The sequence below is a fragment of the Edaphobacter aggregans DSM 19364 genome (assembly GCF_000745965.1).
Taxonomy (GTDB): Bacteria; Acidobacteriota; Terriglobia; order Terriglobales; family Acidobacteriaceae; genus Edaphobacter; species Edaphobacter aggregans.
The window spans coordinates 1-54,976 of sequence record NZ_JQKI01000002.1; the positions used below are offsets into that span (position 1 = coordinate 1).

The following is a 54,976-nucleotide window of genomic DNA, read 5'->3' on the forward strand; positions in this document are numbered from 1 at the left end:
TAGATCCACCCAGTAAAGATCGTCGCTTCCATGGCGATCGTCCGGGGTTGGGGGAGGGTCTTGATCCAGGCGTCCAGCTCGCGCCGGGTGGACCCGATCTTTCCTTCCTGATGCACGTGACCAGCCGCGTCCTTCACGCAATAGCTGATCGTCCTCTTGTGAACATCCAGTCCGATGTAATACATATCGTCTCTCAAGGAGCCTCCGGGGTAGTTCTCTGAATCAGCTTCACCGCTGAGTTCAGCCTTTGCAACACCTCGTGCTCCTCACTGACTTACATTCAAACAAACCGCACCTTACCCGTCGTCTTCCGATTCGAATCGGTTCCGGAGGAGTAGCCGACGGGTTATTGAAGAGTTGCCGACCATCCAGGAGTTACTTGGAGCCGGTGCACTTACTTTGAAGTGTATTCGTCACCAATCCAATAGCGAGGACCGGGACCGAGTCGACTGGCCCGATCACCAGGGTTGGCAAATTCACAGTCCTGCAGTGACAAGCAGCCGCAACCAATACACCGCGCGAGGCCCGCCCGGAGACGGCCGAGCTCAGCGATCCGCTCATCAACACGCTTGGTCCAACTCGAGGAGATTTTTTCCCAATCCGAGCGTTCGGGCACACGGTTTTCCGGTAACTTCGCCAGTTCCGCAGCAACCTCTTGGAGCGTCAGACCCATTCGCTGGGCGAAGACAATAAACGCGATCCGTCGAAGAGCCGCCCTCGGATACCGACGATGACCTGACCCCGCACGTTCGGACTCGATCAGGCCTCGCTCTTCATAGAATCGGAGCGCCGACGCGGCAACGCCACTTCGACGAGAAACTTCCGAGATTGTGAGGAGATCGGGCATGAGGAAAGACGAGCGGACGTGGGTTTGACTTAAAGTTAACTTTAACTTGTAGCCTCAAAGTATGTCAAGTCTACCGTCTCTTCCCTAGGAAAAACTCTCATGAATATCCATCACAAAACTGTCGATTCCATTCCGTCTCCGCTGAGCCCGCTGCTCTCCCCGACGGACGACCATCCGTGCAACCCACTCACTGATATTCGAGTAGCTATTACTGGCGGCACTTCCGGCCTTGGCTTATCCCTCGTCCGCGAACTGCTGGATCGCGGCGCGAAAGTAGCTCTCGTCGCGCGCAGTCGGGACCGGGTGGAATTTGTCATGCAGGAGTTGCCAGCCGCACATGGCATTGTCGGTGACGTGTCCAGGAAAGAAGATATACACCCCATTACGATGCAGATCGTCGGTGCGCTCGGAGGACTTGATGTCCTCATCAACAACGCATCGGATCTAGGACCGATACCGCTGCAGTTGTTAGCCGACACGGAGTGCGAAGACCTTGAGCGCGCGCTGGCGACGAACTTTCTCGGCCCTTTTCGGCTGACAAAGGCGCTGCTTGGTTCGCTGGCCGCGTCCGCGCGGGAAGGCCGCGGAGCGGCGGTGGTCAATGTATCGAGCGACGCCGCCGCCAATGCTTACCCGCGTTGGGGCGCTTATAGCGCGAGCAAGGCAGCACTACTTCATTTGAGCCGCATCTGGGACGAAGAACTCAGTTTGGAGGGCGTCCGCGTCCTCTCAATCGATCCAGGCGATATGGACACACCATTGCACGCCGCTGCAGTGCCAAATGCCGACCGCTCTACGTTGAAGAGCCCGGAGGTGGCAGCCCGCGAACTCGCGGACACGGTCGCTGCTGTGCTGTCGCGGCGTGCCTCGGACTCGGATTCTGAGGTGATAGCACAAGAGGCAATTGGATGATTGCCGCCAACCTTCCAGTCCAGCGCCCGTCCAACGCGAAGGTTCTGATCGTTGACGGTCAGGGTCATATCGAGCACCAGGCCCGGTCCGAGTTCGCGGACTTATTACGCCTCGGCGATGTGGTGGTTGCGAATGACGCTGCAACCTTGCCAGCAAGTCTTTCCGGACAGCATAGCCGCACTGGCCGCCGAATTGAAGTACGTCTTGCGGGCCGTGAGTCACTCGATGAGATGAGGCAGTTTTCTGCTGTCGTCTTCGGGAAGGGTGACTTCCGCACACCCACGGAAGATCGTTCTAAGCCGCCAGCATTGAAGCGTGGTGATCGACTTGAGTTAGGACGCCTGCGGGGAACTGTCGCACGATTGCTGAATCATCCGCGCCTCATTTTGCTGCAATTTGAGGGCTCGCCCCGGGAGATCTGGGAGGGTCTAGCTCGGCACGGGCGACCTATCCAGTACGCACACGTTCCGACCCCACTTGCCGTTTGGGACACTTGGACACCTATAGCCGGTCGACCAGTCGCGTTCGAGCCGCCTTCAGCTGGTTTTGTTCTTGACTGGAGCCTGCTCGCATCCATGAGCGCACGGAAAATCCGGTTCGGAACAATCACACACGCAGGTGGGCTTTCATCGACCGGCGATCCGGAACTGGATGCGCTCCTGCCTTTCGCTGAGCCGTACCGGATTCCCCGATCAACTGCGTTGATGATCAAGCACGCTCAGGCGTCACACGGACGTATCATCGCGATTGGAACCACGGTTGTCCGAGCTCTGGAACATACGGCTGCAATGTTTGACGGCGTCGTGCCACCCGGCGAGCGGTTGGCGACGCAAAGACTTGGTCCGTCAAGCAGGTTACGTGTCGTTGATGCAATTCTCTCGGGTACCCACGAGCGAGGCACCAGTCATTATGAGCTGCTGCGCGCCTTCGTCGATGATGAAACACTTGGCCGTATCGACGAGGAACTGAACGCCCGCGACTATCGCACACACGAGTTTGGCGATTCAGTGTTCCTCGAAAGAGCCGCCAACTGGACGCGCCCCTCGGCCCAGCCATCTGTCGCCGCATGACAGTCAACTTAAGCACTCCGTGAGTTTCCGCGAAAGAGTGTGCTTAGGCGGATTGCTCCCGAATGACGAGCAATCCGAACCTTACACCCCTTCTGCCGATCCCGCAGGGGGCCGAAGTCCGATCGTAGCTATTGACGAGTTGCCGACCATCCGTTCATGATCTCTTCCCACTCGCCGTTCCATGGACGGTAATACGGACTGATGAGGATTGCGACAACTTCCTCACCTCCGTTTCCGTCCAGAGCAGAGCGTTGACACTCACGGAAATTGGCGAGTAGCATCGGCCCACCGAGCTGCGTCATTTGACGCGTGCTTCGTCGCCTTCCCACATGACCGCCCAGGGGAAAGCTGTCGCGCATTGGCGCCTACCGCGAACTCTCTGGAAGGGGAGCTCATGTGCCAGGTCAAACGACGTTCGTTTCTCGGCTTATCCGCCACGATCTGGGGAGGCGGTCTGATTGCGAGTAAAACGGGCTACGGTCTCGTGAGCGGCAGTCAGGACGCGCCGGGCAGCGTACACCACCATGTTCACGCGGTTTCGGTGATGACGGAGACCGCCAACCGCTTTCTGGCCGCGCTCAGCCCGAAGCAGCGGGCTAAGGCAACCTTCCAATTCGGTGACGACGAGCGCATGAACTGGCAGTTTATCCCCAAGGAGCGCAAGGGGCTGGCGTTGGGCGAAATGAGCCCCTACCAGAAACACCTGGCGAGCGCGCTTTTGGCAGCCGGACTGAGCCAGACCGGCTACATTAAGGCTGTCACCATCATGAGCCTGGAAGACGTGCTGAAGGTGCTGGAAAACGATAACGGCGAGCACCGCGATCCGGAGAAATATTACTTCACGGTGTTCGGCACGCCATCCGATACGGGAACCTGGGGCTGGCGCATCGAGGGACATCACCTAAGTCAGAATTACACTGTGGCGAGCGGACAGGTCCTGGATGCGCCGAGCTTCTTCGGCTCCAACCCCGCCGAAGTGCGACAGGGGCTGCGCAAGGGACTGCGGACGTTAGCGGGCGAGGACGACCTGGGCTTCGAGGTGATTCGTGCGTTGGATGAGCCCCAACAGAAGATCGCCATCGTCGATCCGAAGGCATATAGCGATATCCTGACGGCGGCCAGCAGGAAGGCGGCGCTACAAGGGCAGCCCTCGGGGCTTCCGGCAGCGAAGATGAACGCCAGGCAGTTCGACGCGCTGCGCGCACTGGTGGAACTGTACGCGTACAATCTCCCGGATGAACTGGCGGACCGGCGCATGGATCAGATCAACAAGGCCGGGCGCAATGTTTGCTTCGCCTGGGCCGGCGGCATTAAGCCAGGCGACCTGCACTATTACCGCGTACAGACCTCGTCGTTCTTGATCGAATTCGACGACACGCAGGATAACGCAAACCACATCCACTCAGTGTGGCGCGACTTCAACGGCGACTTCGGCGGAGACCCGCTGAGAGCGCATTACGAAGCCAGTCATGGGAACCCTAAGGGGTAGCTTCCATCAGTGCTGCGATATTTATCGCTTCGATGCGATAAATTGTCAGTTCCTTACGGTTAGGAACGCGATTCCATATGTCGCTGTAACGTAGCACCACAGCAAGGAGCACGCTACGTGCATGAAGGTGCGAAACCGATCGCCTCGCCAGATTGCGCAGTCGTAGGCGACGAACTGGGCTAGCAAGCGGCATAACCAGAACGTCGTCATGCCGGCCAGGATCGCGCGGCTCAGGGTATCGGGGCGAAGTAGAGCGTTGGCGCAAAAGAACGATGCCGCGCCACTAAGCACCACGACCAGTCCAATGAAAAAGTTGTGCACGAAAAAGACTCGCCGCGTCAGCAGGGAAACAGCTGCTAACTCCTGTTCCCATCCGAAGAAGCGATTGAAGAAAATGTGGCTCAGGCCTAGCAACATGAGCAGAGTTCCGACAATTTGCAGATGAATGTAGAGAGTCATATCGCCCTCCGCAAGACGTAGACATGCACAAAGGGTGTCATGGAAAGCTCAGTTAGCACTGTCAGGCCCGCGTCGGACGCCGCCTTCCGCCACGCACTTTCCGAGAAGAAGTGTAGAAAGCCGGGACCGAAGGCCAGGAAGTTGTGCCAATCCCGGGAGTGTTCCATCAGTATGAACTCGCCGTCTGGAGTCAAAATGCGTGCGATTTCTCCAAACAATCTCACTCGTTGATCGTGGTGGCGCAACTCGTGTGCCGCAAAGATACAGAAGGCCGCGTCGAACCACTCAACAGGAAAGGCCAACGAGTCGTGCTGCATCGATGAAGAAGGGATCGTATGATGCGTGACCCGGCGCGCCGCCCGTATTGACGTCTCGGTCATTACCAGAGGATCGAAGATGTCTACCACCTGACTGGACGCGTCAGGAAAGATTGCCGTAAGAAGGGCGCTCGTTTCGTCCAAGCCGCAGTGAATGTTAATCCATCGCCGTGGCATCCGACATAGCACCGAGCAAACCCAGTTCAGATCGTAAAGCGGAAAGCGGTCGTAGACATAGTGCGACACCAGCAGCGATGAGGCCAGCCAGAACAGCGCCGGTGCAGTGCCTAGCGCAAGTACTGTGCGGCCTGGCCCCGGCAGAATCGGCAGTGCCAGCAACGCCACACCAATACTTCCCGCTGTGGCGACGTAGAACCGCCAGTTGAATTGCAGGATCTGGACCACGCCTTGATAGGGTCGTCGGGACGGAATAGTGTTCATGCGAGTCGGCTCCCTCTTTGCCATTGATAGGGGACATCCCTCACGTGAAAGGCGTTCGCCAGAATTGGCGAGGTGCCTCGGAATGGTTCGTGATCAAGAAACGTATTCTGCCGCACCTCAACTTCTACGGGCTGGGGATTCCAGCTTTGCCTCATCGCGCGAATGCCGATGATCGACTGGGTTTCCGCCTCATAGTCGAAGGTATAGGGCAGAGGACCCGCAAATCGCCGCGCCTCGGCCAAAGTGCCGAACGGAGACCCGCTTGGTAGAGCCGGTGGACCCCCCGATAGTCGCGCAAACACCTCGAGATCGGCTTCGGACCGCTGGGTCCGAATTGTCCAATGGATTCCGTGGTTGTGTTCCTCAAGAGTCGCTTGGCACAGGTGATAGTTGTAATGTGTCAGCAAATTGCCGGCACAAACCATCCACGGATGATCCGTATCGCTGCGCAGGATTCGTAATCCTCGCTTCGACTGCGTACCCCCAGCCAATCGAGTGAAGATCCGGTAGCCACTAAGAAAGAAATCTCTGCCCATTGCGGCTGGGAGAAAACTAGGGCGCAAATGCTCAGTCTGCACTAAGGCGACGGCCAGAAATGCGTGCCCTCGAAAGGTATCGAGCACCAGGCCCTGAGGGAGCAATGGCTGGAGGGTTTCCGGCGGAAAAGCATAAGTCAACACCAACGAATGACGAAAGAACGCTGATATTGGAATCGGATGACGTTTCAGCAGGTGCAACATGATTTGCCTCCGGGGCAAATTTCTGCAGTGCGACTTACCTCTACAACGCCCCAGAGTAACGAGCGGTCCTGTGGCGCCCAGTTTACAAGAGTGTTCGGGCCGGGTTCCGCGAAGGTACGAGCGACGACGATGGCGTTCGGTGCCGCGGCGTGGTCTATAGCGACTCGCAAGCGACACAGATATTCGGGCGATACTCCGTCGCCAATATTGGACAATGAGAACCCATCGAATGCTGCCGGTGGGCACCATTCCAGAAAATCTGCCGCGTCGGCGCAGACGAATTGAATTGGAAATTCAGGCGCATTCGGTTCTATCGGCGGCCTCGCTAACAGTAGAGACGCCGCATACGGATTGCTTCTGTTGGAATGCGTAGCCCACGTGCGTCGCAGGCGCTGGCGAAGCCGTAGCCCGAAGTCCTGCGGCAGCGATTCAATAAACGGGCTTGCATAGCATATGCCGAGCAGGCGCGGTGCGAGCAGCGTATCCACGGCAGCGCGCCAAGCTTGTGTGTCGAGTCGGCGGTCCCAATATTCGACTTGCTCGTCAGGGTCCGACAGGTTCAGAAAATCTGTCAGCTTTCCGGGGCTCCAGCCGGCGAGCTTCGCCAAATTGCGGCCGAATACCAGCAAACGCTCGGCGATGCCCATTCGCAGCGGTCCGTCCGCGGCTCGAGACTGAGCGTAATCGAGTTGCAGCGGGTTAATGTCTACGGCCGTCACATGGTGTCCAGCCGCGGCGAGAGCCCGGGCCGTGCATCCCGCGCCGGCGATGCAGAAGACGCGGCTTCGTGGCTTAAAGGCTTGCAGTTCGATGCCGGAATCTTCGTACGTTTGCCCGAAGCTCAGTTGGCGCAACTGTGCCTTGAAGGGTCCGTGTCGCCATGGTGTTGCCGCCGTCTCAGGTGTACGCAGCATAACGGCGATCCTCCGAGGCAATCCAAACAAGCACCAGGAAAGCGAAGTTCTGCACGATCATGCCGCCCGGATCGGGAATCAGATGCCAGGCCCAAATCAGTCCGCCGCTATTCATTGCTGCAAGCAGTGCGGTCTGCACAATTGCAGCCTGACGCATCCGCTGTCCTGACAAGACCCACACGGCAAGGCCGCATTCGACCAGACCCAACGTAATCAGCGCGACGCGGACTTCCGCGGCACCAAGGAACGGTACGGTAGAGATCACTGCTTCCTGACGGGGAACGCCACCCAGAACCTTGCACCACAAGCCCTGGTAGAACCAGACCATGGCAATCGAGAGTCGAATCAGTTTGTGGTCAGGCATCGTCCCGTCCTCCTTCCACCAGAGCAATGAGTTCCACGATCTTCGACCGCAGCGGCCTCGCCAGCGCAAAACCGGACAGTTTCAGACTGCTGACCAGAAGCGCCAGACTCTTCTCGCGCAACGCATGGGTCCGCCGTTGACCGGGTGAGCGATCGTAGATCCAGTGCAGGATCAATCCCATTTGGTAGAGCCAGAGTATCTTCGGTAGGAATGGCGCGAGGTCCTCCGGCACCTGAACTCCACCCGACTTGGTGGCGATCGCCCGCGCGAAATACATCTGGTCGCGCTCGCGGATGTGCCGGGTTGCCTCGCTGAAAGGCGACAGACGGTTCTGCGGGTCAGCAGCGTGGCGGAATAGGGCGCCGAGGAAGGATCGGTTCGGCTGGAAGTACTCGAACTTCACCGCCATAATGGCAGCGATGCGCTCTTCGAAGCTGGTTGTACCGGCCAGCACCGCTTCCATTCTGGGCGCCATCGCTTCGATGGCCTGTTCATAGAAGGCCATCACTAAGTCTTCCTTCGATTCGAAATAGTAGTAGGCCGATCCTAGCGAGACGCCCGCTTCGGCGGCGATTCCGCGCATGGTTGTTTGCTCGAACCCCCTGCGGCGGAACAGGTCCAGTGCCACGTCGAGAATGCGGGCGGAGGTAGCCTCAGCCTTCTTGGTCATTGTCGTAGTGGGCGGTATTTTGAACATGTTCAACAATAGAAGTAAAGCAAGGGGCGAAGAGTGTCAAGATATTTTTGAACCCGTTCAATATTGAGCCACCGGTGGATCGACATGCATCCCTCTTCCTCAGCCACCCATCTCGATTCGCAACCCAACTTGGCCTATATCCCCTAAAGCAAACTGTTACTCAGCGGTTTTCGCTGCTGGCGTCGGAAATTGATCAAAGACGCATCTCACTCATTGCGGAGGCTTTAGGTTCGTAGTTGCAGTGGCCCGAAATGCGCGGGAACAATACGGGAACAACTGCCTTCGGGTATAAAACCCGTGTTTTCAAACAGATTCGATTTAAAGAAAGAACCGGAAGAGAATAAGTAGTGTCGTTCTGGTTTCCGTAAATTATTGATTCTAAGTGATGGCCAGAGACGGGATCGAACCGGGGCTGGCCTCGCGTATCAACCAAAACTGTCAGAAGCGACCCCACACTGGCAGATAGAGCAGGGGAGCTTCAGCAATGAAATTACCCCTGCCCGTGCGGTTATTTCAACGACAAGCGGCGCGAGTGCATGTGCACTCCGCCGATGATTCAGCGGTATGTCTCGAAGGTCTCAGGGCCTCTGCTGGACCGGATCGATATCCATATTGAGGTTCCGGCGGTTGAGTACAAGGAGCTTCGCGGCGGCGCGGCTGCGGAGGGCTCGGTAGAGATTCGCGAGCGGGTTCTGGCTGCGAGGAAGCGGCAGCATGAGCGGTTCGGCGAGGCTGCCGAGCGGACGAAGGGCTCGGGCAAGGCGGCTTCGCGGAGGGTGTTTGCGAATGCGCAGATGAATACGCAGCAGATTCGGGCATTCTGCGTGCTGGGAACGGACGCGGAGCGAATGCTGGAGCGGGCGATGCAGCAGCAGGGTCTGAGCGCTCGGGCGCACGACAGGATATTGAAGGTGGCTCGAACGATCGCCGATCTGGAAGGAGCGGAGAACGTCGAGGTGAAGCATATTGCCGAGGCGATTCAGTACAGGACGCTGGACCGGAGTTACTGGGCCTGAACCTCCCCCTCCCCCTTGATTTTGTGCAAGTTGTTTGTTTTGTTTCGTGTGCACGTTTCCAATCGGGCAAAATCTTGGAAACAAAGGGCTTACGGGCAAAATATTGATTTCAGGCAGGTTATTCGACGGGACCCAGTCGATTCCACTTGCGATCTTCCATTCTGAATCTATTTTACGAAATCGCCAATAATTAATCGGCGCTTTCGGGTTGGTTATTTTCTTTTTTGTTTTGTTGTGGTTGGGCTCCTTTTGGCTTCGCAGGGGATTGACAAGTTTAATCCTGCTGACGGTTTTAGGCGAGGCCAGGGTTGCGCTCAGAATGACCGCTGACGGTGGGATACGTCGTGGAATTGGCGGGATCGTGGGTTTGAGATTCTGATTCTGGAATGTTTTCTGGGGTTCCTTCCAAAAATAAGTATTGACCTGAAGGGGTGGACGATTTACTTTTCATAAGTCGAGGCTGTTCCTGTGCAGGCATTTTTGCCTGAAGATACGCGGGGAACGTCCGGCGTCCAGGACTCTCGGAATACCGAGTGTTCTCTCTGCTTCCTTCTGTTGCATACCTGGCGCTGAGTCGCTGACGATACCAGGAGAGACAGGGTTTTGGTGAGACGTGGAGCTCCGAAAGAGCTTCGCGGGATTTGTTTCGTCTGCCTGGATTTCGGGACCAATCAGTTTTGGATTGTGAGATTTACGTGTTTTTGTGGAATCCCTTTTGAGGATTCCGCGTCTAAATAGAAGTGGCGGGGTCAAAGGTAAAAGTACCCGCTGAAGACAGTGGAGCAAAAATTCAGGCGAAGGAGCGCATGGCGCTTTTGGCCGCAAAAATCTGAACAAGGGAGAACATGATGCGCTCAGACCTTATTTTTGGAGCCCTCACACACGTGAAGAACCGTTACGAGCTTTGCCAGTTGGCGTCGAAGGCGACGCGGAAGCTGCACAAGCCGAACACTCGTCTTCAGGACACGACGAACGAGGTGCTCGATCGTTTCAAGGATTCGACGCCGATGGGCGAGAACGGGGCCCCGGTTGAGAAGGTAACCCTGCAGGAGCGCCGCGCGGCTTAACGCGCGGCCATCCGGCCTTAAACTTTAACCCTTAGCCTCTTCCGCAATACCCAAAGCCCATCCTACAATTTCAGAGTCCCCAGGCTTTTCCGCACGACCCCTTCCGTCAAGCAGACCCGCCTCTAAGCTCCAAATATCCCTCCTGAGTAATTCAAGGTAAAGACATGACAATTTCAGAGTTGAAAGAACACAACATCGCCGAACTGGGCAAACTGGCGCGCGGCCTGGATATCGCCGGCACCAGCGGCCTTCGCAAGCAGGACCTGATCTTCAAGATTCTGCAGGCGCAGAGCGAGAAGGAAGGGCACATCTTCGCCGAAGGCGTGCTTGAGATCCTTCCCGACGGCTACGGCTTCCTTCGTTCCCCTGACTACAACTACCTGCCTGGTCCCGATGACATCTATGTTTCACCGTCGCAGATTCGCAAGTTCGACCTGAAGACGGGCGACACGATCTCGGGCAACGTACGGCCTCCGCACGAGGGCGAGAAGTACTTCGCGCTGGTGAAGATCGAGGCGATCAACTTTGAGAGCCCGGAAGAGACGCGCAGCAAGATTCTCTTCGACAACCTGACGCCGCTTTATCCGCAGGAGCGGGTGAAGATGGAGACGGTGCGCGATAACATCTCGGGCCGCGTGATGGATCTGCTGACGCCGATGGGTAAGGGGCAGCGCGGGCTGATCGTCGCTCCTCCGCGTACGGGTAAGACGATGCTGCTGCAGGCGATCGCGAACTCGGTTACGGCGAACCATCCGGAGATCGTGCTGATCGTTCTGCTGATCGATGAGCGTCCGGAAGAAGTGACGGACATGCAGCGGTCGGTGAAGGGCGAGGTGATCTCGTCGACCTTCGATGAGCCGGCGGCGCGTCACGTGCAGGTTGCCGAGATGGTGATCGAGAAGGCGAAGAGGCTGGTCGAGCACAAGCGCGATGTCGTGATTCTGCTGGACTCGATTACGCGACTGGCGCGTGCGTACAACACGATCGTTCCTCCGAGCGGCAAGGTTCTGTCGGGCGGTGTGGATTCGAACGCGCTGCAGCGGCCGAAGCGGTTCTTCGGTGCGGCGCGCAACATCGAAGAGGGCGGCTCGCTGACGATCATTGCTACGGCACTGGTCGATACGGGTTCGAGGATGGACGAGGTGATCTTCGAAGAGTTCAAGGGCACGGGTAACTCTGAAGTCATTCTTGATCGCAAACTTGTTGATAAGCGCGTGTTCCCGGCGATCGATATTCAGCGCTCGGGCACGCGTAAGGAAGAGCTGCTGATCGTGAAGGAAGATCTGCAGAGGATCTGGATTCTGAGGAAGGTTTTGAATCCGTTGTCGCCGGTGGAAGCGATGGAGTTGCTCACCGACAAGCTGGCGAAGACGCGGAACAACTCGGAGTTTCTGCACAATATGAGCTCGATTTAGCGTCGAGCGCAACGAGTGATCACCGGGTCCGGGTGGTGCTGGTTCGGTGATGGGGGCGGTCCCCTTTGGGGCTGCCCCTTTTGTGTCTCTTCCCGCTTAGGGGCTGCGGTGGCGTAAGAAAAATGCAGGTCCTTCGACTTCGCTGCGCTCCGCTCAGGATGACAACTCTTACCAACGGGGCGATCCGCGTTAGCGGAGGCCTCCGGAGGCGATGATGAGTTCGCCGGTGATCCAGCGGGCGTCGTCGGAGGCGAGGAAGACGGCTACGGGGGCGATGTCGGAGGCTTGTCCGGTGCGGCCGAGCGGGGTGTGGGCTTCGCGCTCGCGCTGCCAGTCGCCGCCAATGAAGCCGATGGTGTGGGTGCCTTCGGTTTCGACGAGGCCGGGGTTGATGGAGTTAACGCGGATTTTGCGGGGGCCGAGCTCTTTGGAGAGGACCTGGGTGATGGAGTCGACGGCGGCCTTGGTGGCGGTGTAGATAGCTCCTTTGGGAGGGTGGGTGGCGCTGACGGCGGAGCCGATGTTGATGATGGCGCCGCCCTCGGAGGGGAAGAGCTTGATGGCCTCGCGGGTGGCGAAGAGGAGGCCGAGGACGTTGGTGTTGAACTGGCGGTGATATTCGGCGGCGGTGAACTCGGAGATGGCGGAGAAGCCGTAGACGCCGGCGTTGTTGACGAGGATGTCGAGGCGGCCGAAGGTCTTTTGGGTTTCGGCGAAGAGGCGTTGAACGTCTGCTTCGTTGGAGATGTTGGCCTGGATGGCAATGGCTTTGCCGCCGCTGTTGGTGATGGAGGTGACGACTTTGTCGGCGTCGTGCGCGCTGGAAGCGTAGTTGACGACGACGGAGGCGCCTTCGGTTGCGAATGCGCGGGCGATGCCAGCGCCGATGCCTTTGGAGGCTCCGGTGACGAGGGCGATTTTGCCGGAGAGTCTGCTCATGATGGCTGCTCCTTTTTGTACTGGATGAAAAAGAAAGGCGCAGCTGGTTGGCTGCGCCCGGAGGTGTGTGGAACGTCTTAGCGGAGGCCGCCGGAGGCGACGAGAGTTTCGCCGGTGAGCCATCCGGAGTCGTTGGAGGCGAGGAAGACGGCGAGCGGAGTGATGTCGGCTGGCTGGCCGATGCGCCCGAGCGGGGTCTGGGCTTCGAAGTTCTTCTGGAAGTCGGTGCCGATGAAGCCGGCGGCGTGCACGCCTTCGGTCTCGACCATGCCGGGGTTGATGGAGTTGACGCGGACCTTTTTGGGGCCGAGTTCCTTGGAGAGGACGGCGGTGATGGAGTCGACGGCGCCTTTGGTGGCGGTGTAGACGGAGCTGGTGGGGATGTTGAGCTCGGTCGCGTTAGAACCGATGTTAATGACGCTGCCGCCGTTGTCGCCGAAGAGCTTGAGGGCCTCGCGTGTGGCGAGCAGGGTTCCGAGGACGTTGGTGTTGAAGAGTCGACTGTAGAGCTCGGTCGAGACCTCTTCGATGGGGGCGAACTGATAGACGCCGGCGTTGTTGACGAGAACGTCGAGCTTGCCGAAGGTCTTTTTGGTCTCGGCGAAGATGCGGTTGACGTCGGCTTCTTTGGCGACGTCGCCCTGGACGGCTACAGCTTTGCCGCCGGCTTTGGTGATCTCGGCGACGACTTTGTCAGCGCCTTCTTTGGAGGAGGCGTAGTTGACGACTACGGAGGCGCCCTCTTTGGCGAGTCCCTTGGCGATGTCGGCTCCGATGCCTTTGGATGCTCCGGTGACTACGGCTACTTTTCCTGCGAGCTTGCTCATTTCCCTGACCTCTCTTTGTGTCGATAATTTGACAACTGTCTAATTGATGAGGCAGTGGGGGAAAGGATTCGGAGGAGTGCGGAAAAGAGGCTAGTTCTTTTTTTCGAGATGATTGGAAAGGACTTCGAGGAACTGGGCGAGCCAGGCGGGGTGGGCGGTCCAGGCGGGGCCGGTGACGAGGTTGCCATCGGTGATGGCCTGGGTGCCCGAGAGGGCGACGAAGGTGGCACCGGCGAGCTCGATCTCGGGAGCGCAGGCGGGGTAGGCGTTGAGGCGCTTGCCGGCGATGACGCGGGCGGCGGCAAGGAGTTGGGGGCCGTGGCAGAGGGCGGCGATGGGTTTGTCGGCGCTGTCGAAGTAACGGATGATGTCGAGGACGTGGGGGTTGAGGCGGAGGTACTCGGGGGCGCGGCCGCCGGGGATGACGAGGGCGTCGTAGTCTTCGGGGCGGATGTCGTCGAAGGTGGCGTTGAGGGTGAAGTTGTGGCCGGGCTTTTCGGTGTAGGTCTGGTCGCCTTCGAAGTCGTGGATGGCGGTGCGGATGCGGTCGCCGGACTTCTTGCCAGGGCAGACGACGTGGACAGTGTGGCCGACCATCTGGAGGGCCTGAAAGGGGACCATGATCTCGTAGTCTTCGACGAAGTCGCCGGCGATGAGAAGGAGCTTTGCGGGTTTCATTGGTTTGTTCCTTTTGTATTGGGATTAGTGGCTGGAGAAATGCAGGTCCCTTCGACTACGCTCAGGGCTAGGCTTTTCGACTCCGCTGCGCTCGCTCAGGATGACAATTCTTTGGCAATGCAGGTCCTTCGACTGCGGCGGCTGAGCTGCCTTCAGAGTTTATCGGGTTGCTGTGAAGAGATTATTCACAGTTGCACGTCCGGTGATGGATTGGTGGCATGGAGCCATCGAGGGATGGGATGCAGTGTCCGTGGGGATCGACTTGAGGATTACCGAGTTTGGCGGCGATGCGCTTTTCGAAGCTTTCGGAGATGAAGTGTTCGAGGCGCTCGGCTTCATCGTGAAGCTCCTCGATGGGGTAGTTCAGCACTTCGTAGAGAAATGTTTCGATGAGCCGCACCGCCGTGATCGTGGGATTTCCAGCATGGCTGGCGGCCCAGAGCGGAGCTTCTGCTGCGCTCTCAGGGATGGTGATGGACGGTACGGGAGCGGCCGTGCCTGGAGCAATGGTGACTGCAACGTATCTGAGCAGTCAGGCGGAACGCAGTGCGACGACTGGTGTGGATGGCGGGTTTCTGTTTCTGCAGTTGAATGGGGGCACCTACAGGGTTCAGGTGCAGGCGCCGGAAGACGGGCCGGCGCAACCAGTTCAACGTCGGCTTCGAGACGCAGGTGTCGAAGCTGCTCTCGTTCAGCGGGGAGTATCTGTGGAAGTTTACCTACGGGGCGTACGACTTTGATGTTCTGCTGAACAGCCCGCTGACGTTTCCGACGCAGTTCAGAAAATCGAAGATCGATGGCGCGTTGTTCCGTGCCACGGTGGCGCCGACGCATGGCTTCGCCGGGTATGTGACGGTAAGTCATGTGCGTTCGCGGCTCTTCGGGCCGGAGACGGGAGGGGTGAGCTTCAGCCCACCGTACAGCATTGCGCGTCCGGACCACGATCAAGGCCTGGCGATGAATCTGTACACGCGGTATCAGATCGGGCATCGCGGGCCCGTGGGTGGGGTCTCGTACCGCTACGATGGCGGACTGGTTGCTGTGGCGGTACCGGACATGGCGACGGCGCTGCGCCTGACCGGGGATGAACAGGGGCAGATGGGGCTTCACTGCGATGAGACCTTTGCCACGGTGTCGCAGCCGATACGTTCATGCTCGGGGACGCTGGGGGCTACGCGGGTTCGCATTCCGCGGGCGGGGACGGAGAACGATGACCGGAACCCTCCGCGCATCGCAGTGAGGAACACGACAAATCTCTCGATCGGCCAGGACGATCTCTTTCGCCATGAGGAGCAGAGTCTGAGTCTCCGATTCGACATGGTGAATGTGGGAGATGTGGATGGGCTTTACAACTTTCTCTCCACGTTTTCGGGGACGCATTTTGTGAGTCCGCGGAGCTTTACCGGGCAGATGCGTTACGCGTTCTAGCTGTTCGCGTGGGGGTGGTGGGCTTAGTAGCCGTTGGCGATGAGGTACTGCTCGGTGAGGGTGAAGGTTGCGGGTCTTTCGGCGCGGGCTTCGGCGTACTTGCCGAGGACGTCGACCTCGATGTTGAGTGGGGCGCCGGGGGAGAGGGTGCGGAGGCTGGTGGCGGCCCAGGTGTGGGGGATGATGGCGACCTCGACCTCGTTGCCGCGAATGGCGGCGACGGTGAGGGAGATGCCTTCGATGGTGATGGAGCCTTTTTCGACGACGTAGCGGGTGAGGGAGTCGGGGATGGTGAGGCGGAGGCGATAGTCGGTGGGCTCGGTGCCGGGGGTGTTGGGTTCGAGTGCGATGAGGGTGGCGGTGGAATCGACGTGGCCCTGGACGACGTGGCCGCCGAGGGGGGAGCCGGCGGGGGTGGGAAGCTCGAGGTTGACGGTAGCGTCGGGACGGAGGCGGGAGAGGGTGGTGCGGGCGATGGTCTCGGCGGCGAGGTCGGCGGAGAAGCGCGGAGGGAAGGCGTTGGGCTCGATGTCGAGGGCGGTGAGGCAGACTCCGGAGACTGCGATGGAGTCGCCGGTGGAGAGGCGGCGGACGAGGGATGATGGCGCGCCGATGGTGATGCGGGTGACTCCGGCGGTGGGGGTGAGGCAGAGGACGGTTCCGGTAGTTTCGATGAGTCCGGTGAACATGAGGATAGGGTACAGGAAGATGTCCGACTCTCTTAGGTCCCTGGACTGATGCTTGGACAATGGTTGACTGTGTACGCCGAATGCCTTTGCGGCAGGGGCTGTATACGTGAGACGACACCTGCGGATAGGAGGCCGCGGAATAACTGACTGATTCAAAAGCGGATGTGTTCGGGCGAGGAATGGCTCTCCGGTTGCTAAATCAGATTGCACAAAACATCGGCACGAGGTAAATCTGCGGCACCAGAGGGTCAGGGAGGACTTTGTTCGCCTGTTTGTTGGATCCGGGCGAGCCCTGTGGATGACGCGAATGGGCCCCGTTCCGACTGTTGGAATGCCAGGAGAACTACATGCTTGCTCGGCTTTGTGTTCGAGGACTTTTCCTCCTCTGCCTTGGTTCTACTCTCATCGGCTGCAATAACTCGGGGCTGGATTCGGTTCAGGTTTCGCCGGCGAGCCTGTCTCTGACGGTCGGTCAGACTGCGCAGCTTAAGGCGATGGGAACCTTCGGCAACGCGAAACATCTTTCGACACAGGACATCACCGGGGGCGTGACCTGGAGCTCGAGCGTTCCTGCCGTGGCTACGGTCAGTTCTTCCGGTATGGTGACGGCTGTGGGAGCGGGCACAACAACGATTACGGCCAGCACGACAGCGTACAACGGTCCGGTCAACTCCACCGCAGACCTCACCGTTACAGGATCGGCCGGAGGCACAAATGGGGGAAGCGGAGGAAGCATCCTTTCGCTCACCATCATTCCAAGCGGAATTGTCTTTGGCAGTAAAGGGGACAGCGGGCAGTTCCTGGCGATTGGAACATTCTCGACCGCGCCCACCGTGAGGGATCTGACCAACTCGGTCACCTGGTTTACTTCCGAACCGAATAAATTCCCGGTCACCACCAACAACAGCGGGGCGCCGGGCGGCGGCACACAAAACGGCGGTGTTGTCAGTGCTTACGAAGCAAGTGTAGGCAACGTAGGCGCCGTGATCACTGCGAAAGCAACCGACACGAATGGATCGATAGCCACCGCTACGGCAAACGTCGGCTGCCCTCTGGTCTTACCTGATCCGACCGCCCATCCGCCAGTACCAGGCTCTTGCTTTCAGAATGTCCCACAACTCCTTACGACGCTGACTGTGTACAACGAAGGGTTGAATACCACGAACTGGCTGGTAACTGCTCCATCAGCCACTTGCGATCCGGCCGTTCCGGCGACCTGCACTCCGGTTCTCACTTGCGGCCCCGCCGCTGGAGCTGGCAAGTCAGTCTGCACGGCGACTTATCCCCTGGGGAGCACTGTGACTTTGACTGCCCCTGCACAAACCGGAGTCAGGTTCGGTGGATGGTCCTCCAACTGCTATAACGTTGCGCCTGTCACACAAACCGGGCCCAACACTTGCACGGTCAACTTGTTGACGACCGACGCTACCGTAGGAGCGATCTTCAACTAAGCGCAACCATGCCAGAAACGGCCGCGCTTTGGGGCGGCTTTCTCGGCGGTCTCATGCGGGCACGCGCAAGGGGCGGTCTTCCGAGGGATTGGATTCGCAGATTGTTTCCTGCTCGTGAAATTGACACACATCCGCGATTACCCTTACCCCTGCCAACGCGGAGCTGGTTCCATAATCCTGCGCGCTCTTCGCAACGGTGTTTCGTGGGTCAGGCTTGAGGCCAGGGCTCGCGGAGGTAGCCGGTGACGCGGGCGTCGGGGTCGACGAGTTCGCGGGTGACGTGGTGGAGGGTCTGCTCGAATTGATAGGGGGAGGCGATGCCGTGGGCGAAGGGGATGCCCTGCTCGCCGATCTCGATCTGGGAGTAGAAGAGGACGGCTTTGTCGACGAGGTTCTGGCGGAGGAAGGCACCGTTGAGATGGCAGCCGGATTCGAGGAGGACGCTGAGGATGTTGCGCTCGGCGAGGGTGGCGAGCGCGGCGGGAAGGGAGAGGCGTCCGGCGTGCTCGGGGATGGTTTCGACATCGACGTTGCGGGATACGAGGGTGGCGATGCGGTGGGTGGGGGCGGCGGTGCTGGTGAGGACGAGGAGATCGGAGCCGTGGGCGGGCGAGGTGGCTGCGGAGCGGACGAGGTAGGAGTTGAGCGGGATGCGGAGGTGAGTGTCGAGGACGACGCGCAGGAGCGGCCGGCGGCGAGGCTCGCCGTTGGGGCCGACGACGTTGCTGCGGTCGGTGAGCTTGGGGTCGTCGGCGAGGACGGTGCCGATGCCGGTGAGGATGGCGTCGGCGGCGTGGCGGAGGAGGTGGACCTCGCGCCGCGCGGCGAGGCCGGTGATCCAGAAGGGTTCGCCGGAGAAGCGTGAGGCGGGCGGAGGGGCGAGGCGTCCGTCGAGGGAGAGCGCGGCCTTGAGGGTGACGAAGGGGTTGCGGGTGGAGATGAAGTGAGCGAAGGCCTCGTTGAGTTCGCGGGCCTGCTGCTGGAGGACGCCGGTGGTGACGTCGATGCCGGCGGCGCGGAGCTTTTCGATGCCGCGTCCGCTGACGAGGGGGTTGGGATCGCAGGTGGCGACGACGACTCGGGAGACGCCGGCGGCGATGAGGGCGTCGGCGCAGGGGCCGGTGCGGCCGTGATGGCTGCAGGGCTCGAGGGTGACGTAGGCGGTGGCGCACTGCGTGGAGATGCCGCGTGAGGCGGCCTGCTTGAGGGCGACGATCTCGGCGTGGTCGTAGAGGTCATAGAGGTGGGCGCCTTCGCCGAGGACCTCGCCGTCGCGGACGAGGACGCAGCCGACCTGGGGGTTGGGGCTGGTGAGCGCGGTGGTGGCGGCGGCGAGGGAGAGAGCGCGCTGCATGTAGAACTCGTCCTGTGCAGGCGACGACATATTCTTACAGGATAGCGCGTGGAGAACGTGACGGCGCATCGAGAGGGAAGGAAGCAAAAAGAAGCCCTGGGGGGCCGGGGCTTGTTTGACCGCGTTCGTTTGTGGACGGCGTGGTCAGAACTGGAACTTGGCCCAGAGGCGGAAGTGCTGGAAGTTGGCCTCGCGGGCGTTGGAGACGTTCTGGTACCCGGGGAGTCCGACCTGGGTGACGTTGTTCGTGAAGTAGGTGACGTTGTTATGGTTGCCGAGCTGCTGGGCTTCGCCGCGGAAGAGAAGGGCGCTGCCTTCGAGGTGGGTGAAGGGCGTGGGGATGGCCTTCTCGAGGGCTACGTTCCAGTACTGCTGTCCGGCGTTGGCGTAGCTGTTGCGGCCGATCTCCTGGCGGAGCATGGCGGCTCCGTTGGTGGCGTTGGGGACGAGGAAGTGTACGTCACCGGCGTTGACCGGCCTGAGCGTTCTGCTGCTGTTGTAAGTGGCCTGATCGTAGTAGACGTTGGTGATTCCACCCTGGGCCCTGAGGTAGCTTCCATCGATGCCGACGGTGTTGGCTGGGGCGGATTTGTTGGAGAGGACGGGGCGGTCGTTGGTGGTGCTGCCGTCGCCGTTGATGTCGAAGCCGCTGGTGTTGTAGCTGGTGTAGAGGCCGGAGTAGAGCTGGGTCTGTCCGGAGATGGTGAAGTTGCGAGTGAAGGCGCCGAGCAGGATGTTGGCGAAGGTGTTATCGGAGCGTAATCCGGTGGGCTTGTAGGAGTAGGTGATGACGACGATGTTGCGGCGATCGAAGGCGGAGGCACCCCAGTCCTGGCCAAGGCCGTTGCCGGCGAGGTTGGCGGAGTATTGGGTTGGCGAGGCGAAGGTGGTGTAGACCTCGGAGGTGTCGTCGAGGAGCTTGCCGTAGGTGTAGGCGAAGCGGAAGAAGAGGCCTCGGGAGAAGGCGCGATCGAGCTGCAGTTGGAGGGAGTGGTACTGGGAGTCGCCACGATTGTCGCGGACGTTGATGACGCCGCGGGAGGGATCGATGCGGGAGGCGCCGACGAAGTAGTTCAACTGGCGGGCGGTGTAGAGTTTCTGGCCGCGTGAGGCGACGTAGTTGACGGCGCCCTTGATCTGGTAGGGGAGAGCTCGTTCGACGCCGAAGTTGTACTGATAGGTGAGCGGATTGACGAGGGTGTTGACGGCGCTCGTGACGGCTGAGGCGGGAGTGAGGTTGGGTGTGATGGAGCCGATGAGGTTGGAAGAGTTGGGCAGCCCACCTGGTGCCGTGGAAGTGAGATTTCCTGAGGGGGCGACAGGAGACGCCTGCGCGGAGTTGACGAGGATGTTGGTGAAGAAGGGATCGTAGAAGATTCCGATGCCGCCGTGAACGACGGTCTTGCCATCGGCGAGGAAGCCCATGCGCGGAACCCAGGCGAATCCGATGCGGGGGGCGATGTTGTTGGTATCCTCATTCACCTTGATGTAGGCGTTGATGGGGCCGTAGGGGTTGTTGATGTCGATGGCCGGGTAGGTGAGTGAGTTGAGCGGATTGGTGAGGTAGTCGTAGCGCAGGCCGAGGTTGAGGGTGAAATCGGGCGAGAGCTTGACGTCGTCCTGGGCGAAGGCTGCGATCTTCCAGATGTGTGGATCAGCGCGGGTGGGGCCGAAGGTCTTGGTGGCGGTGCCTGAGGTTCCGAGCTGGTTCTTGAGGAAGTTGTCCATGGAGTTGAGGCCGCCGCCGGCGGTGTAGGTGAGCCTGCCGAGCGCGTTCTGGGCGATGAGATCGATCTCGATGAGGCGCCCGACGTCGGCTCCGATACGGAAGGAGTGACGGCCGCGGGTGTAACCGACGGTGTCCTGGAACTGGTAGAGCTCTTCGATGCGGCCCTGGGGCATGTTCTGGGAGACACCGAAGGCGAGTGGGCTTCCGGTTCCGCTGCCGCCGAGGCCGGTGCCGTTGAAAATGATGTTGTAGAGCTGAGAGAGAGGATTGGCGACGGTCTCAGGGGTTCCGGCGAACTGGGCGTTGATGCGTGTCTCGGAGGCACGGAATTCGTTGAGGAGGTTGGGAGTGAAGACGTGGGTCCAGGTTCCGCCACCGAGTTCGGAGACTCCGAAGTTCTGCGCGTCGAAGCCGGGAAGCGTGGTCTCGTTGAGTGGGAAGTAGGGCGAGAGCGAGTTGCGGTCGTGAATGTAGCGGACCATGAAGGTGTCGCGCGAGCTAAGGGTGAAGTCGACGCGGTACATCCACTGGGTGTCGGGGTTCAGCTGGGGGACGGACTTGCGCAGGAAGGTTCCGGTGGTGATGGCGCAGCCGCCGGTGCATCCGGGCATGGAGCTGACGGAGAGCGATTCGACCTGTCCGGAGATGGGGGTGAACAGGTTGGTGTCGAGATAGGAGCCGTTGTCCAGGTAGCTGAGGTAGAGATTGGCCTGCGCGTTTCCGGCGGCAGCGAGATTCTTGAGGTTGTTGAAGCCGGCGGCGTCGGGGAACTCGACGGGGTTGGAGGGTTGGGTTCCGCCGTAGTAGCGCTGCCAGGTTCCGCCACCGAAGGCGAAGAGCTTGTCTTTGAGGATGGGGCCGCCGATGGTGAAGCCGTACTGGTGGGTGTTGTAGCGCGCCTTGGGGACGGTTTCTCCGGGCGGGATGGGCTTGGCGCGGCGGGACTGGCCGTCGATGGAGTCGAGGCCGGATCCGGTGTAGATCTCGTGCACGCTGCCGTGGAAGCGGTTGGTTCCGTGCTGGGTGATCTGGTTGATGACGGCTCCGCCGGCGCGTCCGTACTCGGCGCTGGAGTCGTTGAGCAGCACGGTGACATTGGAGAAGAAGTCGGGCAGGATGGGCTGAATGGCTTCGCCGCCGAGGGCGACGTCATTGATGTCCTGACTGTCGATCATGAAGTTGTTGGCGCGCGGGCGGGCTCCGTTGACGGTGAGCTTGACGGCACCGTTGCCGCCGATGCCGCCGAGGTTCTGCACGGTGGCGTACTGGCGGGTGACGCCGGGCATCTCGCTGGTGAGGTCAGCGGGATTGAGCGAAAATATGGGGACCTGGTTGAGCTCCTGCTTGGAGATGGTTCCGGAGAGCTGGCCGTTTTCGGTGTTGATGGCGTTGCTCTGCGCCTCGACGGTGATGGATGCGGTGGCTTCGCCGACGGTAAGGGTGGCGTCGTAGGTGGTGACGACGGAGGGGAGAACCCTGATGTGCTGCACGTCGACGGGGGAGAAGCCGGGTTGGGTGACGTGGATGCGATAGTTGCCGGGATTGATGGCCTCGGCGCGGTAGGCACCGGCCTCGGAGCTGCTGACGGTGCGGGTCTCTGCGGTGTCCTCGTTGGTGATGACGATGGTGGCATTGGGGAGCACGGCGCCGGAGGCGTCGCGAATGACGCCTGCGAGGATGCCTTTGCTGGTCTGTGCGTGAGTGCGGCACGGAGTGGCTGCGACGATGCAGAAGAAGAGTAGAAGAAGTGTGAGCCAGACGGGGGCTGAACGGTGACGTCTGGGGCCAAGGACTAAGTGTGTGGACGTAGTCATATGGTTCTCCCTCTCGAATGCGTGTTCCTCGGGGATGGCCTGAGGGCGGCGGGAGAGATCGGCACGGACGGCGAGACGACGATTGGTTGCGGATGGATTGCCCCCGCAAGACTACGTTGTCTGCATGTGAGGTCACATGACTCCCGATGTCAACCCATGTATGCGCTGTACAGGCACGGTGAAGGCCGAAGGGGAGTAAAGGGCGCCAATGTGTGACGAGTGACAGATTTGTGTGATGAGATGCAGCGGAGATGGACTCGGGATGCGGAAAGGACACGGAACGGAGCGTGCCGAGGCTGGCGACCTCCTGAATCATGGAGGCGGAAGGGTTGCGTGATTTGTGCGACGGATTGTGGGACGAGATGCGTTTGGCTGTGACAGACAGCCAGAAATGTCGGGTGAATGGTTGGGAATGAGGGACGGCTGTGAAGCGGGCGATATGGTTTTCGGAATTGGAGGAGGGATGGAAATCCAAGAGTTGGTTGCTGCCCCAGGAGGACAGGGCCGGGATGGATCCTCACTCTCGCGAGCGTGTGTGTGTGTGTGGAAGTGGTGAAAAAGGCTGGCTTAGGCGACGAGGGAGTCGATGAAGGCAGTGCTGTCGAAGGGGATCAGGTCATCGATTTTTTCACCGATGCCGGCGTAGAGAACGGGTAGTTTGAGCTCGGTGGCGATGGCGAGGACGATGCCTCCCTTGGCGGTGCCGTCGAGTTTGGTGAGGACGATTCCGGTGACGCGGGCGGCCTCGGTGAAGAGGCGCGCCTGCTGCAGGCCGTTTTGGCCGGTGGTGGCGTCCATGACGAGAAAGGTCTGGTGCGGCGCGCCGGGAACGAGCTTCTCGGCGGTGCGGCGCATCTTATCGAGCTCCTTCATGAGGTCGGTCTTGGTGTGGAGGCGGCCTGCGGTGTCGGCGATCATGACGTCGGTCGAGCGAGCTTTGGCGGCGGTGAGCGCGTCGTAGAGCGCGGCGGAGGGGTCGCCTCCCTGCTTTGTCTTGATGAGGGGGACGTCGGAGCGCTGCGCCCAGACCTCAAGCTGCTCGATGGCGGCGGCGCGGAAGGTGTCGGCGGCGCAGAGCAGGACGCTGCGGCCCTGCGACCTGTAGAGGTTGGCGAGCTTGCCGGTGGTGGTGGTCTTGCCGGTGCCGTTGACGCCGACCATGAGGATGACCTCGGGCGGAGTGGCGGGGTGCTGAATGGGGCGGGCGGATGATCTTCCGGAAGCCGATTCCGGCTGGACGTTATCGAGGATCTGCTTGAGCTCGGCCTTGAGGAGCTCTTTGAGCTGGGCACCGCTCTCGATGCCGGTGCGGAGGGCGCGCTGGCGGAGGTTCTCCATGATGATGGCGGTGGTGGCAGAGCCGATGTCGGCGGCGAGGAGACGCGGCTCGAGAGCGTCGAGCGAGGCCTGGTCGACCTCGCGGGTGAGCGCGATGACGGAGCTTATGGATTCGGAGAGCGATTCGCGGGTGCGGGTGACCGCCTGCCTCATGCGGTCGAAGAGGCCACGTTTCTGCTCTCCCGGTTCGGCGGCGGTGGTGTCGGGCTTTTCGGGTTCGGTGGGGCGTTTGCCGAAGAGTGAAGAGAAGACCATGCTCGGTCTAGTTTATCGGATGGGCCGATTGGTATGATGACAGCGAGGCATGCGACCATGGCGACATCGACGCTGGTTCCCCTGAAGGAGTATCTGGAGACGAGCTATCGGCCGGACCGCGACTGGATCGACGGGGAGCTGAGGGAACGGAACCTGGGTGAGGGGCAACACGCCAGCGTGCAGAAGTTTTTGATCCTGTTCTTGGGGAACCGCGAGAAGGACTGGGGATTCGCGTGCTTCCCGAGCAGAGGGTTCAGACGTCGGAGAACCACTAGCGGATTCCGGATGTTTGCGTGGTGCGGGCGAGCGATCCGTTTGAACAGATTGTGCATAGCGTGCCACTCGTGTGCATCGAGATACTCTCGCGCGAAGACCGGATGAGCGAGATGCAGGAGAGGGTGGACGATTATCTGGACATGGGCGTGAGGGTGGTGTGGCTGATCGATCCTCGGCGGAGGAAGGCTTATTCAGCCGATTTTAAGGGGCTGCATGAGGTAATAGGGCCGCTGCGGGTTCCGAACACGCTGATCGAGGTGCCTATCTCGGAGGCATTTCGGGAGCTGAACGAGCTGGAAGGCCTGGCCTAACCGGCGAGTGGAACCGCGACGGTCAAGCTCGGTGTTGGATAGTTACTCTGGTCCTCCGGCACAATCTCCTGTCCTCTGTGGCCGATCACCAGAACTGTTGCAAGGATAATCAGGACCAGAGCGATTGCTGCAGCGACGACGACGGGGAGAAACCGTGAGTAGTTCGGTCGTTGCTCGGGATCACCGCGAATTGATTTCATCAGGCTGACCATGCATCGTTAGATGCGGTATGCATGGCGAAGGTGGGGTGCGCTACTCGTCGCGGCCTGGGCGGGACATCAGCTCGCGGATGGCGTCGCTGGGTCTGCGATTGTGGTGAAGGATGGCGTCGACCTGCTCGGTGATAGGCATCTCGACGCCGTAGCGCGCGGCGAGGCCGAGTGCTGCATGGGTGGAGCGGACTCCTTCGGCGACCTTTCCTCCCATGCCGGCGAGGATGTCGTCGAGCTGTCGGCCGCGGCCTAGCTCGATTCCGACGGAGCGGTTGCGTGAGAGCGAGCCGGTGCAGGTGAGGACGAGATCGCCGATGCCGGAGAGGCCGGCGAGGGTCTGGCGGCGGCCTCCGCAGGCGACGGCGAGACGGGTCATCTCGGCGATGCCGCGGGTGATGAGGGCGGCGGCGGAGTTGTGGCCGAGGTTGAGGCCGTGGACGACTCCGGCGGCGAGGGCGATGACGTTCTTGAGCGCTCCGCCCAACTCGACGCCGGTGACGTCGTCGTTGGTGTAGACGCGCAGGGAGGGAGAGGAGAAGTCGCGCTGGATGGTCTGGGCGAGGCGCGGATCGTGCGCGGCGGCGACGATCGCGGTGGGGATGCCGGCGGCGACCTCCTGGGCAAAGGTTGGGCCCGAAAGCACGGCGCAGGGGGTCTCGGTGATGGAGGCGACGACCTGAGTCATGCGGAGGAAGGTGCTCTCCTCGATTCCTTTGGAGGCGGAGAGGATGATCTGGTTGCGCGTGAGCAGCGGGGCGATGTGCGAGATGATGCCGCGCAGATGTTGCGAGGGAGTGGCGCAGAGCAGGATGTCAGCTTCGAAGATGGCGGCGGGAAGGTCGCTGGTGACGTGGATTCCGGCAGGCAGGGTGAAGCCGGGGAGATAGGGAAGGTTTTCGCCGGCGACGTGGAGCTGCTCGGCGAGCGCGGGCGAATGCGACCAGAGGCAGAGCTGATGGCCTCCGCGGCGGGCGAGCGAGAGGGCGAGGGCGGTGCCCCAGGCACCGGCGCCGAGGATGCTGATACGACTCAAGCAGCTACCCTGGGAGCGCCGAAGCGGTGTTCTGTGCCCGCGAGGAGACGGCGGATGTTCTGGTGGTGCTTGAGGATGACGATGAGCGGGATGAGGATGTAGCCGGCGACGACGATCGGCGTTCGCGCGGGGGCGTGCGGGAGAGCGAAGAACGGGAAGACCGCTGCGGCCACAATGGAGGCGAGCGAGACGTATCGGGTGAAGAAGACGATGACGAGGAAGACAGCCAGCAGGTAGAGGACGGTGGTGATGGGCACGAGAGCGAAGAAGACGCCGAGCGCGGTGGCGACGCCTTTGCCTCCGCGGAAGCCGAGCCAGATTGGAAAGACGTGACCGAGGACAGCTGCCAGCGCGGAGCAGACGGCGATGTCATATGCCTGTGGGAAGCCGTAAGGAGCGGCGATATGTTGCGCGATGACAACGGCGGCGAATCCCTTGAGCGCATCGAGGATGAGGGTGAGGATTCCAAGGCCTTTGGCTCCGGAGCGCGCGACGTTGGTGGCTCCGATGTTGCCGCTGCCGGTGGCGCGGATGTCCTGCTTGCGAAAGATGCGAACGAGGAGATAGCCGAAGGGAATCGAACCGAGGAGGTAGGCAAGCGGAATGGAGAGAAGCCAGGGGGTCATGGGGAGCGTCCCGAACGTTGAGTTTATCAAGAGCTTGCAGTCGAGCGTAAGGCGTTGAGCGGCATGGTGTGGAGAGATCAGAGACGGTCGGCTTCGAGTAGCGTGCGGCGGATGAGCTCGAGCGCATGCTGCGTGGCCCACCAGCGGATGCGGTCGCGGTCTCCTGGCAGATGGAGTTCCTTGACGATGGTCTCCTTTGCATCAGCAAGGGCAATGTAGACGAGGCCGATGGGTTTTTCGGCGTCGGGGCCGGTGCCGGGTGTGGGGCCGGCGATGCCGGTGATGGCGATGCCGAGCGAGGCTCCGGTGCGTGTGCGGATGCCTTCGGCGAGCGCGCGGGCGACGGGTTCGCTGACCGGGCCGGATGTGGCGACGAGTTCGGCGGGGACGCCGGCGAACTCGGTCTTGAGCGCGTCGTTGTAGACGACGGCTCCGCCGAGGAAGTAGCGCGAGCTTCCGGGAACGGCGGTAAGTCGCGAGGCGAGCAGTCCGCCGGTGGCGCTCTCGGCCGCGGCCAGGGTGAGATGGCGGAGGCCAAGCATGAGGAGAACGACCTCTTCGAGGCTCTCGTTCTGCGAGGAGAAGATGGCGTCTTCCATCTCGGCCTCGATGCGGCTGGCGAGCTCGTTGACGCGGGCCTGGGCCTCGGCGAGCGTGGCTTTGGCGGCGACGAAGTGAAGCTGAATCTCTCCGTGGCCGGCGAGGATGGTGGTCTCGACGTCGGTGTACTCGCGGTAGATGGGAGCGGTGCGCGCGTCGACGTGCGATTCGGGGATGAGCGGCATGCGGAGGACGCGACGGGCGATGTATCGCGGGGGAAGGGTGGCGGCGAGCAGCGGTTTGACGGCCTGCTCGAAGAGCGGCTTGAGCTCGTCGGGAGGCCCGGGCAGAAGGATGACGATCTTGCGAAAGCCGTCGACGGATGTGTCGACAAACTGGCCGGGTGCGCTGCCTTTGGGGTTCACGAGGACGGTGGCGCCGTCGAGGATGTCGGCCTGTTTGGCGTTGTTGGGCGGCATCACCATCTGGCGCGCGGCGAAACGTTTGTACAGCGAGGTGAGGATGGCGGGGTCGCGGCGCAGCGAGATGCCGAGCGCGGCGGCGGCGGCCTCGCGGGTGAGGTCGTCCTCGGTGGGGCCGAGGCCTCCGGAGAAGAGGACGATGTCGGCGCGGGAGAGCGCAGTGCGAGCAGATGCGGTGAGGTGCTCGAGGTTATCGCCGACGATGGTCTTGAAGGCGACCTGGACGCCGAGATCGTTGAGCTGCGCGGTGAGAAAGAGCCCGTTGGTGTCCTGCCGGTGCGGGGTGAGCATCTCCGAGCCGGCTGCGATGATTTCGGCGATCATGGTTGGCGGTTGGTGTCCTTGCGGGTGCGAGCGGGCTTGAGGTACGAGGCGTCGATGTGAAGCCTCCTGGTCCATGATAGAGAGTTTTGTCTCGTGGGGACGCTGATTCTGTCAGGAAAGCTTTGTCGCTACGCGGCGAAAGGTGAGGTTGATGCGGAAGGGGCCAGTGAGCGGATGTGTGCTGGCGGCGATGGGAGCGACGCCGTGATAGATGAGGCGCGCGGGGCCTCCCCAGACGAGCGTGTCGCCGTGCTCGATGCGGATGCGTCGCGGGGTGTCGGTGCGTCGGAGTGTGCCGAGGAGGAAGGTTGCGGGAAGGCCGAGGGAGACCGAGACGATGGGGTGGGTGTAGTCCTGCTCGTTCTTGTCCTGATGGAGGGAGAGACGCGTGCCCGGAGCGTAGCGATTAATGAGGCAGGCGTTGGGGGTGAAACGGGGGAATGCGGCCGTGGCTGCGGCGCGCTGGGCGAGGTGAAGGAGTGGGGCGGGCATCGGCGGCCACGGCTTGCCTGTGAGCGGGTCGTGCGCGGTGTAGCGATAGCCGGTCCGATCGGTGATCCAGCCGAGGTCTCCGCAGTTGGTCATGGCAACAGACATGGTGTGGCCGCTGGGGACGACCATGTTGCGGAAGCGCGAGTCCGCAACGACGGTGGCGATGGCGTCGAGAAGCGCGGGTGCCTCTTCGCGGCAGAAGGCGCGGAGGAGAGTGACGCCTTCGGCGAGAGTCTCGATGGAGGGCTGGGCTTCGCCGGTGAAGAGGGAGTTGCTATCGGGCATCATGGAAGATGACTCCTAAGGTGAAGCGCTGGACTGACCGAACGAGTAAGTAAGGGGCGCCGCGTCCTTCAGCTTCCAAGGACAGCCTCCGATGACCGCAGCCAACGGGAGACATCGGGGCGATGGGCAGATTTGGTAATCCCTTTGTTTCCGGAAGCGTCAAGCCATCGCGAGAAATTCCAGCAAAGAAAATCAGGTTTTCTTCAAGGAAAATCAGGTTTTTTCCAAGACTTCGCGTAGCATGTGCGGGAGTATGGGCTCACGCAATGTTTGCAGTCTACAGGTGAACTTCATTAATCCGGGCCGGGTCACAGAAAAATCAAATAACAAGGAGAACGATCAATGAGATATCGCATCTTGTTAGGTGTCCTGTGCTGTTTCCTGTTTTTGAACCCAGCTATTGCGCAATTTCCTTCTATTGCGCAATTTCCTCAAAGCACCTTCGGGCAGTCCATCGAAGGAACCTGGATTTCCCAACTGACCGACTCATCGGGTCACGTCAGCCTATTCGAAGTCGGAACCTTCTCGCCGGACGGCTCCTATACCGGCGCCAACGTCAATGGTTTGCACTCGACCCATATGGGAGTCTGGCGGCGCATCGGGCACCGGAAGTTCACCATGACAGTTATGTTCTTCACCCACGATGCGCAGGGAACGTTCAACGGCATCATTAGAGCACGTATCTCGGTGACACTGGCTGAGGACCGAAACTCCTACGACTCGGTAGCCGAGCGGACCGTGATGGATACTTCGGGCAATGTTCTGTCCGTAACTCCAGGCATCGTGGGGCACGCCGTTCGGATGGAATTGCTTCCGCCGCCGGAGTAAATGCGTTTTGAATCGGATCCCTCGCTCGGGCGTGGCCGAGGCGTTCACGCCCGACAGCACCTTGACCCAACCCCAAAAAAAGTAAGCCGCTATACCCCGCTGGTTTGTCCCGAAGTGTTGCGCTAAACGAAGAAGCTGCTTTCTTGGAGAGAAGCAGCTTCTTCGTGCAGGACGGGTTGCAGTTAGACCGTGGGGGCCCAGCCCTTCTCGTACTCGCGTCCCCAGTGCTTCATCGCCTCGTCGTCATTGAGAACGTGGCCGCTCTTCGGGTCAAGGGTGAGTCCGCGGTTGAGCTCCCAGGCTACATTGGAGAGTTGCAGCATTGTGACGGCGACGTTGCCGACCTCGATGGGCGCGTTGAGCTTTTCGCCTTTGCGGATGCCATTGATGAAGTTGAGGAAGTGCATGTCGGTCATTGAGTCGGCACCGACGAGGTCGGCGGACTCGGAGGATTTGCTGGCCTTGAACTCGCTGGTCTTGGTGCCCTTGAGGTCGTAGATCTCGTAGCCTCCACGATCGACGACGACGGTTCCGGTGGTTCCCATGATGGCGGAGCCGCGGTCACGGTTGTAGAACTTCATTCCCTGGCAGCACTTGCCCTCCCAGGAGATCATCTTGTCGTTGTAGTTGAAGTCGGTGATGAGCGTGTCGTAGAACTGCCAGTCGTCCTTGTAGTGGTAGCGGCCGCCGCGGGCGGAGATGTGTGTGGGATAGTCGACGCCGAGGATCCAGCGGCAGACGTCGACCTCGTGCGTGCCGTTGTTGAGCGTCTCGCCGGTGCCCCAGTGCCAGAACCAGTGCCAGTTGTAGGGGTGGTAGTTGTCCATGTATGCCTTGCGCGGTGCGGGGCCCTGCCAGAGGTCCCAGTCGAGTGTGGAGGGCACGGCGACGGGCTTGCCGGTGCCGATGGACTTGCGCGTGTTGCTGTACCAGGCCTTGGCGTAGTAGGGGCGGCCGATCAGGCCTTCCTTGACTTTCTGTACAACCTCGATGGTGTGGGGAGAGGAGCGCTGCTGGCTTCCCATCTGAACGAGCTTCTTGTACTTGTCGCGCGCGGCGACGAGCATCTCGCCCTCGGCGGGGTTGTGGCTGCAGGGCTTCTCGACGTAGACGTGCTTGCCGGCTTCAACGCCGGCGATGGCCATGGGCGCGTGCCAGTGGTCGGGCGTCGCGATGGTGATGGCGTCGACGTCCTTCGCGGCGAGGACCTTGCGAAAGTCCTTCTCGGTGGCGGGCTTGGTTCCCATCGTGGCTTCGGTCTTGGTGGCGAACTTTTCGAGGATGGGCGTATCGACATCGCAGACGTGGGTGATGCGCGCGTCCTTCTGGTTCGCCTTGAGCGAGGAGAGATGGGCGTAGGCGCGGCTGTTGAGGCCGATGACGGCGAAGTTGACACGGTCGTTGGCTCCCATGATCTGGGCATAGCTTTTTGCGTTTGAGCTGACGGCTACACCGGCGGCGCTTACAGCGAGGGTGTCGAGGAATTCACGTCGGGTGATCACGTTCGTATCTCCTGTGGGACTTTAGTTCGATCTTTGAAGCAATAGGGCGTGGAGCGCCGGAAAAAACGTTTGAGCTGCGGTGCGAAATAAATGTACACGAGTTCGTCAAGGGTCGGCCAGAGGCTTGAGAAGAATGCAAAAGAACGCATTCGGAGGCCGATGCGCCTTTTGCTGGAAATGAAGGAGGTTAAGACGGCGGCGCGCGCAGGGTGAGCGTCAGTCGATCAGGGAGCGGCCTTCGATATCGAGGGCCACGTGATAGAGCGCATCGCGGGTTGCCAGCGCGGCGCAGCCATCTTCGAGGAAGGCGAGGCCGACGAGGTTGTTGCCCGACAGCGCGAGTGAGGCCTCGCGCGCCGGTGTGATCCGGACGATGCCGCGCTGCCCGCGCAGACTGGCAGCGACGTACAGGTTGTCGTGGACATCGAAGGCCAGGCCCTGGGCGCGGCCGAGTCCCTGGTAGAAGACGGTGGTGCTGCCGTCGCGGTCGATGGCGTGAACGGCCTGGTTCGAGGAGGTGGTCGGGCCGGTGACGAAGAGGGTTCCGGCGGCGTTGAAGGCCACGTGGTAGGCGGCGATCGACGGCTCGAGCGTGGCAAAGACGAAGATCTCGCGGCTGGAGTTGATCTTGAAGATTGTGCCGGAGCGGTCGCCGACGTAGAGGTTGCCGTCGCGGTCGAAGGCGATTCCGGTGGCGATTCCCATGCCCTCGGCGTAGGTGGAGATGGCGCCGTCGGGAGAGATGCGGTAGACGGTGCCCTCCGCGCGCGAGCTGGCGTAGAGATAGCCCTCGTGGTCGAAGGCGAGTCCTGTGGGGTTCATCAGCTCGCGGACGAAGGGGACCATCTGGAAGTCGCGCTGGATGCGGAAGATCGAAACCGGTGTGGCCTGTCCACGCGCGCCGGACAACGTGGTGAAGACCTGGCCGTTCGCGTCGACAGCGGGGTTCGCAACGGGGTGAAGGTTTTCGGCCATGGGGACGGCGACGCGTAGGGGAAGCGAGTTGGAGCTTGCGCCGTTGCGATGCAGGATGAGGTCGCCGGAGATGGTTCCCTCGGGGATGTGAACGGTGGCGCGGGTTGGGCGGCTGAGCGTGACTGGGGCGAAGACGTCGCCGATGCTGGCGTGGGGGATGCGATGGCTGCCAGGATCGAGATGAGTGCCGATAAGCTCGACCTCTCCGCCGGGCATGGCTGCGGGTGGCGCGATACCGTTGATGCGAGGAGCGTGGGCCGAGGTGGAGTTGAAGAGACTCATCCGGACTCAAGGGTAGACTGCCAGCCGGGGCATTACAAGCTTCGCGGCCCGGCGGAATGCGCCGCTAGAAGAATAGACGTAGAAGCTGAGCGAACAGGAGCGCCAGTGCGCCCGCCGCGACGTCGTCGAGCATGATGCCGGTGCCTTGGGGTAGGCGTTCGAGCTGGCGGACGGGCGGGGGCTTGAGGATGTCGAAGGCGCGGAAGAGCAGGAGCGAGAGTGCGGCGTGACGCCAGTCGGCCGGGATTGCGATGAGCGCGATGAGCTGGCCGGCGGCTTCGTCGATGACGACGTGGCCGGGGTCTTTGCGGCCGGACTCGCGCGCGACGATGGTGGCGGCGGGGATGCCGATGAGAGTGACGGCGATTGCGGCGATTGTGGTGCCGATTGCGAGAACGAGGGGCTTCGGCTGGAGGAGATGCGCGGCGCCGTACCAGAGCAGCAGTGCGGTGATCGAGCCGTAGGTTCCCGGGCCGGGCTTCAGCAGGCCGGCGCCGAAGAAGGTTCCGAGGGTCCAGGCCCAGGGGGTCTTCTTCGCAGCTGGCGGATGGAGTTGTTCGGTCGAGTTCGGCACCAGGCGTCCTAGTCCTCGTCGCTGCCGTTGGGTTTGTTGCGCTGGGAGCGGGAGAGCTCTTCGAGCAGGTCGGGATCCTGGATGGGAGTCGAAACCTTGTAGTCGCCGGAGGCCCACTTGCCGAGATCGATCAGACGGCAGCGGTCGCTGCAGAAGGGGAAGTCTTCACTGCCGACGAGGACCAGGGTGCGGCAGGTCGGGCAGCGCAGGTCCTTGGTCTTTGATGTGGACGCCTTTGGCATAACTGCTAGTTTAATCCTTCCTGGCGGCCGGCGTCCCTGGGTGAGATGCTGTGGCACCGTGTGCGTCTAATCAGTGCGAGGTGCCTTATGTGTAGAATACGTGCTTCCGCTCATAGAAAGTGTGCCAGTGTTGTGTTGTTGCTTGCGTCGCTCTCTGCTTTGGTGGAAACATCAGGGGCTTCGCAGCAGAGCACAGCAGTAACCGAGTTGCAGCCGCTGGCGGCTGGTATTACTTTGCCGGTGCAGATTCGCAGGACGCTCAGTGCGGGCAAGGTAAAGGCGGGAACCGTCTTTTTTGTTACGACGACGCAACGCGTTCCGGTCTCCGCGAGTGCTTACCTCAATCACGGCGCGAAGGTCCGGGGTGAGGTGGTGACGTCCGAAGCAGGGGATGGGACTGCAGCGCATCCTTCCGTGTTGACCATCCGGTTTACGGAGTTGAGTTATCGGGGCAAAACGGTTCCGGTAGAGACAAGGGCGATTGCGGCGGCCCACTTTATGCACGTCGGCGACACGTTTCTCCCGACGGGCGGCGGTGGGGATAACGGCAACGCCAGCCAGGCAAACTGGAACACCCGGCAGGTTGGTGGCCAGGAGGTCAACCGGTCGGGCTGGGTCGGAGATGTGAGCAACAATATGATGCAAAAGGTCGGCTATGCCGATTACCACGGTGTCTACAGTTTGCCGGTCAGTATCGAGGGCGCGATGGTGCCTCGCGCGATGGGCGTCTTTTCTACGACCGCCAAGGGGCTCTATGGATACGATATGGGAGCCCAGATGGAGTCATCCGGTGGACGTATCACGATCACGAATCCGACGGAGCGTGCTGTGATCCGGAACCATGATCAGTTGCTGCTTGAAGTTGTTTCCTCTCGTTAGTTAGTGGCCGTTCTCACGTGCGACAGCGGTCTGAACAGAAGGGGATGTCCTCATGCCACGAGGACCAGAGTGCGGCAGGTCGGGCAGCGGAGCGCTTTCGTCATTGCAGTGTCGATGGTAAATCTGTGCAGGCGGCGTGTGGTGCTACCGTCCTGTATTGAGGCTGGCGCATCCGGTTGTAATCACGTAGCCTGAGGGCATCGACTGGCTCAATGAAGGTTCCGTGGGGGAACTCGCATGTCGTACCCAGTGGAGACAGACCTGCCGGCTCTTACCGTTGTGATTCCGGTCTACAACGGAGAGAACTTTCTCCGCGAGACGCTGGAGAGCGTGCTTGCACAGTCTTATCCCGCTGTTGAGATCATCCTGGTTAACGATGGCTCAACGGATCGGACGCTGCTGGTTGCGAATGAATTCGGCGATCGGATTCGTGTTCTCGATCGCGAGAACGCGGGTGTCTCGGCCAGCCGGAACGCTGGAATCTCGGCCGCCTCGACAGACTGGGTGGCGCTGATGGATCATGACGATCTTTGGGAGAAAGAGCATCTGGCGAACCTCGCCCGCGCGATCGCACGCACCCCTGAAGCTGATGTCTGCTACAGCGGGGGAAGGGAGCTGATCCCGGACCCCGTCACCGGAGTCTTTCATCCTGGAGAGGTCATGCCTTTCCCATCGGAGGCGGAGCTTCCCAGGATGCTGATGGAGCGGTGCGCCTTCATTCCAAGCGCCACCGCGGTGCGCCGGTCCGCTGTACTCGCGGCGGGAGGCTTCGATAGCCGCTATGTGAATCTTCAGGACTGGGAGCTATGGCTGAGGCTGTTTTTTCGCGGGGCGAAGTTCATCCACACCCCGGAGCCGACGCTTCTGTACCGCGTGCATCCGGCCTCCCGTACCCATAAGGCGCTGCAAACCCTGAAGCATTCGGTGGCGGTGGTGGAGGAGCACGTTCTGCCTCATCTCTCCGCGTTTGAGCGGGCGACTCGCGGGCGCTGCATCATCAGCCGGTTGGAGGGAGAGGCTGCGATCCTGCTGCGCCAGAACGGCTCTCCGGCGGCTCTCGCGCTGATGCTGCGATCCATTGTGCGGCATCCCTTTCATGAGCCTCGGCGATACAAGATCGCTGCTCATATGTTGTTACGGGGCTACCCTAAGGACGCGCAGACTACGTCGTAGTCGTGGGACTCGGTGATCTTGGCGCGGTAAGAAGGTGCCGGATTTGATCCGGATTAACAAGCGTCAGTTGGTTTTGAAACTATGGAACGTTCCGCAAATGATCGCATCAGGATTGTTGCGAGCGCGTTCGAACATGTCCTGAAATTCGTCGTCATCAGAGACGAAATCCAGAGGCAACATCTTTGCTTCTTCAACTCCAACTACATGCCAGTCGAAGCCCTGAAAGTATGACTCGATTTTTTTCTGTGCAGCGTCAGCGGAATCGGCCCATGTAACGATATTCATGAAGCCATTTGTGTCGCCAGAAGGAAAGTCTTCTGGCTGGACAATGATCGCTGCGAGAATGTTCCAGATTTCGATCACGAACGTTCGTTGTTATTCGATGATGCGGGCGACTACGTCATAATCGTGGGACTCGGTGATCTCGGCGCGGTAGAAGGTGCCGGGGACGAGTTCTTCGTGCGGGCCGAAGTCGTTGATGAAGACCTTGCCGTCGATTTCGGGGGCGTGCTGGATGGTGCGGCCCTCCCAGAGGAGTTCGGTCTCTTCGGATTCGCCTTCGACTAGCAGGTCGACCTCGCGGCCTACCCACTCGGCCTTTGCCTTCGTGCTGATCTTCTGCTGGAGCTTCATCAGCTTGCGGCGGCGGGCCTGGATGGTGCGCTCGGGGACCTTGAGGGCGGCGTCGAGCTCGAAGGCCTTGGCGCCCTCTTCGTCGGAGTAGGTGAAGACTCCGAGCCAGTCGATGCGGGCGGCCTTGATGAAGGCTTCGAGCTCCTTGTAGTCCTCTTCGGTCTCGCCGGGGAAGCCAACGATGAAGCTGGTGCGGATGACGATGCCGGGGACGATGCGGCGGGCCTTCTCGATGAGGTCGAGGAAGATCTTGGCGTTGCCGCCGCGCTTCATTCGCTTGAGCACCGAGGCGCTGGCGTGCTGGAGTGGGACGTCGAGGTACTTGGCGATGTTGTCGTGCCGCGCCATGGTCTCGAGCAGCCGCGTCGTCACCTTGTTGGGGTAGGTGTAGAGGAAGCGGAGCCAGCGGAGGCCGGGCAGGGCGGCGAGGGCTTCGAGGAGCTGGGCGAGGCCGTCGGTGAGGCCGAGGTCTTCGCCGTAGCAGGTGGTGTCCTGGCCGATGAGGGTGATCTCGCGGACGCCCTGGGCGATGAGCTTTTCGGCCTCGGAGACGATGGACGACATGCGGCGCGAGCGGAACTTTCCGCGCAGCTGCGGGATGATGCAGAAGCTGCAGGGGTGGTCGCAGCCCTCGGCGATCTTGATGTAGGCCGACGCTCGCGGGGTGGCGAGGATGCGCGGCGTCTCGTCGGAGTAGAGGTACTCGGGGAGGGCGGCGGTGGCTCCGTCCCAGGATGCGCGGGAGAAGCGGCCCTGCTGCTCGCGGAGGTCGCCTTCGGGGCGGGAGGCGATCTCGTGGTGCTCGATGCGGACCTGTGTTGTGTTCTCCTCAGGCCGTGAGTGTTGCTGGACGGCGCTGTGGGCGCGGGCGGCCAGCGCCTGCGGCAGGATGTTGAAGGGTGAGTCCTGCGGGGCCGCGGGTTTTGGTGCCAGGCCGGCGGCGGTGAGGATATGTTCGAGCTCGCCGGTGCCGACTACGGCGTCGACTTCGGGGATGTTCTTCTGGATCTCGTCGCGGTAGCGCTCGACGAGGCAGCCGGCGACGATGAGTTTTTGGGCGCGGCCTCCGTTGGCCTGCTTGTGCTGGACCATCTCGAGGATGGTGTTGACGGACTCCTGCTTGGCGGAGTCGATGAAGCTGCAGGTGTTGACGACGAGGATCTCGGCGTCCTCGGCATGGGTGGTGAGCTCGCCGCCGGCGGAGTGGAGCAGGCCCATCATGACCTCGGAGTCGACGAGGTTTTTCGGGCAGCCGAGGGAGACGAAGCCGATCTTTGGTTTTCCGGCCGCGGGCGCTGGTTTATTCGCCGCGGGCGTTGGTTTTACGGTCGCAGGCGTTTCAGGCACACTTGTGGCTTCGGTGTGGGCGGGGGGAGTCACAGTCTTCTAGTTTAGCAGTTTTCGGGTGTTTCTGCAGGCGGGTTCCCCTCCCCTGCATGTTGTGCAAAGTATTCTTAAAATTAGACTTAGGTTGGTACTTTGGGTTTGAGGTGTGGGTAAAGTCTTGAAAATCAAGAACTGTTGGTTGCAAGGTATTCATTTTGAAATGGATAAGGCCGGACTTGGTGTCCAGATTCGTATTTTCCGATCTATCTCTATTGTAGAGGGTGGAGGGGAATTAATCGGCACTTTGGGGCGAGTTTTTGGTGACGAACTAAAGGGTGTCGATTGAGTGGTTTGGGTCCGATTTGGGGTTAGAACCGGTGTGCGAGGGGTTGACAAAGATATGAGGCCGAACCTGTGAGGGTCCGGCCTCTTAGAAGTATTACGTCGGCGCCCTGGTTATTTTCCTGGAGGCGGCGGGTAGTTCTTGAGTAGCTTTGCCATGGCCTTATTCAGGTTCTTCTGCCGCTTGTCGGGCTTGGCCTTCGGGTCAAGTGTTTTGCTGACGACTCCGCGCCACACGAGGTCTTTCGATGCCGGGGCGTACATGTCGAGGGCGAGTTGTCCTGTGTAGATGGTTGAGGTCGTCGTGGTGGTGGTCCCCATTCCGGCTCCGCCATACCAGCCGCCGCCATAGCCCCAGGCTGGTCCCATGCCAGTGCTGAAGGAGTTCAACTGCTTTTCGGTTCCGATGGCCGCCTGATAGCCAATGTAGAGGTCGGCGTTATCGGAATCGACTAGGGACAGTCCCTTCGTGGCGAGCTGAGAGTCGATGGACGCTTTGATTTGTTTGTCGGTAATCTCGTCCGGCTTTTGAGCGTCCTTGATGTCGACCCATTTATAGGTATGGAACTTGGAAAAATCTTTGCTTTTGTCGAAGTTGTAGCGGACATCCTGGCAGAGAGCGGTGCTCGCGACTGTGAGCAACAGGACCGCCCCAAGGAAAGAAACCTTTTTCATTTTCAGCCTCCTATATCCTTCGCATTCGTCGAGCTGCTGCTATGCGATGCTCCCGCCGCTATGCGACGGTTCGCATCGAGCCGCGGAACCTCTTCCGCAATGACTCGAATGAATAATAAGGGCATTGCGGCGCGATGGGAAATGGCCGAATGAAGACTTTGCACAAAACGAGGAGAGGGGAAGGTCAAGCCAACCCGCCCCTCACCCCAGCCCGGATTGTCCCCTACGGAATCGTCACCGTCACGGAGTTTGAAGCCTTACTCTCCGCCTCGTTCTGGTCAACGCTGGTCACGTAGTAAATGTAGCTTGTGCCGCTGGTCACTCCGCTGTCGGTAAACGCCGCGCCAGAAATCGAGGAAGAGTTCAGCCGAACGTAGTTCGTGCCGCACCAGACTCCGCAGGCCGTGTAAGAGCTAACAATCGCTTAACAATCCCGAAATTTGTTGTGAATGGCATGCCAGGTGAGAGCAGTGGAATGACATTCTTGCCGCAACATTCGCGGGCACGGTTTAGCGAGTGGAAGAGGGAGTTGCGCTTGTGCCGGCGTTATCGGGTGGGTTTTCGTCGACGATTCGCTCGTTGTAGATGCGGCCGGAGGAGGAGCGGGCGACGTGGGGTAGTGGGTCAGTTTGGAGTGAATGAGTGAAGTTTCCGAAAAGCTGACTTTTCGAGCGGTTCGCTCCCCTATCTTAAATTTATTTACGCGGCAACGCCGGCATCTAGCTCATAATTCTCCCTGACCAGGCAGTCGAAATCCTGTTCGCTTTGCGAAGAACCATTGTCCTAGGTAGTCATTCGAGGAGTACCGGAGGCGAACAATTTGATTCCGAAACGTCCCTTTTCGTACGTTCTAGCCTCCACCCTCCTCCTGGGATCCGCCATAAGCTCTGGCGGTCATGGCAGCGAACACTCGTTGCGGGCGATGGACAAGTAACCCACGATGTACCTGTGCCACATGCTCTAGCTTGGTGGACACACGATCCATTGGAGCTTGACGAGAGCGGAGACCTATTGATCGGCCCGAAAGCAGATGGCGGACATACCCTTACGGCGCGGGACTATCAGGTCCAACAGAAGGTAACCACTCTCGGCACGATCGCAGATCACCGTATTGTTCAGGTGCTCACGACAATTCATGCCGGGCCTCGTGTGGCCACATTCGGTGGCCCTGCCGTCGATTGCCCTCCCGCACAGTGGAAGAGCCTCCTAGTTGGGGTGGGCGCAAATCGGTATGTGGAGATTTACACACTGCAAAGTAATTGGGGCCTCTATAAGGTTGGTTCGGCAGGAATTTACGGCTCAGGTCCCGACTCAATCCTGGGAACGGACGACCCAGACGGTGGGAATGGTGGTGGCTGCAGTGACGGTTATTGGTGGTTTGATAAGGCAGGAGCGCACCCCGTGGACTTTACGAAGCTGGAAGACGCGATCCGACGAGCCATTCCTAAACAGGGCACTTACACGTCCGGCTGCGGTGCGCTGCACCCGGCAGAAGCTTATTTGGAGAGCGGGGTGCAGCGTCTCGACGCAAAGTGTCACGCCTGTGGAGGTCTAGGCACTGTGCATGCCCGCTACCGAATCCAGAGTGGCGTTGCAATACCGGTTTCGGTTCGCTTTGAGGCGGAGACCGAGCGATAGGGTATACGGAATAGTTCTCCAGGGTGATGGGTTTCGGCAACTTTGGATGCCCTGGAGTTCAAACTGGCCCACTACCCGACGTGGGCGACGGTGGTGCGGATGTTGGCAGTGCCGTCGGGGAGGATCTCGTGGGAGATGATGTTGACCCTGGCGGTGAAGGGCGCGTTGGGGACAGGCGTGACGAAGATGCCGGGGATGCGGGTCTGGACGCCGGGGTAGGGGCGGGGCATCTGCTGCGTGTTAAGGGTGGCGGTGACGGCGAGGACTGAGGCGACGGCGAGGGACTGCGGAAGGTAGCGCATGGGACCTCGGAGAACGCCGGGATGATGTTGGCCGGTGGAACACGCGGCTGGTGGTTTTGTTGTGGTGCGGCGGTTTGACTCGGTGAACGACGGGCAAGGATACTGAAATTCGGGTATTTCACCGAAATCTCTGTTTTGCAAGGCCAAACATGTCGAATATTTTGCAGAGTCTTCCGACCGGGCAGAAGGTTGGGATTGCGTTCTCGGGTGGTCTGGATACGAGTGCGGCGCTTCACTGGATGAAGCTGAAGGGCGCGGTTCCGTATGCGTATACGGCGAACCTGGGGCAGCCGGATGAGACGGACTATGACGCGATTCCGAAGAAGGCGCTGGAGTATGGCGCAGAGAAGGCGCGGCTGATCGACTGCCGGGCGCAGCTGGTGGCCGAGGGTTTGGCGGCGCTGCAGAGTGGGGCGTTCCACATTACGACAGCGGGGGTGACGTACTTCAACACGACTCCGATTGGGCGCGCGGTGACGGGGACGATGCTGGTGTCGGCGATGAAGGAGGACGGCGTCGGCATATGGGGCGATGGGAGTACGTACAAGGGCAACGATATTGAGCGGTTCTATCGGTATGGGTTGCTGGTGAATCCTGACTTGAAGATTTATAAGCCCTGGCTGGATGATGCGTTCATCGACGAGCTGGGTGGGCGCAAGGAGATGTCGGAGTTCATGCAGCGGTCGGGGTTCGAGTACAAGATGTCGACTGAGAAGGCTTACTCGACGGACTCGAACCTGCTGGGCGCAACGCATGAGGCGAAGGACCTGGAGTTTTTGAATTCGAGTGTGAAGATTGTCGCTCCGATTATGGGGACGGCGTTCTGGCGCGATGATGTGGATGTGAAGCGCGAGGAGGTTACGGTCCGGTTTGTGGAGGGCTGGCCGGTTGCTTTGAATGGGGTTGAGTATCCGGACCACGTCGAGATGATGTACGAGGCGAACCGTATCGGTGGTCGGCATGGGCTGGGGATGAGCGACCAGATTGAGAATCGCATCATCGAGGCGAAGAGTCGGGGCATTTATGAGTCGCCGGGGCTGGCGCTGCTGTTTGCGGCCTACGAGCGGCTGATTACGGGGATCCATAACGAGGACACGATCGAGCAGTATCGCGAGAACGGAAGGAAGCTGGGGCGGCTGCTGTATCAGGGGCGGTGGTTCGATCCGCAGGCGATTATGCTGCGGGAGAGCGCGCAGCGCTGGGTTGCGAAGGCGGTGACGGGTGAGGTGACGCTGGAGCTGCGGCGCGGGAATGATTATTCGATTTTGAATACGGAGTCGCCGAACCTGACGTTCAAGCCGGAGCGGTTGACGATGGAGAAGGGCGAGTCGACGTTCTCGCCGCGGGATCGGATTGGGCAGCTTACTATGAGGAATCTGGATATTACGGATACTCGGGAGAAGCTGCTGACGTATGCGAAGGCGGGGTTGATGACGCTGAGCAGCGGGGCGGAGATGCCGAAGTTGAAGGATGGTGGGGAGAAGTAGCCCAGGCTGAGTTCGTAGGAAAGGGCCGTCCCTTTTGGGCGGCCCTTTTGTTTGGCTGAAACGAATAATGCAATTTTGCATTATCATGGTGGTGGTGGTGAGGGTTTCGTTATGACGACGCTGACGGTTACTGAGAGAGGGCAGGTTACTTTCCGGAAGGATGTACTGCAGCATCTGGGGATTCGTCCGGGGGAGAAGATTGCTTTGGATAAGCTGCCGGATGGGCGCGTGACGCTGAGGGCGGCTCGGCCTGCGGGGAAAATAGACAACTTTCTTGGTCTGCTTGCGGGGAAGAGGAAGAAGGTTGCGAGTTTGAAGGAGATCGATGAGGCTGCAGCGGCGGGTTGGGCTGGGAAGAGATGAAGATCATCGCCGATACGAATGTACTGGTGCGTGCGGTGGTGCGTGATGATGTGAAGCAGGCGCGGGCGGCCAGCAGGATTCTGAAGGAAGCAGAGCTGATCGCGGTGACGTTGCCGTGTCTGTGCGAGTTCGTTTGGGTGCTTCAGCGGGTTTACGACTTCGCGCGGCAGGAGATTGGGGAGGCGCTTGAGGCGTTGGTGGATGCGGGGAATGTGGTTGTGAATCGTCCGGCAGTCGAGGCCGGGTTGGAGGTCTTCTATGCGGGTGGGGACTTTGCTGATGGCCTGATTGCTTATGAGGGGAGTTGGTTGGGTGGGGAGACTTTTGTTTCGTTCGACCGAAAAGCGGTTTCTCTGTTGGTGAAGCGGGGGCAGGATGCGAGGCTGTTGACTTCCTGAGGCTCGCTGCGGTTCGTGCCGCTTCGCGCAAAATGCGGGGGTTCCTCGACTGCGCGGCTGCGCCGCTTCGCTCGGAATGACGCCTCCAGATGGCGCGTTCGACTGTGGTAGAGAAGCGGATTCCTCCGCTGCGTTGCCGCCTTGCGGCGGCAACTTCGGTCGGAATGACAATTTGATTGCGGTTCAGTTGAAGGCTACGCGAGGCCGTTGCGGGATATGACTTCTTTGTAGAAGTGGGCGCTTAGTTTGGGGGTTCGCTTCTGGGTTTGGAAGTCTACGTAGTGGAGGCCGAAGCGGTAGGCGTAGCCGTCGGCCCACTCGTAGTTGTCCATGAAGGACCAGCAGAAGTAGCCCTTGACGGGGACGCCCTCGGAGACTCCGCGGTGGAGCTGGGTGAGGTAGTTGCGGAGGTACATGACGCGGTCGGAGTCGTAGACGTGGCCGTCGGGGGTGAGGGTGTCGGTGGAGGAAGCTCCGTTTTCGGTGATGTAGATCTCTTTTACGCCCCAGGTTTCGGCGATGAGCTTGGGGCCCCAGTAGAGGCCCTGCGGGCCGACGCGAAGCCAGGGGCTCATCATGTGGGGGTAGGACGAGGGCGCGGGGACGACGGCGTAGCCGCGGGGCCCTGAGTCGGCGCGGACCCAGGTGGTGGTGTAGTTGTTGAGGCCGACGAAGTCGATGGGTGAGCCGATGGCCTTCATGTCGGCGTCGGTGAACTTGGGGGCGTTGGGGCCGTGGTGGGCAAGGTAGTGTTCGGTGTACTTGCCCTCCATGATGGGGGTGAGGTAGCCGGCGTTCTCTTCGCGCATGGCGGTGCGGGCGGCGGCGATGTGCTCAGAGGTTTCAATGACGGGGGCGCAGGCTTCGGCGTTTTCGGCGAGGCCGACTTTTACGTTGCCTTTGGCGTGGGCGCGGATGGCCTGGACTCCGAGGCCGTGGGCGAGGACGGCGTGGTGGCGGACCTGGTTGACCTTGTCGGGCGAGAGCTTGAGGCCGGGGGCGTGACGGCCGTCGCGGTAGCCGATGTCGACGAAGGACTTCATCTCGTTGAGCGTCATGAAGTGCTTGACGCGATCGGAGAGATGCTGCGAGATGTAGCCGGCGTAGTTTGCGAAGGCCTCGGAGGTTTCGCGGGACTGCCAGCCGCCTTTGTCTTCGAGGGCCTGGGGGAGGTCCCAGTGGAAGAGGGTGCAGTAGGGCTGGATGTTGGCGGCGAGGAGCTCGTCGACGAGGCGACTGTAGAAGTCGATGCCCTTGGGGTTGGGAGTGCCGGTGCCAGTGGGGAAGATGCGCGGCCAGGCGACGGAGAAGCGGTAGGTCTGGAGGCCGAGGGACTTCATGAGAGCGATGTCCTGCTTGTAGAGGTGGTAGTGATCGTTGGCGACGTCGCCGGTGTCGCCGTTGTTGGTCTTGCCGGGGAGGTGAGAGAAGGTGTCCCAGATGGAGGGGCCGCGGCCGTCGACGTTGACGGCGCCTTCGACCTGATAGGAGGCGGTGGCGGAGCCCCAGAGGAAGCCCTTGGGGAAGGCGTGGGCGATAGGGGCTGTGCCGGTGGTGGAGGGGGTGGTTGCGGCTTCGGCGGAGAGGGCGGGGAGGACGGTGGGGGCAAGGGCGGCGGAGCCAAAGAGGCGAGCAAATGTACGTCTGGAAAAACGATTTAGCACTGAGAGATCCTCTGCATGGATAGTGTCACGGAAGTGTAGCCGTTGGGGCTTCGGGTGCCAAGCGGCTTTTCAGGTTCGGGGGTCGTGTTCTTAGGTCAGGGGAGGCGGGCAGCTTCGTCGATGGGGTTCCAGTTGTCGGTGCCGCGGAGGAAGGTTTGCGGGAGGAACTGGTTGGCCTGCTCGGAGGTGAGCCGTCGGTGGGACCAAGGGACGCGGGAGAGGAAGTTCGCTCCGGGGCCTGTGTTGCCGAACTCGCCGTAGAAGGCGGTCTTCTCGTTGGCGGGATTGTTCCAGTTGTTCCAGCCTGCTGGGTTAATGTCGGCGGGGAGCTCGGTGTGGATGTAGACGACGCGGGAGTAGGGGCGCCAGGGGCGCCCGAGGAAGATGGTGCGGATCGGGGCAGGGGAGCCTTCGCCCATGTTGATTGAGTTGGGGGGATTTGGTTCGAGGCCGCTGCTGACTTTGCTGGAGAGGATGACGTAGCCGGTGGGCTGGTCGGGAGAAGTGCGTGACTGCGCGGTGAGGAAACCGGGGCCGTTGGCGTGGATCTCAGAACGCTCGAAGACGGCGGCGGCGTTGCCAAAGATGAAGTCGACGCCGCCTTCGATGTAGGAGTCGAGGTAGTACTGGCGGCCGTAGTCGGCGAAGAGGGTGTCCTGGTGGCCGAGGAAGCGGCAGTGCTTGAAGATGGCGCGGTCGGAGCGAACGGCGATGGCGACGGCCTGGCCGGTGTTGCCGGCGGTGTTCTCGAAGGTGAGGTTGTCGGCCTGGAAGGCGGCGCCGTTGACCTGGACGGTCTCGGTGAAGAAGGTTCCGCCTGCTTGCTTGGCGTCGAGGGAGTTGGTGATGACGGTGTCTTCGGGGCGACGGCCGGTGCCGATGAGGGTTAGGTTGGGGTGGTTCTGGGTGATGATGACGCGCTCGTGATAGGTGCCGGGGGCGACCTCTAGATAGACGCGGGCGGGTTTGCCGTCTTTGCCGAGGGAGTTGGGAGCGGGCCAGGGGTGGTGGTCGATTGCGTTCTGGATGGTGGGGAAGACGGTGCGGTCTTCGTTGCCGGGGTCGGCGTGCGGAGCAGAGGGATCGACGCGGACGTGGATCTCCTGGGCGGCGGTAGTGAAGGTGGAGATGAAGAGGAGGACAGGCAGAGCCGATCGCATGGGGGGAAGGTTAGCACGGGCTCAAGGAAGTGGATGCGAATTGAGGTAAGGACGCAGCCTATTGAGGTAAGGACGCAGCTGCAAGATGCGGGGACTCCTCGATTGCGCCCCTTTGGGGCTTCGCCCGGAATCATACCGAACAGAGATCAGGGGTTTTTGGAGGCAGCGATCTTTTCGGTTTCGGCGACTGCTTTGCGGAAGGCATCGACGGCGGGGACGGAGTGTGGCCGGAGGCCGTCCTGGGCGATGTAGCGCCAGATGGCCGGCGAATCGAGTGGAGTATTAGTCCGGCCGTCGTAGACGAGGAAGGAGTCTTCTGGATTAGAGATCTCGGCTTGGGGGCCGGATGTGTCCTGGGGCTGCATCTGTGGTGGGCGGTTGGAGAGGCCGGGCTGGTTTCCGCGCTGGGCGCCAGCAGAGATGCCATCATCGGACGGAGTGATTGAGCCGAAGCGGCCGTTGCTTCGGGAATCGGGCATGGTGGCGTCGGCGATACGACCGCTTCCTTTGCGAAGGACGATGATGAGGTCGGCGTTCAGAGTGGAGAGCATGGGCTGGAAGCGTCCCCACTTAAGGATGGCGGCTTCGACATCCTTCTGAGCGGTTTGGTTTGCGAGGGGATTTTCGAGAGAGCGGCCGGCTTGAGGGTCAATGATGATGGAGATCGTTTTCGCGTTGAGAACGGTGAGGGGAAGGGGACTCTTCTTCTGCTTCTCTTTTGCCGATGCGAAGCCTGAAAGGGTGAGGGTTGCGAGTAGTGCGAGAGCGATTCGTTGACGCATAAGAAAGGCCTCCCCTGATGCTGGGGATGATGGTACACCGGGGCATTTTGTGTGTGGAATTCAGAGTGTTAGACTAGTCCGTGTGCCGGGTCCTACGCGACGTAATCCCGCCAACCCCGCCAGGTCCGGAAGGAAGCAACGGTAACGGGTCATTACGGGCGCAGTGGGTCGCCCGGTACATTTTTTGTCCCACACGGCCGGGTGTGGCTGTTGCGCTATGGCGCAGTGGGTCGCCCGGTACATGGTTTGCACTTCACTCCTTTTCCCTCGACAATCGAAGTTGCACTGGTACGGGAGAAGTCTTTCAGTGCCGTGAGTCGAGGTGTGCGTATTGGAGTGACACGTCGGGTGTTCTCATAGAGAATGGTTGGCGGTGTTGAATGGTAATTCATTTTTGCGAAAACAGTTGAGGTGAGAGTTTGAGTCTTACGTTGAAGCCGCGTGTACCGGTGCGGGCCAAGATCTCTTCGGTTGGGACGTATGTTCCTCCTCGGGTGCTGACGAATGCGGATCTGGAGAAGATGGTCGAGACGAACGACCAGTGGATTGTGGAACGGACGGGAATCCGCGAGCGGCATCTGGTCGACAAGGGCGTGGCGACGAGCGACCTGGCGGTGGAGGCGGCGAGGTGCTGCCTGAAGATCCGGGGCATCGAGGCGAGCGAGGTCGAGGTGATCATCGTGGCGACGGTGACTCCGGACATGCTGTTTCCGGCGACGGCGTGCCTGGTGCAGAACAAGCTGGGGGTTCCGGAGGCGTGGGGGTTCGATCTGTCGGCGGCGTGCTCGGGGTTTCCGTATGCGCTGCAGGTGGGAGCGAAGCTGGTCGAGAGCGGAATGCACAGGAAGGTTCTGGTGATCGGGGCGGATGTGATGAGCTCGATCATCGACTACACGGACCGGACGACGTGCGTGATCTTCGGCGATGGTGCGGGAGCGGTGCTGCTGGAGCCGTGCGCGGAGGGCGAGGTGGGCCTGATCGACTACTGGCATGAGATCGACGGGGCCGGGGCGGTGGCGCTGAATATGCCGGGAGGCGGGAGTTTGAATCCGTCGACGGCGGAGACGGTGGCGAAGAAGATGCACTATGTGCACCAGGACGGGCAGGCGGTGTACAAGTTTGCGGTCCGCAAGATGGCCGAGGCGACGGAGAAGGTTCTGGAGCGCAATGGCCTGGAGGGCAAGGACCTGGGATGCTTTATACCGCACCAGGCGAATAAGCGGATCATCGAGTCGACGGCGCACCGGCTGGGGATGCCTCCGGAGAGCGTGATCATCAACATCGATCGCTATGGGAACACGACGGCGGCGACGATTCCGCTGGCGATGCATACGGCGCTCGAGGAGGGCCGGCTGCAGAAGGGCGACCTGGTGCTGCTGGCGAGCGTGGGCGCGGGATTTACGGTGGGGGCCACTCTGCTGCGGTGGGAGTTTTGAAGGCAGGGAGTAGGGAGTAGTTGGGCGGGCTAACCTTTGGTTCGCCCCCTCTCTTTTTTGGGGATGGTTTTACAGGCCCGGCTAGGCGTGGGTCTCGCTTTTGGATGGAGCAGCAAAGCTTCGCGAGGTCTTGTAGATGTTCCACAAAGCGAAGGCGCAGCCGGCGAGGATGGCGGTCCAGATGAGGATCATGGCGGCTGTGCCGTACTCGGCGAAGATGCGGTCCCAGAACCGGAGGATGGGCCGGCCGTAGTAGAGGCCGAGGCCGACGGCGATAGCATGGCGCGCAGCGCGGCTCAGCGTGAAGGTGGTCATGAATGTTCGCTTCGACATCTTCAAGGCGCCGGCTGCGAGGATGAAGGGAGCAAGCGGCATGGGCGGCGGGAGAAGGGCCGGGAGCGCGACGGAGAGAATGGTGTGGCGCTCCATCCAGTCGTGGACGAGATGGAAGATGCGCGGGGGGACGCGCTTTTCGAGGAAGGCCATGCCTCCGCGTTGACCGATGTGATAGCTGAGGTAGCCGCCGATGGCAGAGCCGATGGAAGAGACGAGGATGAGCAAAAGCCAGTTGATGTTGTGATGCGCGGCCATGAGGACGAGCATGATGTCGGTGATGCCGGGGATGGGGAGCGGAACGAAGGACGAGTCGACGATGGAGACGAAGAAGAGGCCGAAGAGTCCGAAGCTGAAGACGAGGTGGAGCAGCGCGGAGTGACGGGGTCGCGGATCAAGAAGCGCAAGGGCCCGTTGGGCGACGGAGCTGACCACAAGTTTGGTTGTGGCAGTTGAGGTCATGGTGTTATGACGCTTTGGGAGCGAACTAAGTCGCGGTGAAGGCGAGAAAGATTGATTCGAGGTTAGCTGAGGAAGTTCAGCGAGGGCAGGGGCGGGAGAATGTGTGAGGCGACGGCGTGGCGGCGGAAGAGCTCGATGGCGCGAATGCAGTCGGGGGTAAGGGTGTAGTGGATGTTGTGGGTGAGGTATTCGCGGATGGTCTCTGGGGCGAGGGGAAGGCGCGGGGTCCAGTCGCGGACGAGGTCTTCGACGTGGGCGAGGCCGTTGTCGCGGGAGGCGGTGAGGTCTTCGATGAGCTGGGTTGCGGTGATGCGATGTGTGCGGAGAGATTCGGGACGGACAGCCCAGACGGCGGCGACCCAGGGAAGGCCAGTGCGGGTGTGCCACTCGTGGGCGAGGTCGAACCATTGGCAGGGGCCGACGGCGTGTTCGATCTGCTTGCGGTGTTCGAGGGCGAGGAGGGCGGGATCGCCGATGAGGAGGGCGGCGTCGGCCTGGCGGAGCATGGCGATGGGATCGGCGGGTGAGGGGAGGAAGGCGGGGTCGGTTTGTAGGAATGTGCGGAAGAGGACTTCAGCGTAGGCGCGGGAGCTGCGGGAGGCGGTGTCTGCGGCGATGATGCGGAGGGACTCGAGGGTGTGGGGCTGTTTGACGATGAGCTGGATGGAGCGGACACGATGGAGCGAGGCGATCGTGCATCCGGGGACGACGGCCAGCTCCGGTGTGAGGGATGCGACGGGGATGAGGCCGAGGTCGGCGCGGCCGGCGAGGAGTTCGTCGGCGCAGAGTGCGGGGAGGGTGTAGTGGAGCTGGTAGCGGTGGGCGAGTATGGCGTTATGAGGCGGGTGCTCGAAGTCCCACATGAGGGGAGCGGGGTTGAGGAAGCTGATGGCGGCTACGCGAACGGGATGGGAGGAGGTGCGCAAAGATCTAGTGTAAGAGATGCGGAGCGGGAGGTCAGGGATGCGGAGGGCGATTATCGGGTTTGAGAAGGATGAACACGATCATTGGGTGGCGCGGCTGGAGTGCGGGCATGGGCAGCATGTGCGGCACGATCCTCCGTGGACGGTGCGCGAGTGGGTGACGACGGAGGAGGGCCGGGCTTCGCGGCTTGGTGTGGAACTGGAGTGCAAGCGGTGTGATGAGGAGACTGGTTCGCAGACGGATGGGTGATGGATATTTTGGCTGCGATGCGTGATAGTGGAGGGTTATGGATCGCAGGCGATTTCTCTTTGGCTCGGACGCTGCGGCGCGCGGGCTTAAGGGGTTTGTCGTCGCAGGCGTGAGAGTTTGTCGTCGCGCAGGCTTGAGTGTTGTGGAGGAGTGATGAAGTTGGGCCAGCAGAGTGGTACGGCTACGGTGGGACAGGGTGAGATGGCGCGGCTGGCATGGCTGGCGCTGGTGCTGACTCCGGGGATGGGGGCGACGCGGACGCAGAGGGCGATGCGGAAGCTGGGCGAGCCGGAGCGTTTGTTTGAGGCTTCGTTGACGGAGTTGGAGGGGCTGGGTCTGCCGGCGGAGTCGGCTCAGTTCTGCTTTGCGGGCAAGGCGCGCAAGTCGGCTGAAGAGGAGATGACTCGAGTGTTGGAGGCGGGTGGCGCGATTCTGACGCCTTCGGAGCGAGCCATGCCGCTGAAGATCACGTGGGGTGGATACGGCGGCGCACAAGGGGGCGCTGGAGGCGCGGGGGAAGACGGTCGCGGTGTGGGGCACGGGGATCGACGTGATCTATCCGAAGGAGAACAAGTGGCTGGCAGAGCAGATTGTGGAGAGCGGCGGGGCGATTGTGAGCGAGTATCCGCTGGGGACGTTTCCGGCGCCGCAGAACTTTCCGGTGCGGAACCGGATTCTGAGCGGGATGAGCGTTGGCGTGCTGGTGATCGAGGCGGGCGAGCACAGCGGGACGCGGATCACGGCGCGGCTGGCGATGGAGCAGAATCGCGATGTGTACGCGGTTCCGGGGAACGTGACGAACAAGAATGCGTGGGGGCCGAATACGCTGATCAAGCAGGGAGCAAAGCTGACGGCGACCTGGGAGGATGTGTGGGAGGACCTGCGGTCGGAGGTTCGGCTGCAACTGGAAGAGGAGATGGGGGCTGGGGCAGGGAATGAATCGAATGCAGTGGGGCCTGCATCCTTATTTAACCAAACGCGTCTTAGTGATTATGAACGAATGGTTTTGGAACGGCTGCGGCAGGACGAGGCGACGCAACTGGACGAGCTGATCGAGCATCTGGAAGGAGAGCTTGGATCGGCGGAGATCTTTACGGCGCTATTCGAGCTGGAGCTGGCAGGGCGAGTGAGGCAGATGCCGGGAAAGAATTACGTGAGGTCGATGTAGGGCTCGGCCTTGAGCGGTGGAAAACTTCCGGAAAAACGAGGATAAGTGAATCTGCTGCCGTGAGTTGGCAGCGGGATTTGCGATGTCGTGCGCAGTGTCGACGCGGATGCTGCATGGTAACGTTTTGGCATCGAGATCGTCTGTTGGGAACTGTTAGAGGGATGACGGGTTTGGCGAAACCGTGTTAGGTTCGCAAGGGAATCATCGAAAGACGAAGAAGGATGGAACGCGAGGCTGAGTCTGAGCGTTCTGGTGGATGAAGGGAACGAATGGCTAAGTCACTTGTGATCGTGGAGTCGCCAGCGAAGGCGAAGACGATCAATAAATATCTCGGCAATGACTATGTGGTGGAGGCCTCGCTGGGGCACATCATGGATCTGCCAAAGAACGACATCGGCGTAGAGCTGAAGAAGCGGACGTTTGAGCCAACGCTGATCGTCTCTCCCGGCAAGGAGAAGGTCGTTGATCGGCTGAAGAAGCTGGCGGCGAAGGCGGATGCGGTGTATCTGGCGCCTGACCCGGACCGCGAGGGCGAGGCGATTGCAGCCCACCTTTCGATGCAGCTGATGCCGGTGGTGAAGGACAAGTCGAAGGTTCGCCGCGTGACCTTCAACGAGATTACGAAGAAGGCCGTGAACGCGGCGTTCGCTCATGCTCGTGATGTGGACGAGAATCTTGTCGATGCGCAGCAGACGCGGAGAGTGCTCGACCGGCTAGTGGGGTATCAGATCTCTCCGCTGCTGTGGGACAAGGTGCGGCGCGGGCTGAGCGCGGGGCGCGTGCAGACGGTGGCGCTGCGGCTGATCGTCGAGCGCGAGCAGGAGATCAACGAGTTCAAGCCGGTCGAGTACTGGAACATCGATGCCGATCTGCTGCCCGGAGCGGGAAAGCAGGGATTCACGGCGCGGTTCGTCGGCGTGAACGGCGTGCCTTCGCGCGTGGCGAATGGAACGGACGCGGATGGCAAGGAGCAGTTCACCGCGAACGCGCTGCCGGATGAGGATGCTGTCCACGAGGTCGTGGGCGAGTTGAAGAAGGCGACGTGGAGCGTTCGCTCGGTGGAGAAAAAGGAGCGGCGGAACAATCCCAAGGCTCCGTTTACGACGAGCAAGCTGCAGCAGGAGGCGGCGGGAAGGCTGGGCTTCAATGTGCGCCGCACGATGGGCGTGGCCCAGCGGCTGTATGAGGGCATCGAGATCGGCGAAGAGGGAACGGTCGGCCTGATTACGTATATGCGAACCGATTCGACGCGCGTGAGCCCGGATGCGATTGCTGAGGCGCGGGAGTACATCGACAAGCTGGGCGCGGCGTATCTTCCGGACAAGCCGAACGAGTATGTCGGCAAGAAGCAGGAGCAGGCGCAGGACGCGCACGAGGCGATTCGTCCGACCTCGGTGAGGTTCACGCCGGACTCGATTCGGCGGTATCTCTCGGACGAGCAGTACCGGTTGTACAAGCTGATCTGGCAGCGGTTTGTGGCGAGCCAGATGACGCCTGCGATCTTTGACCAGACGACGGTGGAGATTGAGGCGAAGGCGAAGCTGACGTATGACTTTCGCGTGACGGGCAGCGTACTGAAGTTCGACGGACACCTGAAGTTCGAAGAGGAAGAGAAGCGTGCTCGCGCTGCGGCGAAGGAGAAGGCCGCGAAGGAAGAGAAGGCGGATGCTGCCGGCGAAGGCGAGAGCGAGGATGAGGCTGAGCGCAGGCTGCCGGAGCTGGCGGCTGGTGAGGCGCTGAAACTCGAGAAGCTGAATCCGCAGCAGAAGTTTACGCAGCCGCCTCCGCGGTACAACGAGGCCAGCCTGGTGAAGACGCTGGAGGAGAAGGGCATTGGGCGGCCTTCGACGTATGCGTCGATCATTAATACGATCCAGGACCGCGACTACGTGAAGAAGATCACGGGGCGGTTTGTGCCGACGGAGATCGGCATCGTGGTGACGAAGCTGCTGGTGAAGAACTTTCCCTACATCTTCGACACGCAGTACACGGCGACGCTCGAGGGCGAGCTGGATGCTGTGGAAGAGGGCCAGGAGCGCTGGACCGATCTGCTGAACGGCTTCTATGGGCACTTTGAGAAGGAACTCAAGGTCGCCGAGGTCCACATGGAAGACATCAAGCGGATGGAGGAGCCGACGACGGAGGTCTGCGAGAAGTGCGGAAGCCCGCTGATTCTGAAGTGGGGCAAGTTCGGAAGCTTTTACTCGTGCTCGAACTTTACGAAGTCGAAGCCGATGGCCGTCGCGGCGGGACCGTGGAAGAAGGACCTGAAGACGATCGTGAAGAAGATCACATCGGCGTTCACCTTCCCGATGACGGTGAAGGCGACGACAGAAGATGTGATGGACTTCAGCCGCGAGGCGAAGGACTCGAAGGAGCTGGTTGCGGCGATCGAGGCGGCGCAGTCGAAGGGCAAGAAGGTGACGGTGGAGACGTTCAGCTGCGACTTCACGAAGGAGAACTTCGCGGCGAAGCCGGACCTGAGCGCGCCGGGCGCCGATGAGGCTCCTGAGGAGGAGGCCTGCGACAACTGCGGGCGCACGATGGTGCTGCGCAATGGGCCATGGGGACCGTTCATGTCGTGCCCGGGGTACAACGACGATCCTCCGTGCAAGACGATTCGCAAGCTGAACCAGAAGGTGCAGCAGAAGCCTCCGGTGCAGCTTGAGGAGAGCTGCCCGAGGTGCGGCAAGCCGCTGCTGCAGCGCCATGGGCAGTACGGCGAATTCATTAGCTGCAGCGGCTATCCGAAGTGCAAGTACATCAAGCAGGAGCTGTTGGAGGCGAAGTGCCCGAAGGACGGCGGCGACATCGCCGTGCGCAAGACGAAGCGCGGGGATGTGTTCTACGGCTGCGTGAACTATCCGAAGTGCGACTTCGCTTCGAATCTGAAGCTGATCGACGAGACGTGCCCGAGGTGCGAGAGCGCGTATCTGCTGGAGGTGGCCAACGACAAAGGGACGTTCTGGGTGTGCCCGAACAACCACGAGGCGTTGCCGAAGCGGCGGAAGAAGAAGGGCGCAGCGGAAGAGCCGGTGACGGGTCCGGAGTGCAGCTACCAGAAGAAGGTGGGTGGGCCAGCCTCGAAGCCGGAGAGGCCTGATGCGGGCAAGACGAGGGCTGTGGTCGAGAGCGTAGCGTAAGAGGAGACGGCATGGCGACTGCGGCTGACGCAGAGTTGATCCTGAAGCTGTATGAGATGCGACGCGAAGAGACGCTGAGGAAGGCACGCCGCTTCATGATCTTCGACTTTCAACCGAAGACGGTGGAGGAGCTTCGGCTGGTCTCGCGCGACGTGGGGTCGCAGCACAACGCCGCCTGGCGGCAGGTGCTGAGCTACTGGGAGATGGCGGCCTCGCTGGTGCTGCGTGGGGCGCTGGACGCGGACCTGTTTCTGGACTCAAACGGCGAGGGCATCCTGATCTACGCCAAGTACCACCACTTCCATGCAGAGACGGAGAAGGCTTCGGGCAATCCATTCATGCGGAACACGGCGGCGCTGATTGAGAAGTATCCGGCGGCGAAGCGACTGCATCAGGGATTTCTGAAATCGCTGGGATTGGCCAACGGGTAAAACCTGCGCGAATAGAGGCTAAATCTTCCTGGTAGAGCATAGGAAAATTTTCCAGTAGAAGCATGACGCTCTTTGGCCACTATAGTGTCCGGTAGACACTATTTGTTAAAGTGCTTATTTTGTTTAGTTTACCCCTAGCTATCTCCCGTTTATTAAAACATTAGTAACGTTCCGGATATGCGCAAAGTTTTGCATATTAGGAGTTCCATGGAGGAACTCTATGCATAACTTTCGCACCGCTTTTTTTGCTGCATTGGTATTCGGAACTTCCCTTATTGCCCGCGCCGACTCGGTCATTCCTTACGGGAACGTGGGGCATATTGCTGCCCAGGAACCTCTGGTCGCGATCGCGACATCTGAGATATTCGGGTACTTTGTAAGCGCGAGCGCAGGCCACAACGACGTTGTGCGCATGATTGACGTCACGCAGAACTGGTCCAGCAACTGGTTCTTTCCGAACCATTCCACGGCGCTCGGAGCCTCTGCCGATTTTGGCTCTGTCAACGCAGGCGATGAACTGGTCTTTCAGATCCAGGACCTAACGACGGACCGAATCTATGGTTCCGAAGCGGCGTTCAGCAGCGACGGCGCCAATCACGCGTACTCCCAGATGTTCGACGGTGGCCTGCTGGATGCCGCGACGTTTCCTGCCGGGGTCTATATCGGCATGGAGGATCTCGCTAAGGGGGGCTCCGACTGGGATTACAACGACGATACCTTCCTGTTTACCAATACAGCTCTGGATAAGTCATCGCCCAGTGCTCCTCCGGCGGT

General features: G+C 60.8%; 57 protein-coding genes, 1 other RNA gene and 2 pseudogenes (1 of these 60 cut by a window edge). 26 read left to right on the top strand and 34 right to left on the bottom strand.

Annotated elements, in window-relative coordinates; translation table 11 throughout:
* Together Q363_RS02750 and soxR are read right to left on the bottom strand one after the other, a co-directional pair.
* Positions 1-197 (bottom strand): annotated as a pseudogene (locus Q363_RS02750) (hypothetical protein); the annotation flags it as partial.
* A 197-nt stretch (positions 198-394) separates the two neighbouring features.
* Positions 395-847: a redox-sensitive transcriptional activator SoxR gene (gene soxR, locus Q363_RS37735; protein WP_084079912.1), complete on the bottom strand. Its 453-nt coding sequence runs from the start codon at positions 845-847 to the stop codon at positions 395-397.
* A 99-nt stretch (positions 848-946) separates the two neighbouring features.
* On the opposite strand from soxR, the gene Q363_RS02755 reads away from it, so the two are divergent.
* From Q363_RS02755 to Q363_RS02765, 3 genes are all read left to right on the top strand, one after another.
* Positions 947-1,759 (top strand): SDR family NAD(P)-dependent oxidoreductase, encoded by an 813-nt coding sequence (locus Q363_RS02755; protein WP_084079914.1) that lies wholly within the window; start codon positions 947-949, stop codon positions 1,757-1,759.
* Positions 1,756-2,829, top strand: coding sequence for an S-adenosylmethionine:tRNA ribosyltransferase-isomerase (locus Q363_RS02760; RefSeq protein WP_035347805.1), 1,074 nt, complete (start codon positions 1,756-1,758; stop codon positions 2,827-2,829). Before Q363_RS02755 ends, Q363_RS02760 begins: the two co-directional genes overlap by 4 nt.
* A 394-nt stretch (positions 2,830-3,223) precedes the next feature.
* Entirely contained in the window at positions 3,224-4,318 is a 1,095-nt protein-coding gene (locus Q363_RS02765; RefSeq protein WP_051978282.1) for a DUF3500 domain-containing protein, read from the top strand.
* 45 nt (positions 4,319-4,363) lie between these two features.
* Here Q363_RS02765 and Q363_RS02770 read toward each other — a convergent pair whose 3' ends face one another.
* Genes Q363_RS02770 through Q363_RS02795 form a run of 6 tightly spaced genes read right to left on the bottom strand, consistent with a single transcriptional unit; the run spans position 4,364 to position 8,223 of the window.
* A complete protein-coding gene (locus Q363_RS02770) occupies positions 4,364-4,777 on the bottom strand; it encodes a hypothetical protein (protein WP_035347806.1) in 414 nt (137 codons plus the stop codon).
* The gene (locus Q363_RS02775; protein WP_051978283.1) at positions 4,774-5,535 is read right to left on the bottom strand and encodes a class I SAM-dependent methyltransferase; all 762 of its coding nucleotides are present in this window, start codon (positions 5,533-5,535) and stop codon (positions 4,774-4,776) included. Before Q363_RS02775 ends, Q363_RS02770 begins: the two co-directional genes overlap by 4 nt.
* A complete protein-coding gene (locus Q363_RS02780; protein ID WP_035347808.1) occupies positions 5,532-6,275 on the bottom strand; it encodes a DUF2071 domain-containing protein in 744 nt (247 codons plus the stop codon). Before Q363_RS02780 ends, Q363_RS02775 begins: the two co-directional genes overlap by 4 nt.
* The gene (locus tag Q363_RS40020) at positions 6,260-7,189 is read right to left on the bottom strand and encodes a DUF3419 family protein (RefSeq protein ID WP_051978284.1); all 930 of its coding nucleotides are present in this window, start codon (positions 7,187-7,189) and stop codon (positions 6,260-6,262) included. Before Q363_RS40020 ends, Q363_RS02780 begins: the two co-directional genes overlap by 16 nt.
* On the bottom strand, positions 7,173-7,553 hold the full coding sequence (locus Q363_RS02790) for a DoxX-like family protein (protein WP_051978285.1): 381 nt from the start codon (positions 7,551-7,553) through the stop codon (positions 7,173-7,175). Before Q363_RS02790 ends, Q363_RS40020 begins: the two co-directional genes overlap by 17 nt.
* Complete coding sequence (locus Q363_RS02795) at positions 7,546-8,223, bottom strand: TetR/AcrR family transcriptional regulator (RefSeq protein ID WP_051978286.1); 678 nt, start codon at positions 8,221-8,223, stop codon at positions 7,546-7,548. The genes Q363_RS02790 and Q363_RS02795 overlap by 8 nt, the downstream gene beginning before the upstream one ends.
* A 521-nt stretch (positions 8,224-8,744) precedes the next feature.
* Here Q363_RS02795 and Q363_RS02800 point away from each other — a divergent pair.
* The 3 genes and pseudogenes from Q363_RS02800 to rho all read left to right on the top strand — a co-directional run.
* A pseudogene (locus Q363_RS02800) lies at positions 8,745-9,266 on the top strand (magnesium chelatase subunit ChlI family protein); the annotation flags it as partial.
* Positions 9,267-10,114: 848 nt separating this feature from the next.
* Complete coding sequence (locus tag Q363_RS02805; RefSeq protein ID WP_035347811.1) at positions 10,115-10,333, top strand: hypothetical protein; 219 nt, start codon at positions 10,115-10,117, stop codon at positions 10,331-10,333.
* Positions 10,334-10,497: 164 nt separating this feature from the next.
* A complete protein-coding gene (gene rho / locus Q363_RS02810; RefSeq protein WP_035347812.1) occupies positions 10,498-11,748 on the top strand; it encodes a transcription termination factor Rho in 1,251 nt (416 codons plus the stop codon).
* A 189-nt stretch (positions 11,749-11,937) separates the two neighbouring features.
* Here the strand turns inward: rho and Q363_RS02815 are convergent, their stop codons facing one another.
* From Q363_RS02815 to Q363_RS40025, 4 genes are all read right to left on the bottom strand, one after another.
* Entirely contained in the window at positions 11,938-12,687 is a 750-nt protein-coding gene (locus Q363_RS02815; RefSeq protein ID WP_035347813.1) for an SDR family NAD(P)-dependent oxidoreductase, read from the bottom strand.
* Between the two features lie 77 nt (positions 12,688-12,764).
* Positions 12,765-13,514: a glucose 1-dehydrogenase gene (locus tag Q363_RS02820; RefSeq protein WP_035347814.1), complete on the bottom strand. Its 750-nt coding sequence runs from the start codon at positions 13,512-13,514 to the stop codon at positions 12,765-12,767.
* A 90-nt stretch (positions 13,515-13,604) separates the two neighbouring features.
* A complete protein-coding gene (locus tag Q363_RS02825) occupies positions 13,605-14,192 on the bottom strand; it encodes a DJ-1/PfpI family protein (protein WP_035347815.1) in 588 nt (195 codons plus the stop codon).
* 181 nt (positions 14,193-14,373) lie between these two features.
* Positions 14,374-14,592, bottom strand: a complete 219-nt coding sequence (locus Q363_RS40025; protein WP_245632004.1) for a metal-dependent transcriptional regulator — start codon at positions 14,590-14,592, stop codon at positions 14,374-14,376.
* Between Q363_RS40025 and Q363_RS37745 the strand changes: the two genes are divergently transcribed.
* Together Q363_RS37745 and Q363_RS02835 are read left to right on the top strand one after the other, a co-directional pair.
* Entirely contained in the window at positions 14,582-14,932 is a 351-nt protein-coding gene (locus Q363_RS37745; RefSeq protein ID WP_084079921.1) for a carboxypeptidase-like regulatory domain-containing protein, read from the top strand. The genes Q363_RS40025 and Q363_RS37745 overlap by 11 nt on opposite strands.
* Positions 14,865-15,620, top strand: a complete 756-nt coding sequence (locus Q363_RS02835; protein ID WP_245632005.1) for a hypothetical protein — start codon at positions 14,865-14,867, stop codon at positions 15,618-15,620. Before Q363_RS37745 ends, Q363_RS02835 begins: the two co-directional genes overlap by 68 nt.
* A gap of 23 nt (positions 15,621-15,643) precedes the next feature.
* Here Q363_RS02835 and Q363_RS02840 read toward each other — a convergent pair whose 3' ends face one another.
* Complete coding sequence (locus tag Q363_RS02840) at positions 15,644-16,369, bottom strand: riboflavin synthase (RefSeq protein ID WP_342667377.1); 726 nt, start codon at positions 16,367-16,369, stop codon at positions 15,644-15,646.
* 287 nt (positions 16,370-16,656) lie between these two features.
* Between Q363_RS02840 and Q363_RS02845 the strand changes: the two genes are divergently transcribed.
* Positions 16,657-17,760: an Ig-like domain-containing protein gene (locus tag Q363_RS02845; RefSeq protein WP_035347817.1), complete on the top strand. Its 1,104-nt coding sequence runs from the start codon at positions 16,657-16,659 to the stop codon at positions 17,758-17,760.
* Between the two features lie 208 nt (positions 17,761-17,968).
* Here Q363_RS02845 and ribD read toward each other — a convergent pair whose 3' ends face one another.
* The 3 genes from ribD to ftsY form a co-directional block, all read right to left on the bottom strand.
* Positions 17,969-19,144, bottom strand: a complete 1,176-nt coding sequence (ribD, locus tag Q363_RS02850) for a bifunctional diaminohydroxyphosphoribosylaminopyrimidine deaminase/5-amino-6-(5-phosphoribosylamino)uracil reductase RibD (protein WP_035347818.1) — start codon at positions 19,142-19,144, stop codon at positions 17,969-17,971.
* A 114-nt stretch (positions 19,145-19,258) separates the two neighbouring features.
* Entirely contained in the window at positions 19,259-22,657 is a 3,399-nt protein-coding gene (locus tag Q363_RS02855; RefSeq protein WP_051978287.1) for a TonB-dependent receptor, read from the bottom strand.
* Between the two features lie 567 nt (positions 22,658-23,224).
* Positions 23,225-24,250: a signal recognition particle-docking protein FtsY gene (gene ftsY / locus Q363_RS02860; RefSeq protein ID WP_035347819.1), complete on the bottom strand. Its 1,026-nt coding sequence runs from the start codon at positions 24,248-24,250 to the stop codon at positions 23,225-23,227.
* 293 nt (positions 24,251-24,543) lie between these two features.
* Here ftsY and Q363_RS43655 point away from each other — a divergent pair, with 293 nt between their 5' ends.
* A complete protein-coding gene (locus tag Q363_RS43655; RefSeq protein ID WP_245632006.1) occupies positions 24,544-24,837 on the top strand; it encodes a Uma2 family endonuclease in 294 nt (97 codons plus the stop codon).
* Here Q363_RS43655 and Q363_RS02870 read toward each other — a convergent pair.
* From Q363_RS02870 to alkB, 5 genes are all read right to left on the bottom strand, one after another.
* Positions 24,834-25,037, bottom strand: a complete 204-nt coding sequence (locus Q363_RS02870) for a hypothetical protein (protein WP_157466493.1) — start codon at positions 25,035-25,037, stop codon at positions 24,834-24,836. The genes Q363_RS43655 and Q363_RS02870 overlap by 4 nt on opposite strands.
* Positions 25,038-25,089: 52 nt before the next feature.
* Positions 25,090-26,082 carry an NAD(P)H-dependent glycerol-3-phosphate dehydrogenase gene (locus Q363_RS02875; RefSeq protein ID WP_035347821.1) on the bottom strand — a complete coding sequence of 331 codons (993 nt, stop codon included), beginning with the start codon at positions 26,080-26,082 and terminating at the stop codon, positions 25,090-25,092.
* On the bottom strand, positions 26,079-26,708 hold the full coding sequence (gene plsY, locus Q363_RS02880) for a glycerol-3-phosphate 1-O-acyltransferase PlsY (protein ID WP_035347822.1): 630 nt from the start codon (positions 26,706-26,708) through the stop codon (positions 26,079-26,081). Before plsY ends, Q363_RS02875 begins: the two co-directional genes overlap by 4 nt.
* Positions 26,709-26,785: 77 nt before the next feature.
* Positions 26,786-28,054 carry a competence/damage-inducible protein A gene (locus tag Q363_RS02885; RefSeq protein WP_035347823.1) on the bottom strand — a complete coding sequence of 423 codons (1,269 nt, stop codon included), beginning with the start codon at positions 28,052-28,054 and terminating at the stop codon, positions 26,786-26,788.
* Positions 28,055-28,165: 111 nt separating this feature from the next.
* Positions 28,166-28,834: a DNA oxidative demethylase AlkB gene (alkB, locus tag Q363_RS02890; protein WP_084079923.1), complete on the bottom strand. Its 669-nt coding sequence runs from the start codon at positions 28,832-28,834 to the stop codon at positions 28,166-28,168.
* Positions 28,835-29,173: 339 nt separating this feature from the next.
* Here alkB and Q363_RS02895 point away from each other — a divergent pair, with 339 nt between their 5' ends.
* Complete coding sequence (locus tag Q363_RS02895) at positions 29,174-29,659, top strand: hypothetical protein (protein WP_035347824.1); 486 nt, start codon at positions 29,174-29,176, stop codon at positions 29,657-29,659.
* Between the two features lie 182 nt (positions 29,660-29,841).
* Here Q363_RS02895 and Q363_RS02900 read toward each other — a convergent pair whose 3' ends face one another.
* The 4 genes from Q363_RS02900 to Q363_RS02915 form a co-directional block, all read right to left on the bottom strand.
* Positions 29,842-31,161, bottom strand: coding sequence for a Gfo/Idh/MocA family protein (locus tag Q363_RS02900; RefSeq protein WP_035347825.1), 1,320 nt, complete (start codon positions 31,159-31,161; stop codon positions 29,842-29,844).
* A gap of 216 nt (positions 31,162-31,377) precedes the next feature.
* Positions 31,378-32,418 carry an NHL repeat-containing protein gene (locus Q363_RS02905; RefSeq protein ID WP_035347826.1) on the bottom strand — a complete coding sequence of 347 codons (1,041 nt, stop codon included), beginning with the start codon at positions 32,416-32,418 and terminating at the stop codon, positions 31,378-31,380.
* A 64-nt stretch (positions 32,419-32,482) separates the two neighbouring features.
* Positions 32,483-32,992: a phosphatidylglycerophosphatase A family protein gene (locus Q363_RS02910; protein WP_035347827.1), complete on the bottom strand. Its 510-nt coding sequence runs from the start codon at positions 32,990-32,992 to the stop codon at positions 32,483-32,485.
* Positions 32,993-33,000: 8 nt separating this feature from the next.
* On the bottom strand, positions 33,001-33,234 hold the full coding sequence (locus Q363_RS02915; protein ID WP_035347828.1) for a DNA gyrase inhibitor YacG: 234 nt from the start codon (positions 33,232-33,234) through the stop codon (positions 33,001-33,003).
* 132 nt (positions 33,235-33,366) lie between these two features.
* Between Q363_RS02915 and Q363_RS02920 the strand changes: the two genes are divergently transcribed.
* Together Q363_RS02920 and Q363_RS02925 are read left to right on the top strand one after the other, a co-directional pair.
* Entirely contained in the window at positions 33,367-34,113 is a 747-nt protein-coding gene (locus tag Q363_RS02920; protein ID WP_157466494.1) for a hypothetical protein, read from the top strand.
* Positions 34,114-34,350: 237 nt separating this feature from the next.
* On the top strand, positions 34,351-35,286 hold the full coding sequence (locus tag Q363_RS02925) for a glycosyltransferase family 2 protein (RefSeq protein ID WP_035347830.1): 936 nt from the start codon (positions 34,351-34,353) through the stop codon (positions 35,284-35,286).
* A gap of 63 nt (positions 35,287-35,349) precedes the next feature.
* Here the strand turns inward: Q363_RS02925 and Q363_RS02930 are convergent, their stop codons facing one another.
* Both Q363_RS02930 and rimO read right to left on the bottom strand, forming a co-directional pair.
* Entirely contained in the window at positions 35,350-35,649 is a 300-nt protein-coding gene (locus Q363_RS02930; protein ID WP_035347831.1) for a hypothetical protein, read from the bottom strand.
* 12 nt (positions 35,650-35,661) lie between these two features.
* Complete coding sequence (rimO, locus tag Q363_RS02935; RefSeq protein ID WP_245632007.1) at positions 35,662-37,266, bottom strand: 30S ribosomal protein S12 methylthiotransferase RimO; 1,605 nt, start codon at positions 37,264-37,266, stop codon at positions 35,662-35,664.
* A 157-nt stretch (positions 37,267-37,423) separates the two neighbouring features.
* On the opposite strand from rimO, the gene Q363_RS40030 reads away from it, so the two are divergent.
* Complete coding sequence (locus Q363_RS40030) at positions 37,424-37,591, top strand: hypothetical protein (RefSeq protein WP_157466495.1); 168 nt, start codon at positions 37,424-37,426, stop codon at positions 37,589-37,591.
* A gap of 110 nt (positions 37,592-37,701) precedes the next feature.
* On the opposite strand, the gene Q363_RS02940 is transcribed toward Q363_RS40030, so the two are convergent.
* Positions 37,702-38,262, bottom strand: coding sequence for a DUF4136 domain-containing protein (locus Q363_RS02940; RefSeq protein WP_035347832.1), 561 nt, complete (start codon positions 38,260-38,262; stop codon positions 37,702-37,704).
* 149 nt (positions 38,263-38,411) lie between these two features.
* Between Q363_RS02940 and Q363_RS40035 the strand changes: the two genes are divergently transcribed.
* Together Q363_RS40035 and Q363_RS02945 are read left to right on the top strand one after the other, a co-directional pair.
* Positions 38,412-38,558 (top strand): hypothetical protein, encoded by a 147-nt coding sequence (locus Q363_RS40035; RefSeq protein ID WP_157466496.1) that lies wholly within the window; start codon positions 38,412-38,414, stop codon positions 38,556-38,558.
* 715 nt (positions 38,559-39,273) lie between these two features.
* Positions 39,274-39,900, top strand: a complete 627-nt coding sequence (locus tag Q363_RS02945) for a hypothetical protein (protein WP_157466497.1) — start codon at positions 39,274-39,276, stop codon at positions 39,898-39,900.
* Positions 39,901-39,971: 71 nt separating this feature from the next.
* Here the strand turns inward: Q363_RS02945 and Q363_RS02950 are convergent, their stop codons facing one another.
* Entirely contained in the window at positions 39,972-40,202 is a 231-nt protein-coding gene (locus Q363_RS02950; protein WP_035347834.1) for a hypothetical protein, read from the bottom strand.
* Between the two features lie 149 nt (positions 40,203-40,351).
* Here Q363_RS02950 and argG point away from each other — a divergent pair, with 149 nt between their 5' ends.
* The 3 genes from argG (at position 40,352) to Q363_RS02965 (ending at position 42,450) form a co-directional block, all read left to right on the top strand.
* Positions 40,352-41,689, top strand: coding sequence for an argininosuccinate synthase (gene argG / locus Q363_RS02955; RefSeq protein ID WP_035347835.1), 1,338 nt, complete (start codon positions 40,352-40,354; stop codon positions 41,687-41,689).
* Positions 41,690-41,800: 111 nt separating this feature from the next.
* Positions 41,801-42,052 (top strand): AbrB/MazE/SpoVT family DNA-binding domain-containing protein, encoded by a 252-nt coding sequence (locus Q363_RS02960; RefSeq protein ID WP_035347994.1) that lies wholly within the window; start codon positions 41,801-41,803, stop codon positions 42,050-42,052.
* Positions 42,049-42,450 carry a type II toxin-antitoxin system VapC family toxin gene (locus Q363_RS02965; protein WP_035347995.1) on the top strand — a complete coding sequence of 134 codons (402 nt, stop codon included), beginning with the start codon at positions 42,049-42,051 and terminating at the stop codon, positions 42,448-42,450. The genes Q363_RS02960 and Q363_RS02965 overlap by 4 nt, the downstream gene beginning before the upstream one ends.
* A gap of 194 nt (positions 42,451-42,644) precedes the next feature.
* On the opposite strand, the gene Q363_RS02970 is transcribed toward Q363_RS02965, so the two are convergent.
* The 3 genes from Q363_RS02970 to Q363_RS02980 form a co-directional block, all read right to left on the bottom strand.
* Positions 42,645-44,114, bottom strand: coding sequence for a GH1 family beta-glucosidase (locus tag Q363_RS02970; RefSeq protein ID WP_035347836.1), 1,470 nt, complete (start codon positions 44,112-44,114; stop codon positions 42,645-42,647).
* 95 nt (positions 44,115-44,209) lie between these two features.
* Positions 44,210-45,274 carry a pectinesterase family protein gene (locus tag Q363_RS02975; RefSeq protein WP_035347837.1) on the bottom strand — a complete coding sequence of 355 codons (1,065 nt, stop codon included), beginning with the start codon at positions 45,272-45,274 and terminating at the stop codon, positions 44,210-44,212.
* A 146-nt stretch (positions 45,275-45,420) separates the two neighbouring features.
* Complete coding sequence (locus Q363_RS02980; RefSeq protein ID WP_035347838.1) at positions 45,421-46,056, bottom strand: hypothetical protein; 636 nt, start codon at positions 46,054-46,056, stop codon at positions 45,421-45,423.
* 83 nt (positions 46,057-46,139) lie between these two features.
* Here Q363_RS02980 and ffs point away from each other — a divergent pair.
* Positions 46,140-46,237: signal recognition particle sRNA small type (ffs, locus tag Q363_RS37395), an RNA gene on the top strand.
* Between the two features lie 238 nt (positions 46,238-46,475).
* Positions 46,476-47,492, top strand: a complete 1,017-nt coding sequence (locus Q363_RS02985; protein WP_035347839.1) for a beta-ketoacyl-ACP synthase III — start codon at positions 46,476-46,478, stop codon at positions 47,490-47,492.
* Between the two features lie 81 nt (positions 47,493-47,573).
* Here the strand turns inward: Q363_RS02985 and Q363_RS02990 are convergent, their stop codons facing one another.
* Both Q363_RS02990 and Q363_RS02995 read right to left on the bottom strand, forming a co-directional pair.
* A complete protein-coding gene (locus Q363_RS02990; RefSeq protein ID WP_051978288.1) occupies positions 47,574-48,287 on the bottom strand; it encodes a YqaA family protein in 714 nt (237 codons plus the stop codon).
* Positions 48,288-48,349: 62 nt separating this feature from the next.
* The gene (locus Q363_RS02995; RefSeq protein ID WP_035347840.1) at positions 48,350-49,213 is read right to left on the bottom strand and encodes a menaquinone biosynthetic enzyme MqnA/MqnD family protein; all 864 of its coding nucleotides are present in this window, start codon (positions 49,211-49,213) and stop codon (positions 48,350-48,352) included.
* Positions 49,214-49,250: 37 nt separating this feature from the next.
* Here Q363_RS02995 and Q363_RS03000 point away from each other — a divergent pair, with 37 nt between their 5' ends.
* The 5 genes from Q363_RS03000 to Q363_RS03020 all read left to right on the top strand — a co-directional run.
* Complete coding sequence (locus tag Q363_RS03000; protein ID WP_035347841.1) at positions 49,251-49,460, top strand: DUF3565 domain-containing protein; 210 nt, start codon at positions 49,251-49,253, stop codon at positions 49,458-49,460.
* A 475-nt stretch (positions 49,461-49,935) separates the two neighbouring features.
* On the top strand, positions 49,936-50,628 hold the full coding sequence (locus Q363_RS03005) for a DNA-processing protein DprA (RefSeq protein ID WP_342667378.1): 693 nt from the start codon (positions 49,936-49,938) through the stop codon (positions 50,626-50,628).
* 269 nt (positions 50,629-50,897) lie between these two features.
* Complete coding sequence (gene topA / locus Q363_RS03010; RefSeq protein ID WP_035347842.1) at positions 50,898-53,771, top strand: type I DNA topoisomerase; 2,874 nt, start codon at positions 50,898-50,900, stop codon at positions 53,769-53,771.
* Positions 53,772-53,782: 11 nt separating this feature from the next.
* The gene (locus Q363_RS03015; protein ID WP_035347843.1) at positions 53,783-54,202 is read left to right on the top strand and encodes a DUF4760 domain-containing protein; all 420 of its coding nucleotides are present in this window, start codon (positions 53,783-53,785) and stop codon (positions 54,200-54,202) included.
* Between the two features lie 220 nt (positions 54,203-54,422).
* On the top strand, positions 54,423-54,976 hold the 5' portion of the coding sequence (locus Q363_RS03020; RefSeq protein ID WP_035347844.1) for a PEP-CTERM sorting domain-containing protein. It continues 82 nt past the right edge of the window; 554 of the gene's 636 nt are visible here — the first part of the coding sequence; its start codon is at positions 54,423-54,425; the stop codon falls past the right edge of the window.

Coding starts and splice junctions, on each gene's coding strand:
- Q363_RS02770 (WP_035347806.1), bottom strand. CDS start 4,777: ATGACTCTCTACATTCATCTGCAAATTGTCGGAACTCTGCTCATGTTG.
- ftsY (WP_035347819.1), bottom strand. CDS start 24,250: ATGGTCTTCTCTTCACTCTTCGGCAAACGCCCCACCGAACCCGAAAAG.
- Q363_RS02940 (WP_035347832.1), bottom strand. CDS start 38,262: ATGAAAAAGGTTTCTTTCCTTGGGGCGGTCCTGTTGCTCACAGTCGCG.
- ribD (WP_035347818.1), bottom strand. CDS start 19,144: ATGTCGTCGCCTGCACAGGACGAGTTCTACATGCAGCGCGCTCTCTCC.
- Q363_RS02965 (WP_035347995.1), top strand. CDS start 42,049: ATGAAGATCATCGCCGATACGAATGTACTGGTGCGTGCGGTGGTGCGT.
- topA (WP_035347842.1), top strand. CDS start 50,898: ATGGCTAAGTCACTTGTGATCGTGGAGTCGCCAGCGAAGGCGAAGACG.
- Q363_RS02780 (WP_035347808.1), bottom strand. CDS start 6,275: ATGTTGCACCTGCTGAAACGTCATCCGATTCCAATATCAGCGTTCTTT.
- rho (WP_035347812.1), top strand. CDS start 10,498: ATGACAATTTCAGAGTTGAAAGAACACAACATCGCCGAACTGGGCAAA.
- soxR (WP_084079912.1), bottom strand. CDS start 847: ATGCCCGATCTCCTCACAATCTCGGAAGTTTCTCGTCGAAGTGGCGTT.
- Q363_RS02765 (WP_051978282.1), top strand. CDS start 3,224: ATGTGCCAGGTCAAACGACGTTCGTTTCTCGGCTTATCCGCCACGATC.
- alkB (WP_084079923.1), bottom strand. CDS start 28,834: ATGATGCCCGATAGCAACTCCCTCTTCACCGGCGAAGCCCAGCCCTCC.
- plsY (WP_035347822.1), bottom strand. CDS start 26,708: ATGACCCCCTGGCTTCTCTCCATTCCGCTTGCCTACCTCCTCGGTTCG.
- Q363_RS02755 (WP_084079914.1), top strand. CDS start 947: ATGAATATCCATCACAAAACTGTCGATTCCATTCCGTCTCCGCTGAGC.
- Q363_RS02790 (WP_051978285.1), bottom strand. CDS start 7,553: ATGCCTGACCACAAACTGATTCGACTCTCGATTGCCATGGTCTGGTTC.
- Q363_RS02895 (WP_035347824.1), top strand. CDS start 29,174: ATGAGATATCGCATCTTGTTAGGTGTCCTGTGCTGTTTCCTGTTTTTG.
- Q363_RS02820 (WP_035347814.1), bottom strand. CDS start 13,514: ATGAGCAAGCTCGCAGGAAAAGTAGCCGTAGTCACCGGAGCATCCAAA.
- Q363_RS02805 (WP_035347811.1), top strand. CDS start 10,115: ATGCGCTCAGACCTTATTTTTGGAGCCCTCACACACGTGAAGAACCGT.
- Q363_RS02950 (WP_035347834.1), bottom strand. CDS start 40,202: ATGCGCTACCTTCCGCAGTCCCTCGCCGTCGCCTCAGTCCTCGCCGTC.
- Q363_RS02855 (WP_051978287.1), bottom strand. CDS start 22,657: ATGACTACGTCCACACACTTAGTCCTTGGCCCCAGACGTCACCGTTCA.
- Q363_RS03015 (WP_035347843.1), top strand. CDS start 53,783: ATGGCGACTGCGGCTGACGCAGAGTTGATCCTGAAGCTGTATGAGATG.
- Q363_RS37745 (WP_084079921.1), top strand. CDS start 14,582: ATGAGCCGCACCGCCGTGATCGTGGGATTTCCAGCATGGCTGGCGGCC.
- argG (WP_035347835.1), top strand. CDS start 40,352: ATGTCGAATATTTTGCAGAGTCTTCCGACCGGGCAGAAGGTTGGGATT.
- Q363_RS02905 (WP_035347826.1), bottom strand. CDS start 32,418: ATGAGTCTCTTCAACTCCACCTCGGCCCACGCTCCTCGCATCAACGGT.
- Q363_RS02960 (WP_035347994.1), top strand. CDS start 41,801: ATGACGACGCTGACGGTTACTGAGAGAGGGCAGGTTACTTTCCGGAAG.
- Q363_RS02915 (WP_035347828.1), bottom strand. CDS start 33,234: ATGCCAAAGGCGTCCACATCAAAGACCAAGGACCTGCGCTGCCCGACC.
- Q363_RS02975 (WP_035347837.1), bottom strand. CDS start 45,274: ATGCGATCGGCTCTGCCTGTCCTCCTCTTCATCTCCACCTTCACTACC.
- Q363_RS02885 (WP_035347823.1), bottom strand. CDS start 28,054: ATGATCGCCGAAATCATCGCAGCCGGCTCGGAGATGCTCACCCCGCAC.
- Q363_RS40035 (WP_157466496.1), top strand. CDS start 38,412: ATGAAGACTTTGCACAAAACGAGGAGAGGGGAAGGTCAAGCCAACCCG.
- Q363_RS02825 (WP_035347815.1), bottom strand. CDS start 14,192: ATGAAACCCGCAAAGCTCCTTCTCATCGCCGGCGACTTCGTCGAAGAC.
- Q363_RS02925 (WP_035347830.1), top strand. CDS start 34,351: ATGTCGTACCCAGTGGAGACAGACCTGCCGGCTCTTACCGTTGTGATT.
- Q363_RS02845 (WP_035347817.1), top strand. CDS start 16,657: ATGCTTGCTCGGCTTTGTGTTCGAGGACTTTTCCTCCTCTGCCTTGGT.
- Q363_RS02815 (WP_035347813.1), bottom strand. CDS start 12,687: ATGAGCAGACTCTCCGGCAAAATCGCCCTCGTCACCGGAGCCTCCAAA.
- Q363_RS02990 (WP_051978288.1), bottom strand. CDS start 48,287: ATGACCTCAACTGCCACAACCAAACTTGTGGTCAGCTCCGTCGCCCAA.
- Q363_RS02760 (WP_035347805.1), top strand. CDS start 1,756: ATGATTGCCGCCAACCTTCCAGTCCAGCGCCCGTCCAACGCGAAGGTT.
- Q363_RS40020 (WP_051978284.1), bottom strand. CDS start 7,189: ATGCTGCGTACACCTGAGACGGCGGCAACACCATGGCGACACGGACCC.
- Q363_RS02870 (WP_157466493.1), bottom strand. CDS start 25,037: ATGAAATCAATTCGCGGTGATCCCGAGCAACGACCGAACTACTCACGG.
- Q363_RS02795 (WP_051978286.1), bottom strand. CDS start 8,223: ATGACCAAGAAGGCTGAGGCTACCTCCGCCCGCATTCTCGACGTGGCA.
- Q363_RS02980 (WP_035347838.1), bottom strand. CDS start 46,056: ATGCGTCAACGAATCGCTCTCGCACTACTCGCAACCCTCACCCTTTCA.
- Q363_RS03000 (WP_035347841.1), top strand. CDS start 49,251: ATGCGGAGGGCGATTATCGGGTTTGAGAAGGATGAACACGATCATTGG.
- Q363_RS02775 (WP_051978283.1), bottom strand. CDS start 5,535: ATGAACACTATTCCGTCCCGACGACCCTATCAAGGCGTGGTCCAGATC.